This is a genomic window from Nocardioides zhouii (assembly GCF_004137345.1).
Taxonomy (GTDB): domain Bacteria; phylum Actinomycetota; class Actinomycetes; order Propionibacteriales; family Nocardioidaceae; genus Nocardioides; species Nocardioides zhouii.
Window position 1 is genome coordinate 1 of record NZ_SDWV01000003.1, and the last position, 55517, is coordinate 55517.

The window sequence follows — 55517 nt, forward strand, 5'->3', positions numbered from 1 at the left end:
GCCAGCGTTCGTCCTGAGCCAGGATCAAACTCTCCATCGAAAACAAACCCCAACCCACCAAAGTGAGCCAAGGAATATCAATAAGAGCCACATCCCCTGACAAAAAACAAAACTGACATCAACTGCCGAAACAATCGTTCAGAATCATTGTCAAAGAAACCGCGACACCACACTCCACCACCCCACAAACGAGGCAACTTCACATGACGTCAACGGGGCAAAACAAACCAATTCGTCGACTAATCAAACACACTGTTGAGTTCTCAAAAATCAGACGCACCCGATCCTCGCCGGCTGGGCCGGTTCGGTCGCGGGGCAACCTGCAGAAACTTACCGGGCTCGGTGCTCACCGTCAAACTCGTGGGCATCGTGCTCAGGTGGTCGTTGCCAGGTTTCCGCTTCAGCTGACCTTCTGGCCAGGAGGCGGCGCCACTTGCAGCGACAAGAAGAACTGTAGACCCTCCCTCCGGGCGGTGCCAAACCGGGGGGTCTGTGAGCGAGAAACCGCAGGTCAGCGACGTACGGCGCGGCGTGGGGCGGCTGGCCGGTAGGTGCTGACGGTGCGATCGTCCGTCACCCAGAACCGCCACGGACGGTCGGCCGCGTGCCTCAACCCGACGCGCGGACCGCTGCTGATCGTGGCGACGGGCTCCCCGCGCTCGAGGGCCGGGCGGGCGCCGTTGTCGGCGAGATCGATCCCGAGCGCGCGGCACAGCCGCGCCGGGCCGCGTGCCAGGTCACGGTCGCTGCTCCCCCGCCGGCGCTCACGGGCCAGGTCGAGCCCGGCGACGACCTCACCCGCGCGCAGGAGCACGGCCCCCGGGTCGCCGTCCGGTCCGGTGACGAGGTTGGCGCAGTGGTGCATTCCGTACACGAAGTACACGTAGAGGTGCCCGGGCGGGCCGAACATGACGCGGTTGCGGTCGGTCTGACCGCGGTAGGCGTGGGAGCCCGGGTCGGCCGGACCGGCGTACGCCTCCACCTCGGTCAGCCGCACCGAGACGCCGCCGTGGGTGAGGACCGCGCCCAGCAACCGCGGGGCGACCTCGAGCGGGTCGCCCTCAGCCCAGTCGGCCACGGTGATCGGCCGCCACGGAGCGGACCTCGTCGAGCTGCTCGCGCACCCTCGCGGGCGCCGTACCGCCACGGCCCGAACGGGACGCGACGGACCCCTCGACCGTGAGGACCGAACGTACGTCGGGCCTCAGCGCCGGCGAGATCGCGGCGAGCTGCTCGTCGGTGAGGTCGGGAAGGTCGCAGCCGAGCTCCTCGCAGCGACGTACGCACGCTCCGGCCAGCTCATGGGCGTCGCGGAACGGCACGCCCTCCCGCACCAGCCACTCGGCGACATCGGTCGCGAGCGAGAACCCCTGGGGTGCCAGCTCGGCCATCCGCGCGACGTTGAACGTGAGCGTGGCAACCATGCCGCTGAAGGCGGGCAGCAGTACCTCGAGGGTGTCCACCGAGTCGAAGACCGGCTCCTTGTCCTCCTGCAGGTCGCGGTTGTAGGCCAGCGGCAACGCCTTGAGCGTGGTCATCAGACCCGCGAGGTTGCCGACCAGCCGGCCCGACTTGCCCCGCGCGAGCTCGGCGACGTCGGGGTTCTTCTTCTGCGGCATGATGCTCGACCCGGTGCTCCACGAGTCGTGGAGAGTCACGAAGTCGAACTCGCGCGTCGACCAGAGGATGACCTCCTCGGCCAGGCGCGAGACGTCGACGCCGATCATCGCGGTGACGAACGCGAACTCCGCCACGAAGTCGCGCGCAGCCGTGCCGTCGATCGAGTTCGGGCTCGAGCCCGAGAAGCCGAGCTCGTGGGCCACCTGCTCGGGGTCGAGGCCTAGCGACGAGCCCGCCAGCGCGCCCGCGCCGTACGGCGACTCGGCCGACACCCGGCGCGTCCAGTCATCGAGGCGGGCGACGTCGCGCAGGAGCGGCCAGGCGTGCGCAAGAAGGTGGTGCGACAGCAGCACCGGCTGCGCGTGCTGCAGGTGCGTACGGCCCGGCATGACGCTCTCGCTGCCGGGAGCGAGGTGGTCGGCAGCCTGGGCCGCGAGCACGTCGACCAGGTCGAGGACCTGGCGCGCGATCGTGCGGACGTGGTCGAGCAGGTACGCCCGGAACAGCGTGGCGATCTGGTCGTTGCGCGAGCGTCCCGCGCGGATGCGCCCACCCACCTCGGAGCCGACCTCGTCGACGAGCAGCCGCTCCAGAGCTCCATGGACGTCCTCGTCCGTCGGGGCCGGGTGCAGGTCGCCGGCGGCGTACCTCTCCCCCAGCACCGCCAGGCCGCGCAACAGCTCGGCGTGGTCGACATCGGTGAGCAGGCCGGCGGTGTGGAGAGCGTTGGCGTGAGCCCGTGAGCCCGCGAGGTCGTACGGCGTCAGCTGCCAGTCGAAGTGGGTCGACCGCGAGAGTGCCTGGAGCTCCGGCGACGGCCCGCTCGCGAACCGGCCGCCCCAGAGGGAGCCTTCGTTGGTGGTGCCGGGCTGGGTCATCAGTCGGTTCCGAACTCCATCGCTGCGGCGTCGAGGGCGCTGTCGTCCTCCGACTCCGAACGGGCCGAGGGGTTGTCGGTGATCCTGTCGTAGCCGCCGGCCTCGATGGCACCGAATAGCGTGCCGTTCTCGACGAGCACCTGGCCCTGGTCGAGCGGCTGGGCGGCGTAGAGCTCGAGCTTGGCACGCGAGTCGGCGATGTCGAGGTTGCGCATCGTGAGCTGGCCGATCCGGTCGGTCGGGCCGAACGCCGCGTTGTCGGTGCGCTCCATCGACAGCTTGTCGGGATGGTAGGAGAACGTCGGACCGCTGGTGCTGACGATCGAGTAGTCCTCGCCACGCCGCAGCCGGATGGTGACCTCGCCGACCACGAGCGAGGCGATCCAGCGCTGGATCGACTCGCGGATCATCAGCGCCTGCGGGTCGAGCCAGCGGCCCTCGTACAGCAGCCGGCCGAGCTTGCGGCCCTCGTTGTGGTACTGCGCGACGGTGTCCTCGTTGTGGATGGCGTTGACCAGCCGCTCGTACGCGATGAAGAGCAGCGCCATCGCCGGCGCCTCGTACACGCCGCGCGACTTGGCCTCGATGATCCGGTTCTCGATCTGGTCGGACATGCCGAGGCCGTGGCGCCCACCGATGGTGTTGGCCTCGTGGACCAGCGCGACCGGGTCGTCGTACACGACGCCGTTGATGGCGACCGGGCGTCCCTGGTCGAAGCGGATCGTCACGTCCTCGGTCTGGATCGCGACCGAGGGGTCCCAGAACTTCACGCCCATGATCGGCTCGACGACCTCGAGCGAGACGTCGAGGTGCTCGAGCGTCTTGGCCTCGTGGGTGGCGCCCCAGATGTTGGCGTCGGTGGAGTACGCCTTCTCCTGGCTGTCGCGGTAGGGCAGGTTCTGCTCGATCAGCCAGGCGCTCATCTCGTGGCGCCCACCGAGCTCGGTGACGAAGTCGGCGTCCAGCCACGGCTTGTAGATCCGCAGGTCCGGGTTGGCGAGGAGGCCGTAGCGGTAGAACCGCTCGATGTCGTTGCCCTTGAAGGTTGATCCGTCGCCCCAGATGTTGACGCCGTCGTCGTGCATCGCGCGCACCAGCATCGTGCCGGTGACGGCGCGGCCCAGTGGCGTGGTGTTGAAGTAGACGCGGCCGCCGGAACGGATGTGGAAGGCACCGCACGCGAGCGCCGCGAGACCCTCCTCGACCAGTTGGGCCTTGCAGTCGAGCGCGCGCGCCAGCTCGGCGCCGTACTGCATCGCCCGGGCCGGCACGCCGGAGATGTCGGGCTCGTCGTACTGCCCGATGTCGGCGGTGTAGGTGCACGGCACCGCTCCCCCGGCGCGCATCCAGGCGACCGCCACGGAGGTGTCGAGACCTCCGGAGAAGGCGATGCCGACGCGCTCGCCGACGGGGAGGGAGGTGAGGACCTTGCTCACGAGATGACGTCCTTGTCTGCAGCAGTTGATGGGGAGGGCGTGTGGTGGTTGGCGAGGTCGAGGAACCGCCGGACGAGCGCGTCGCCACCCTCGGGGTCGCGCCCGATGACGAGCAGCGTGTCGTCGCCGGCGATCGTGCCGAGGACCTCGCCGAGGTCGGCCTTGTCGAAGGCACTGGCGAGGAACTGGGCGGCGCCGGGAGGGGTGCGCAGGACGACCAGGTTGGCGCTCGCCTCGGCGCTGACCAGGAGCTCGGCGCAGAGGCGGGCGAGCCGGTCGCGGCCGGCGGCGGTCTCGCGGGGTGCCACGACGGACCGGTCACCGCCCTCGCCGGGCACGGCGTACACCAGGGCACCGTCGGCGCCGCGCACCTTGACCGCGTCGAGCTCGACGAGGTCGCGGCTCAACGTGGCCTGGGTGACGTGGACGCCGTGGTCGCCGAGCAGGTCGGCGAGCTCGGTCTGGGACCGCACCGGGTGGGTGGTGACGATCTCGACGATGCGCTGGTGGCGGGCCCCCTTCGTGAGGGGCGTGAGAGCCGTCATGAGCGGTCCAGGAGCCAGGTGAGGACGGCCTTCTGCGCGTGCCGGCGGTTCTCCGCCTCGTCCCACACGACCGACTGCGTGCCCTCGATGACTGCCTCGGAGATCTCCTTGCCGCGGTAGGCGGGCAGGCAGTGCATGACGATGGCCTCCGGGTCGGCGTGGGCGAGCAGCTCCTCGGTCACACCGTAGGGCGGGAAGATCCGGAGCCGGTCCGCGGACTCCTCCTCGCGGCCCATGCTGACCCAGGAGTCGGTGATGACGACGTCGGCGCCGCTCACGGCCTCGACCGGGTCGACGGTCAGCTCGATCGAGCCGCCGGTCTCCTGGGCGATCGTCCGGGCGGTGGCGATGACGTCGGCGTCGGGCGTGAAGCCCTCGGGCGCGCCGATCACGACGTGCATCCCGGCAGCGGCTCCCGCGAGCACCCACGAGTTGCCCATGTTGCAGGCTCCGTCGCCGACGAAGGCGGCCCGTACGCCCGCGAGCCGGCCCTTGTGCTCGCGCACGGTCTGGAGGTCGGCGAGCAGCTGGCACGGGTGGAACTCGTCGGTGAGCGCGTTGAGGACGGGCACGCCGGCGTGCTCGGCCATCGTCACCACGTCGCTCTGGTGGGCGGTGCGCCACACGATGGCGGCCGCCTGCCGGCCGAGCACGCGAGCGACGTCCTCGACGCCCTCGCGCGAACCCATAGCCGCCAGGCCACCGTCGACGGTCATCGGGTTGCCGCCGAGCTCTGCGATGCCGGCGGCGAACGAGACCTGGGTCCGCAGGGTGGGCCGGTCGAAGACGAGCGCGACGGTCCGCGGGCCGGTGAGCGGCTTGTGGTCGAAGGGCTCGGCCTTCATCCGGTCGGCGAGGTCCAGGACCTCGATGAGCTCGGCGGGAGACAGGTCGTCGTCGCGCAGGAAGTGGCGGGTCACGGCTTGAGCTCCTCGGGATCGGTCACGATGTCGGCCCACGCGTCGGCGAGGACGGCGATGTCGGCCTCGGTGATCGTGAGCGGTGGGACGAAGCGCAGCCGCGCCGGCCCGGTGTTGTTGAGCAGGAAGCCGCGGGCCTGGGCCCGGGCCACGACCGCCGCGGCGGTCTCGTCCGCGAGCTGGACCCCGAGCATCAGGCCACGTCCCTCGACGGCGATGACCTCCTGCTCGGCGGCGAGTGCCCGGGTGAGGTGTGCGCCGCGCTCGACGGCGGCCGACAGCAGGTCGTCGCGCTCGATGACGTCGAGCACGGCGAGGGCGGCGGCGCACGCGACCGGGTTGCCGCCGAAGGTGGTGCCGTGGTTGCCGGGCTTGAGCAGGCTCGCGGCCGCGCCGTGGGCGACGGTGGCGCCGATCGGGATGCCGCCGCCGAGGCCCTTCGCGAGGGTGACGATGTCCGGGCGTACGCCGTCGACGAGCTGGTGGGCGAACCAGGCGCCCGTACGACCGATGCCGGTCTGCACCTCGTCGAGCCACAGCATCGCGCCGTGCTCGTGCGCGATGCGCTGGGCGGCGGCGAGGTAGCCCGCGTCCGGAACGACGACGCCGGCCTCGCCCTGGATCGGCTCGAGGACGATGGCGGCCACGGTGTCGTCGACGGCTGCCTCGAGCGCGGCCACGTCGTCGTACGGCACAAAGGTGACGTCGCCCGGCAGCGGCTCGAAGGGCTCGCGGTAGGCCGCCTTGGATGTGAGCGCGAGGGCGCCCATGGTCCGGCCGTGGAAGGAGCCCTCCGCGGCGATGAGGCGGGTGCGGCCGGTGCGACGGGTCAGCTTGAGCGCGGCCTCGTTGGCCTCGGCGCCCGAGTTGCTGAAGAAGACCCGGCCATCGGTCCAGCCGAGGAGCGAGAGCAGTCGCTCGGCGAGGCCGACCTGCGGCTCGGTGGCGAAGAAGTTCGACACGTGGCCGAGCGTCGACAGCTGGGTGGTGACGGCCTCCACCAGCGCGGGGTGGGCGTGGCCGAGCGCATTGACGGCGATGCCGGCGAAGAAGTCGACGTACTCGTTGCCGTCGACGTCCCAGACGTGGGCGCCGGCGCCACGGGCGAGCTGGAGCCGCGGCGGTCCGAAGGTGTTCATCAGGGAGGCGAGGTAGCGCTCCTGCGCAGGGTGGGTCACGACGGCTCCTCCTTCGCGTAGGGCTTGCGCAGCTTGGTGACGGCGCCGGGGAGCACCTGGGTGCCGACGCCCTCGTCGGTGAAGATCTCGAGGAGCACCGCGTGCGGCTCGCGGCCGTCGACCACGGTGGCCCGGGGCACGCCGCCGATGACGGCCTCGTAGCAGGCGCGCATCTTCGGGATCATCCCGGCGTCAAGGCTCGGCAGCATCTCGCCGAGGGCTTCCGGGCTGATCTCCTGGATCAGGTCGTCGGAGTTGCCGTAGTCGCGGTAGAGCCCCTCGACGTCGGTGAGGACCATGAGCTTCTCGGCACCGAGCGCGACGGCGAGCGCGGCGGCTGCGGTGTCGGCGTTGACGTTGTGCACCAGACCGTTGACGTCGGGAGCGACCGAGCTGACGACCGGCACCCGGCCCGCCTCGATCAGGTCGAGGACTGCCTCGGGCCGCACCCGGGCCACTTCGCCCACGAGGCCGAGGTCGACCTCCTCGCCATCGACGATGGTGTTGGTGGGTTCCGCGGTGAACAGGCCGGCATCCTCGCCCGAGAGCCCGACGGCAAGCGGACCGTGCTGGTTGATGAGGCCGACCAGCTCGCGCTGGACCTGGCCGACGAGGACCATCCGGACCACGTCCATCGCCTCGGGGGTGGTCACCCGGAGGCCGCCGCGGAACTCCGACTCGATGCCGAGCCGGTCGAGCATCGACGAGATCTGGGGGCCGCCGCCGTGGACGACGACCGGCTTGAAGCCAGCGAACCGGAGGAACGCAATGTCCTCGGCGAAGGCGACCTTGAGGGCGTCGTCGGTCATCGCGTTGCCGCCGTACTTCACCACGATCGTCTGGCCGTGGTAGCGCTTGAGCCACGGCAGGGCGGCGGCGAGCGTACGGGCCTTGGCGGGGTCGGGCCGGCCGGGGCTGGGGATCTGGTTCATGAGCTGTACGCGCTGTTCTCGTGGACGTAGGCGTGGGTGAGATCGTTGGTCCAGACGGTGGCGCGGGCGTCGCCGGACTTGAGGTCGATGGTCACGCTGACATCGCGGCCGGTGAGGTCGACGGTGGCCGGGTCCTCGGCGGGCGTGGACTCGCGGCACACCCAGACGCCGTTCATCGCGACGTCGAGGTCCGCGGGGTCGAACGTGGCGTCCGTCGTGCCGATGGAGGCGAGGACGCGGCCCCAGTTGGGGTCGTTGCCGAAGACCGCGGCCTTGAAGAGGTTGCTGCGTGCGACGCTGCGGCTGACCTCGACCGCCTCGTCCTCCGTCGCGGCGTGGAGCGTGGTGATGGCGATCTCGTGGTCGGCGCCCTCGGCGTCCTTGAGCAGCTGCATCGCGAGGTCGGTGCAGGCCTGCGTGAGTGCGGCGCCGAAGTCCTCGGGAGTGGGTGTGATGCCGCTGGCGCCACTGGCCATGACGGTGACGGTGTCGTTGGTCGACATGCACCCGTCGGAGTCGAGCCGTTCGAAGCTCACCCGCGTCGCCGCGCGGAGGGCGGCGTCGAGCTCGGCGGCGGGCACGACCGCGTCAGTCGTGATCACGACCAGCATCGTGGCGAGCGCGGGCGCGAGCATGCCGGCGCCCTTGGCCATCCCGCCGATCGACCAGCCGGCGCCCTCGACGACGACGGTCTTGGCGACCGAGTCGGTGGTCATGATCGCCTGGGCGGCGGGCACTCCCCCGTCCTCGGCGAGAGCAGCGGTCGCGGCGTCGACGCCAGCCAGCAGGTCGTCCCGGTCGTTGGCGAGCCCGATGAGGCCGGTCGAGCAGACGACCACGTCGAGTGCGCCGATGCCGAGCCCGGTCGCGACGCGCTCGGCCACGGCGTGGGTGGTCTGGAAGCCGTCGGGTCCGGTGTAGCAGTTGGCGCCGCCGGAGTTGAGCACGACGGCGCGTACGACGCCGTCCTTCACGACCTCCTGGCTCCAGAGGATCGGGTTGGCCTTGCAGCGGTTGGCGGTGAAGACGCTCGCGGAGTCGAAGGTGGGACCGTGGTTGACGACCAGGGCGAGGTCGAGGCCGCCGCTGGTCTTGAGTCCGGCCGCGACGCCGGCGGCGGTGAAGCCGCTGGGGTGGGTGGTGCTCATTCGGGGTCCCTGTCGAAAGCGGAGCGAAGCGAGCATTTCGATGGGGTGAAGTTCATGGAGCGAGTCCGATCGTGGAGAGCCCGGTGGCCTCGTCGAGGCCCAGGGCGAGGTTCATGCACTGGACGGCGGCGCCGGCGGTGCCCTTGGCCAGGTTGTCGACCACGGCGACCGCCACGAGTCGTCGTACGCGCTCGTCGACGGCGACCTGGACCTGCACGGCGTTGGAGCCGAGGACGGACTGGGTCTGCGGCCACTGGCCCTCGGGCAGCAGGTGGACGAAGGGCTCGTCGGCGTACGCCGCCGCATAGGCGTCGCGGACTCCCGCGGCCGTCACACCGTCGAGCAGGGGCGCCTGCACCGTGGCGAGGATGCCGCGGGACATCGGCACGAGGAGCGGCGTGAAGCCGACCCGCACCGGTGAGCCGTGCACGCCGCTGAGGTTCTGGACGATCTCGGGGGTGTGCCGGTGGGTGCCGCCCACGCCGTAGGCGCTGGCGTTGCCCATCACCTCGCTGCCGAGCAGGTGCGGCTTGGCCGCCTTGCCCGCGCCACTGGTGCCGGATGCGGCGACGACGGTGACGTCGGGCTCGACCAGCCCGGCCGCGATCGCGGGGACGATCGCGAGGGTGGACACGGTCGGGTAGCAGCCGGGGACGGCGATCCGGCGCGCCCCGCGCAGGAGCTCGCGCTGGCCGGGCAGCTCGGGGAGGCCGTACGGCCAGGAGCCGGCGTGCTCGCCGCCGTAGAACGCCGCCCACTCCCCCGGGTCGGTCAGCCGGAAGTCGGCGCCGCAGTCGATGACGACCGTGTCCTCGCCCAGCGCCCGGGCGATCGCGGCCGACTGGCCGTGCGGCAGGCCGAGGAAGACCACGTCGTGCCCGGCGAGGGTCTCCACCGTGGTGTCGACGAGGACGCGGTCGGCCAGCGGCAGCAGGTGCGGCTGGAGCGAGCCGAGGCGCTCACCGGCGTTGGACCCGGCGGTCAGCGCGCCGATCTCCACCTCGGGGTGACCGAGCAGCAGGCGCAGGACCTCGCCCCCGGCGTACCCACTGGCTCCGGCGACGGCGACTGAGACGGTCATATGCATGACTATACATTGCTCTGCATGTTCCTCCGAGCCGGGGTGAAATCACGAGGCGGGATGTCCCTGCACTCCCCTACGGTGCTGGGGTGACCCGACTCCCTCCCGAGACCTACCTGGACCACCTGCGCATCGAGTCCGCACGCTTCCGCGACGTCATGGCGGCGTGCGACCCAGCGGCGCGGGTGCCCTCCTGTCCCGACTGGAACGCCGCCGACCTGCTGTGGCACCTCGCGACGGTGCAGCGCTGGTGGGCCGAGGTGCTGGCGGCCCGCCCCGCGAAGCCCGAGGAGGTCGAGCCGCCGCGGCCCGAGGCGTACGACGACCTGCTGGCGCGCTACGACGAGTGGTCGGCCGAACTGGCCCGTGTCCTCGAGGCGGCCGACCCCGCCGACGAGGCGTGGACCTGGTCCGACGACCACACCGCGGGCTTCATCCTGCGGCGGCAGGCGCACGAGGCGCTGATCCACCGGGTGGACGCCGAACTGGCCGCGGGCACCGGCTCGGACGTCGACCCCGTGCTGGCCTCCGACGGGGTCCACGAGGTCCTCGACGTGATGTACGGCGGGTGCCCGCCGTGGGGCACCTGGACACCCGGCGAGGGACTGGTGCGGGTCGACACCACCGACACGGGCGAGGAGTTCTGGGTGCGGTTCGGCATCTTCGCCGGCACCGACCCCGACAGCGGGACGTCGTACGCCGACGAGGAGGACTTCCACGTCGTGCCCGCCCCCGACGACGCGGAGATCGAGCCCGACGTCGTGATCGACGGGCCGGCCGTCGCGCTCGACATGTGGCTGTGGAGCCGGGGAGACGACACGGACCTCTCCGTGGTCGGGGACACCGACGTCCACGCTCGCTTCCGCGCGATCGTGGACTCCCCGATCAACTGACAGCAACCTTTCGGGCGCGTGCAGTGTCTCCTCGACGGACACACCACTTCTCGAGAGGTTCCGCCATGCCTTCCGCACGCCACCCAGCCGTCGTCACCGCCCTGCTGACCGTCGGGCTGGCCTGCGCCGCTGTCCCTGCCCACGCTGAGCCGCTGACCTGCCAGGGCCAGGCGGTGACCGTCACCGGCAACGCGGGGACCGGCGGCGACGACGTCATGGTGGTGGGGCTGACCGCGACGGGTGTCGCGTCGAGCGGAGCCGGCAACGACCTCGTCTGCATCCGGGTGACGTCGTCCCGCGAGCCGTTCACCTACGGCGTAGACGCAGGTCCCGGCGACGACGCGGTCGTCAACGAGTCCACCGACGGCAACATCGGCCTGACCGTCGTCCTCGGCACCGGCGCCGACACCTACCTGGGCAGCGACACGACCGGCGAGGTCGTGTACGCCGGAACCGGCGACTGGTCGATGCTCGGGGGCGTCACCGATACCGAGAAGGACGTCATCGACACACGAGGCGGTGGTGACGCGGTCTACTCCGGCTCGATCGAGTCCGGATCGGTCAACCACGACCAGGTGACGCTGGGAGAGGGCAACGACGGTCTGCGCTGGGCGGGGTTGCAGGCCGGACCGACCGCCGACCTCGGCGGTGGCGACAACTCGCTGAACCTGTACCGCGGCTGGCAGGGCAACGACCTCGTCGTCGATGCTCCCACCGGCGTCGCGACGGTCGACGGGAAGCCGGTCCTCCGGTGGTCCGGCGCTACGACGTCGTACACCGTCCTCGTCGACAACCTCCACACCACGTTCACCGGCACCGATGCCGACGAGCGCGTCACCTTCGGCAGCGGCAGCCCTGTCCCGACGGGCGGAGTCGGCGTGATGCCGCCGCCGAGCCCGGACGCGCGCCGCACCGTCGATCTGCGGGGCGGCGACGACTCCCTGGTGTTCTACGACACCGTCGGCGGTGACCTCGTCGGCGGCGACGGGCTCGATCGCGTCGAGCTGGGGTACTGCCCGGAGGGCGACGTGCGCGTAGGGGCGGCCTACACCTGCGTTCGCAACTACAGCCCGCGCCTCGAGTACACGGGAGCGATGGACGCGTGGGAGGAGGTCCACCTCGCCGGCAGCCGCGTCTCGCTGGTGGGATCCGATGCTCCCGAGGTGCTCAGGGCCTCCGGCGGCAACGTCAGGATCAGCGGCCGCGGCGGTGACGACCTCCTCACCGCGTCCCGTCTGCGAGGCACCACGGACGTGAGGTGGCCCGTGGTGCTGCGCGGTGGCGACGGTGACGACACCCTGGCCGGCTCGTTCAACGACGACCGGATCGTGGGCGGCCGGGGTGCCGACCGCCTCTACGCCAGCGCCGGGGCCGACCTGCTGCTCGGTGGGTACGGCAAGGACCACCTCGCAGGCGGCAAGGGCGCCGACCGCCTCGTGGGTGGCAAGGGCCGCGACCGTGCCCTCGGCGAAGCCGGACGCGACGCGTGCTCCGCGGAGGTACGCCGCTCCTGCGAGCGTCGCTGACGCGCACTGGGCCTTGAGTCTCCAGGAGACTCAAGGACCAGGCGCGTGATCGTTCGGGCGTCAGGCGCGCTGGACGGCCCCGGTGCGCTCCGCCGCGAGCGCAACGGCTGCGTCGCGGGCGGCGGCCGCCTCGCCCTCCTTGAGGGTCCGGTCGAGGGCGCGGAACCGCAGGGCGTACGCCAGCGACTTCTTGCCCTCGCCCACCTGGTCGCCGGTGTAGACGTCGAACAGCCGGATCGACTCCAGCAGCTCACCGGCGCCCTCGCGGAGCGCCGCCTCGACGTCGGCGGCCGGCACCGAGGTGTCGACGACGAGGGCGACGTCCTCCTTGGCGACGGGGTACGACGAGAAGGTCGGCGCCTGCCGCAGGTGGACGGCCCGCTCGAGGAGGAGGTCGAGGTCGACCTCCGCGGCGACGGCGCGCTTCGGGAGCCCGAACGCCTGGCAGACGGTCGGGTGGACCTCGCCAGCGTGACCGATCACCGCTCCGTCCACCGACAGCTCGGCGCACCGGCCGGGGTGCCACGGGGCACGGTCGGCGGACGACACCGAGACCTCGAGCCCGAGCGCCGCGGACACCGACCGGACCGCCTCGACGGCATCGGCCCAGGTGACCGGCCGGGCGTCGCCCCACCAGCCACCGGACGTCGCCTCGCCCGAGGCGACGACGGCGAGGTGGAGAGGCTGGGCGGGAAGGGCGGCGTCGAGGGCCGCGAACTCCTCGTCGGTCGGGCGACGGTCCACCGGGAGGATCGCGGCCGGGCCCGAGTGCCGCGGCAGGGTGACCGTGCCGGTCTCGAAGATCGCAACGTCGGTATTGCCGTGCCCGACGTTCTTGCCGGCCGCCCGGAGGAGCCCGGGCAGCAGGGTCGTGGTCATCGACCCGGCTTCGGCGCTGAGCGGGTTCGACAGCCGCAGCACGTCGCGGCGCGCATCGTCGGCCGGGAGCCCGAGCGCGTCGAGGTCGGCGGCCCCCACGAACGGGAAGGTCACCACCTCGACGAAGCCGTCACCGGCGAGCGTACGGCCGACCCGGCGACGCAGCTGCTGGGCGCGGGTGAGACCGCGACCCGAGGGAGGCGTCGGCAGCACGGACGGCACGCGGTCGTAGCCGACGAGTCGGATGACCTCCTCGGAGAAGTCCTGCGCGTCGGTCAGGTCGGGTCGCCACGGCGGGGGCGTGACGGAGAGCGTCCCCGAGCCGTCGACGTCGCAGCCCACAGCACGCAGGCACTCGATGCTCTGTTCCTCGGTGATCGGCATGCCGGACACGCGAGCGGCGAGGTCGCCGGGGACATCGATCACCGGCATGGCCGGCGGGGTGCCGACGACCGTGACCCCGGGGTCGGCCTGGCCGCCGCCGTGCTCCACGAGCAGCGCGACGACGCGGTCCGCCGCGGCCTCGCAGATGGTCGGGTCGACGCCGCGCTCGTTGCGCTTGCCGGCCTCGGAGGTGATCTTGTGGCGACGCCCGGTGCGGAACATCGACACGGCGTCCCAGTGGGCCGACTCGACGAGGACCGACGTGGTGGTGCCCGACATCTCGGTCGTCTCGCCGCCCATCACGCCGCCGAGCCCGATGATCCCGGAGTCGTCGGTCACGACGAGGTCGCCCGCGTCGAGCGTGCGGTCAGTGCCGTCGAGGGTCGTCAGCCGCTCGCCGTCGCGCGCCCGGCGTACGACGATCGCGCCGGTCAGCTTGTCGGCGTCGTAGCCGTGGATCGGGCGACCCGTCTCGAGCATCACGTAGTTCGTGATGTCGACCGCCAGCGAGATCGGGCGCATCCCGGCGGCGGTGATCCGCTGGACCATGAAGTCGGGCGTCGGCGCGGCCGGGTCGAAGCCGGTGACCCTGCGAGCGACGAAGACCGGGCAGCCCTCCGCGTCGTCGACGACGACCGAGTGGCCGTCCGCATTGGCGGCCGGGGTGTCGCGGACCGCCGGGTCCCGGAAGTTGCTCGCGCCCTCCACCGAGACCAGCACCTCGCGGGCAATGCCGCGGATCGACAGGGCGTACGCGCGGTCGGGGTTGATCTCGAACTCGATGGTCTCCTCGTCGAGGCCGAGCACCGGGCGTACGTCCTGGCCGGGCTCGCCGGCGTCGGCCGGCAGCACGATGATGCCATCGTGGTCGTCGCCGAGGCCGAGCTCCTGGGCGGAGCAGATCATCCCGGCCGACAGGTGGCCGTAGGTCTTGCGGGCGCCGATCTCAACGGGGCCCGATCCATGGCTGCCGGGCAGCACGCCACCGGGCAGGACGGTGGCGACGAGGTCGCCGGGCTTGAAGTTGTGGGCGCCGCAGACGATGCCTTGGGGCTCGCCGGTGCCGTTGGCGTCACCGACGTCGACGGTGCACCAGTTGATGGTCTTGCCGTTCTTCTGCGGCTCCGGCTCCATCGTCAGCACGCGGCCGATCACCAGCGGGCCGGTGATGTCGCGACCGGCGCTCTCGATCGCCTCGAGCTTGAGGCCGGTGAGGGTGAGCCGGTCGGTGATCTCGTCGGTGGTGGTGCCGGCGGGCACGTCGACGTGGTCCAGGATCCAGGACAGGGGTGCCTTCATGGCTTAGATCTCTCCCTCTAGATTTCGCTGCCGAAGGCCGCGGAGAACCGCACGTCGCCCTCGAAGAGCGGACGCAGGTCCTCGAGGTTGTGGCGGAACATGAACGAGCGGTCGATGCCCATGCCGAACGCAAAGCCGCTGTAGACGTCGGGGTCGACACCGCAGGCGATCAGCACGCGCGGGTTGACCACGCCGCAGCCGCCCCACTCGATCCAGCCCTCGCCGCGACAGGTGCGGCACGACTCCGGGTCGATCCCCCGGCAGACGAAGCACTTCACGTCCACCTCGGCGGACGGCTCGGTGAAGGGGAAGTACGACGGCCGGAAGCGCGTCGTGATGCCGTCGCCGAACAACTGCGAGGCGAAGTGGTCGAGCGTGCCCTTGAGGTGGGCCATCGTGATGCCCTCGTCGACCACGAGCCCCTCGACCTGGTGGAACATCGGCGAGTGCGTCGCGTCGTACTCGTCGGTGCGGAACACGCGACCCGGGCACACCACGTAGATCGGCGGCTTGCGGGTCAGCATCGTGCGCGCCTGGACCGGCGAGGTCTGCGTACGCAGCACGACGTGGTTCTCGGCCGGCTCGGTCCAGAACGTGTCCTGCATGGTCCGTGCGGGGTGGTCGCGACCGAGGTTGAGTGCGTCGAAGTTCAGCCACTCCGCCTCCACGACCGGACCCTCGGCCACCTCGTAGCCCATGGCCACGAAGAGGTCGGCGATGAGCTCGGACTGCAGCGTCAGCGGGTGGCGGCCGCCGCGCCGGCTGCGCGTCGTCGGCAGGGAGACGTCGACGCCCTCCTCGGCGAGCATCCGCTCCTCGTGCTCGGCCTCGAGCACGGCCTGCCTGGCGGCGAGTGATTGGTTGATCGCACCCCGGGCCTTCCCGATGCGCTGGCCGGCGTCCTTGCGGGCCTGCGGCGGCAGTGCGCCGATCTCGCGGTTGGCGAGGGCGATGGGCGACCGATCACCCGCGTGGTCGAGGCGGACCTGCTTGAGGCCGTCCAGGTCAGTGGCGTCGGCGATCGCGGCCAGGGCCGCCTCGCGCATCGCGTCGACCTGCTCGGCCTTGAGCGGGGTCACCTCGACAGGGTCGTAGTCGGTGTTGGGGCCGGACATGGCTCCCTTTCAGCGGCAATCAGCGATCGGCGGTCGCCGCAGAGTCTAGAAGTGGATGAGCATCGGGTCGGACGGGGCACTCCCCGGACCCATGACGTCAGCTGCCCGACGGACCAGGTCCGGGGCGCAGAAATCGCAAGCTCGTGTCCACGCAGCCGACTCTACTCGGCGTACGCGGTCCAGACGCCACTGCATTGATCGCCCCGCCCGGACGCCGACGGCAGGGCGACCCGGTCCAGGGCGTCCTCGGCCCGGGAGCGACCCAGGTTCCAGGCGCGGGCGTCCTCGAGCACCTCGGGCCGGAGCTGGTTGGCGGGGTGGTACTGGAGCACGCAGCCCGCAACGTCCGCCGGCAGCCGCTCGGCGATGACCGGGGTCGCGTCGGCCGAGAGCGACTGGAGGTAGGTCAGGTCGACCTTGCCCGTCGCGTCGTAGCGGTCGAGGTTGCGCCCGGCCACCCAGGCGTCGGGGTTGATCGCCGCCAGCCCGATCAGGGCGACGGCACCCGAGACCAGGGCGATGCGCGGCAGCCAGACGGCGCGGCCGAGCACGCCGGCGACCATGATCGCCAGGACGACGAAGCCCAACCAGCCCTCGAAGACGTCGACGAAGAGCCGGAGGGTCGTGAAGCCGTACGCGTCCTGGTAGACCGCCATCCCGCGCAGGGCCGACGCCACGACGAGCAGGGTCAGGGCGCAGAGCAGCCCGAGCGAGACGAGGAGCCAGCGGCGGTCCTCGGCAGTGCTGCCCGCGCGGCGGGCCGCGACCCAGACCACCAGCACGGTCAGCGCGGTGGCGAGGGTCAGCTGCCCGAAGCCCTGGTGGACGTAGTCGGCGTACGTCAGGCCGGTCGTGGTCTCGATGTAGTCGCGACCACCGACGAGCGCCCGCGCCTGGGCGGCGATGAAGGCCACGAAGACCGCGTCGACGACGAGCACCGGGACCAGCCACTCGAACCGGTTGGCCAGCGGCGTGGGGCGCCGGTCACCGAGCGACTCCACCTGGGCGGGGTTGAGGGCGAGGTACGCCGCCCCGAGGGTCGCGGCGAAGACGAAGCACGCGAGGAAGGCGCGGCCGACCAGGTCGTTGAAGGTCAGGTTGGGCACCAGCTCGTCGACCCAGGACCCGAAGACGGGGTTGGCGCTGGCGAAGATCGTGCCGAAGACGCCGAGCCCGAGGAGCGACCAGAACGCCGTACGGACGAGGGCCGGCGTCCGCGACCCGGTGCCGGCGATCCGCAGCGAGCGGCCGAACCAGGGGAGCCCTCGCAGCGACGCGAGCGGCCAGGACATCCCGGACAGGAGGATGCCGGGCAGCGTACGGGCGCCGGTGACGCCGCACAGGAACACCGCGGCGGCGGCCACGAGCCCGAGCATCTGCACCCACCACGCGTCGAGCAGCGTCATCGGCAGCACGAGCAGGAGGGCGAGCGCCGAGCAGAGGACGGTCCAGGGCTCGCGGCGCCGGCGGGCGGTCAGCAGGGCCGCAACGCCGCAGGTGACGGCGACGAGCGTCCAGGTGATCCCGACCGCGGTGAACGACAGGGCGACCCCGGCGACGAGCCCGGCCGCGGCAGCCGCGGCGACGGTGCGCAGGCCCGACGGCAGCCCGACCTCCGGCCAGAACTCACCGAACAGGTTCGCCAGCTCGGGCTGCGAGCGTTGCCGGGAGTACGGCTGACCCGTTGGCGGCGGCACGGGGGCCGTGGTCACGGCCGGTGCCTGCACCCGGGACGGGACCGGGACGGTGTCGCCGGTGACGTCGAGGCGCAGCCGGGCGCCGCGACCGGCGTCGGGATCGAGGAAGCGCAGCGTGCCGCCGTGCAGCTGGGCGACCCACCGGGCCACGGCGAGCCCGAGCCCGGTCCCGCCCCCACCGTCGGTGCCGAAGCGCTCGAAGACCCGCTCGCGGTCCTCCGGCGCGACTCCCCCGCCGTCGTCGGTCACCTCGAGCCACCAGTGCGCGTCCTCGGCGCCGCCGCCGACCCGCACCGCGGTGCCCGCCGGCGCGTGCCGCCCAGCGTTGTCGAGGACGTTGACCAGGAGCTGGCGCAGCCGAGCGGGGTCGGCCTGCACGACCATGTCGGCGGGCACCGTGACGTCGAAGGTGCCGGTGCGACCGGCGGCGGCGACCTGGCCCACGGACTCCTCGACCAGCGACCGGAGGGTGACCGGCTCGCGGTCGAGCTCCACGACCCCGGCCTCGAGCCGCGAGAGCTGGAGCAGGTCGTCGACCAGCCGCCCCAGCCGCTCCGCCTCGTCGAGCGCGGCCCGGAGGTGGTCGGAGTCCGCGGGCACGACGCCGTCGGCCAGGTTCTCGAGGAGCGCGGTCATCGCCGTGAGCGGCGTACGCAGCTCGTGGGACACGGTCGCGATCAGGTCGCGCCGCTCGCGGTCGACGGTCGCGAGGTCCTCGGCCATCCGGTTGAACGCGGCGGCGAGCTGGCCGACCTCGTCGGTGGCACTGGTGCGGACCCGACCCGAGTAGTCGCCGCGGGCCATGGCCCGCGAGACCTCGGTCATCCGGTGCAGCGGTGCCACCATCCCCGCGGCCAGCAGCTGGGTGACGCCGAGCGCCAGCGCCACGCTGACCGGCAGGACGAGCAGGAGCGAGACGTCCGCGGCCGCGCCGAGGAGGGTGAGCAGCACGGCGACCACCACGGACGCCACGACGAGCAGGCCGAGCTTGACCTTGAGGCTCGTCACGGCGTCGAGCGGCGTGGACCGGGGGGTGCTCACTGGACGTCCTCGAGCGCGTAGCCGACGCCGTGCACCGTACGGATCCGGGTGGCGCCGACCTTGCTGCGCAGCGCCTTGACGTGGCTGTCGACCGTGCGCGCGGCGCTCGCGCTCCCCCAGGCGTCGCCCCAGTCCCAGACCTCGCGCAGCAACCGGTCGCGGCCGAGCACCTGTCCGGCCTCGCGGGCCAGGCAGAGCAACAGGTCGAACTCCGTCGGGGTGAGGTGGACGGGCTCGCCCGCCACGGTCGTACGCCGCGTGCCGGGGTCGATCGTGATCGCACCCACCGTGAGGGCCGCCGGCCGCTCCTCGGCGAGGGCGGTGGCCCGCTCGACCCGCCGCAGCAGCGCGGCGACGCGGGCGACGACCTCGCGCATCGAGAACGGCTTGGTGAGGTAGTCGTCGGCGCCGACGCCGAGGCCCACGAGCACGTCCGCCTCGTCGTCGCGGGCAGTCAGCATGAGGACCGGCACGGGCCGGTCGGCCTGGATCCGGCGACAGACCTCGAGCCCGTCGAAGCCCGGGAGCATCACGTCGAGCAGCACCACGTCGGGGCGTACGGAGGCGGCGAGGTCGACCGCGGTCGGACCGTCGAAGGCCTGCTCGACGACGTAGCCCTCGGCGCGCAGCCGCTGCGCGAGCGCATCGTTGATGGTGCGCTCGTCCTCCACCACCAGGGCGGTCCTCGCGGTGGTCGTCGACGTCATGGTCCGACCCTAGGATCCCGACCGGTCGGGAGGCGGGGACGACTCGTGAAGGTTGTGTGGAGGTCGCCTCGCGGCGTCACTCCGGGCGCTGGTCGTCGGTCGGCCAGTCCACCATCACGCGGGCGCCCCCGCCGGGGGCGTCGTCGATGGTCACCCAGCCGCCGTGCGCGCGGGTGAGCCCGCCGACGATGTACATCCCGAGCCCGCTGCCACCGGAGTCGCCGGTGGTCCAGAACTTGGTGAAGACGCGGCGGCGCAGCTCGACGGGGATGCCGTCGCCCTCGTCGTCGACGGTGATCCGTACGCCGATGTCGGAGGTCGCCAGCCGGACGCACACCTGGCCCTGGCCGTGGCGGATGGCGTTCTCGACCAGGTTGGTCACGACCTGGGTGAGCTTGTCGGGGTCGGCGAACACGTCGGGCAGGTCGTCCTGGACCTCGAGGCCGATCTCGCGTGCGGTGCCGGCCTCGATCGAGTCGACGACCCGTCGTACGAGCACCTCGGCCGAGGCCTCGCGCGGGTAGAGCTGGAGCCGGCCGGTGTCGATACGCGCGACGTCGAGGAGCTCGGCGATCAGCCGGGCCAGCCGGTCGGCGTCGGCGTTGACCGTCTCCAGCATCAGCTTGCGCTGGTCGTCGCTGAGCTTGTCCCAGCGGTTGAGCAGCGCCTGGACGAACCCCTTGACGCCGGTCAGCGGCGAGCGCAGCTCGTGGGCGACCGTGGCGACCAGGTCGGACCGCTCACGGTCCAGTCGCGCGCGACCGCGGCCGCTGCGCAGCCCGACGGCGATGCCCACCACGGGACCGAGCGGCTCGTTGCGCACCAGCTTGGCGGTGGTGAGCACCTCCTCGCCGGACGCGTTGAGCCACGACTGCTCCGGGACGGCGCGCACGATCGAGATGCTGTCGAACGGACGGTTCACGTCGAGCCAGCTGCGTCCGTCCTGGTCGAGCAGCCGCAGCAGCTCGGACAGGGGCAGCGACGACGCCTCCTGCGCGTCGATGCCGAGCAGCGCGGCAGCCTGGGAGTTGATGATCGTGACGACACCGTCCCTGGTGGCGCCGAGGACGCCGTCGGGGTAGTAGTCGGCGAGGGATCGCAGCCGGGTGGGCGTGCTCTCGACCTTCCTCTCCCCGGACACGTCGGTCACCCTAGGCCAGATTCAGCGCTGGAACTGCGCCTTCGGCCGCCGGAGTCCCGCGGCGCGCAGTGCCGACACGAGCTCGCGGGAGCTGACCGGCACGGCGCCGGCCGCGACCATCACGTCGTAGAAGTCGTCGGGCACGTCGTAGTGGTCGCGGTCCCAGCCCCGGGCCGGGATGCCGTGGGCCGCTGCGAACTCGTGCGCCTCGTCGTACGACGTGTCGCTGGCCAGGTGGGACCACATCCGGTCCCAGCGCGGGACGGCGGGCGGGTCGATGAGGATCACGTCGTCGCCCGGTGGGCGCGGGCGGTGGCGTAGAGGCACACGGCCGCGGCGGTCGAGAGGTTGAGGCTCTCGGCGCGACCGTGGATGGGGATCGCGACGCGGGCGTCGGCCAGCGCCGCCAGGTCGTCGGGCAGCCCCCACGCCTCGTTGCCGAACAGCCACGCGGTCGGTCCGGTCAGGTCGGCCTCGAAGAGGTCGACGTCGCCCGCGCCGTCCGCCGCCAGGACGCGCAGACCGCGGGCCTGCGCGGCACGCACCGCGACGGCGGGATCCGGAGCGATGGCGAACGGGAGGTGGAACAGGCTCCCGACGGTGCCCCGGACGGTCTTCGGGTTGTAGGCATCCACCGACTGCCCGGCGAGCACGACGGCATCCGCACCGGCGGCGTCGGCCGTACGGATGACGGTGCCAGCGTTGCCGGGATCTCGTACGTCGGCGCAGATCACCAGCAGCCGCGGCGACGCGGTCACCACGTGCTCCAGCGGCGCGTCGAAGTGACGGCACACCGCCACGACACCCGCGGGTGAGACCGAGTCGGACAGCGAGGCGAGCGCACGCTCGTCGACGAGGGTGACGTCCGTGCTGCCGAGCAGGTCGGCGTGCTGCTCGAGGGCGGCGGGGGTCGCGAAGACCTCCACCACGCAGCCCTCCACCGTGAGAGCACCTTCGACGGCCTTCGGGCCGTCGGCAAGGAAGAGCCGCCGCTCGGTGCGTACCGAGCGGCGGCTCAACTTGCGAGCCTCCTTGACGCGGCCATTCCCCACTGTGAGCGGAGTGCCGGCGGTCAGGGGAGAGCTCATCGGATCAGGCGGAGACCTTGGGCGCGTTGACGTCGTCGGGCAGCGCGGCCTTCGCGGCCTCGACGAGCACGGCGAAGGCCGGCGCGTCGTGGACGGCGAGCTCGGCCAGGATCTTGCGGTCGACCTCGATGCCCGCCAGGCCGAGGCCCTGGATGAAGCGGTTGTAGGTCATGCCGTTGGCGCGGGCAGCCGCGTTGATGCGCTGGATCCAGAGCTTGCGGAAGTTGCCCTTGTTCTTGCGTCGGTCGTTGTAGCTGTAGACCAGGGAGTGGGTGACCTGCTCCTTGGCCTTGCGGTAGAGCCGCGAGCGCTGGCCGCGGTAGCCGGCGGCGCGCTCGAGGGTGGTACGACGCTTCTTCTGGGCGTTCACTGCGCGCTTGACGCGTGCCATGGGTTACTCCTTGGTGCAAAGGGGATGAAGACGGAACGGCGGCTGGGCCACCAGGTGGAAGGTGTGGCGGAGCCTCAGATGCCGAGCATCTTCTTGGCGCGTGCGACGTCGCCCTTCTCGAGCTCGACCATGCCGGCGTTGCGGCGGTGCTTCTTGCGGCTGCCCGTGGTCGGCGCGGAGGCGAACGCAGCGCCGGACTTGCGGCCGGCCTGGAGGCGCATGATCTTGCCCGAGCCGGTCACCTTGAAGCGCTTCTTTGCGCCCGAGTGGGTCTTGTTCTTCGGCATGTCTGCCTCAACTTCCTTCTGCGTACTGGGATCTGGGTTGGTGATGGTGGCGCCGATCGAGGTGCTTGATGTGACGACTTCGTCGCCACCCACTTCGATCGAGACCTTCGCTTCGCTCAGGCCTCGATCTCGGGATCGAGGTTCTCGGAGCGGCCACGCTCCTTCTTCTGGGCCACGGGGCCGGCGAGGTGCGCTGCTTCGCGCTCCGCGTCCTCCTCCGCCTTGGCGTCCGCACGGGCCTGCGCCTTGGTGGCGCGGGCTGCGTCGGCGTCGATCTTGGCGTCGGCCTTCTTCTTGTGCGGGCCGAGCACCATGATCATGTTGCGGCCGTCCTGCTTGGGCGAGGACTCGACGAAGCCGAGCTCCTGCACGTCCTCGGCCAGCTTCTGCAGCAGGCGGAAGCCGAGCTCCGGGCGGTGCTGCTCGCGGCCGCGGAACATGATCGTGATCTTGACCTTGTCGCCGGCGCCGAGGAACCGCACGACGTGACCCTTCTTGGTCGCGTAGTCGTGGGCGTCGATCTTCGGACGAAGCTTCATCTCCTTGATGATCACGTTCGTCTGGTTGCGTCGGGCCTCGCGCGCCTTCTGGGCGTTCTCGTACTTGAACTTGCCGTAGTCCATGAGCTTGCAGACCGGGGGGCGTCCCTGCGGGGCGATCTCGACGAGGTCGAGGTCGGCTTCCTGGGCCAGCTTGAGGGCCTGGTCGGTCGGCACGATCCCAACGGTCTCGCCGTTGGGTCCGACGAGCCGGACCTCGGGTACGCGGATCCGCTCGTTGATGCGCAGCTCGGTGCTGATGGGTCCTCCAGTGGTTCGGGTGGGTGGGTGCCGGTCGGCCTCCCGCCCGGAGGCTCCCGGGGGAAATGCAGAATGGCTCCCGCTGTGTGCCAAGCGGGAGCCAGTCGTCACTCGTCCCCCCTCTCGGGGAAACTGATGTCCACACCCGCGTTTTCACGCAGCCGTGGCACTGGGACCGGGACCCGACGATCTATGGTGCAGGGCGATCGATGCGGGTGGGAGACGGGTGGTGCTTGCCTCCGCTTGGCGAGATCCGTGACGCAAGTCCTTCTGCGGCACTGATCGGTCAACAAGGAAGGCTAGCGGATCATTCCGCCGAGGGCCCAATCCAGCCGTGCCCTGCAGGTGCGCCGTCTCCCATCGCGACCAGGCGCCACCCCGCGGCCAGCCGAGTCAGGTCCGAGCCGTCGACGACGTACGACGCGGGGCCGGCGAGGTCGACCAGCAGGGCCTCGGCGCCGTCCTGGATCGCCGCCGTGGCCGCGGTGCCCGCGGGGACCGGTACCGGGCGCGCCTGCGGGTCCCATCGGGCCATCGTCTCCAGCGAGCTGAAGGCCAGCAGCCCGGTGCTGCCGTCCGCGGCCTGCAGCAGCACCGCCGCCATGTCGGACGACTTGTCGTGGGCGAGGCCCTTTTCGTCGAGCTCGACCTCGCCGAGCACCGCGACGACGGGCACGAGCAGGCGGGAGTCCTGCAGCACCTCCAGCACGGCGCCCGATGACGCTGTGCCGGCGTGGTGCTCGTCGAGGACGCGGCGCAAGGCCGGGTCGCCCGCGCCGCTGTCGTCGGCGAAGCCCGGGTCCGGGATGGTCCGCACCAGCGGTGCGGCGTCGTCGTGGTCCACGAGCGCCATTGTCCCGGAGGCGTGGACCGTTGTGGGACTCTGGCCCCGTGGAAGGGACTACGTGGGCCGCACTGACCGCCGCACTCACCGTCGCGGGGGCGATCTGGACGTGGATCGCCTTCCGTCGGCGGGGCGCCGCCAACGGCCTGCGGGCGATGGGGTTCACCCTGCTCCCGGCCGCCGCATGGCTCACCGGCACGCTCGAGATGGTCGTCGAGATCGCGGGGTCGGTCACCGACTGGGCGACCGGCCTGGTCTTCAACGTCCTCACCTGGAGCGGCGTCGGGCTCGCAGGGCTCGCTCTCGTCCTCTTCGTCGTGAGCGGCTTCATCCGCGACCGCCAGCTGGCGCGTGCGCAGGCGAACGGCGGTGCGCCGGACTCCGCCAAGGCCACCCCGACGCGGCGTACCGAGCTGCCGCCGGCCTCTGCTCGAGCCACGGGCGGCTCGCCGATCGACGACGAGATGGCCGACATCGAGGCGCTGCTCAAGAGGCGGGGCATCGAGTGAGCGACCACTTCGTCGACCGCAACCGGCTCTGGTCGCGGCTCGACGCAGCCGTCGCGGCGCTTCCCGAACCGCCCCCGACACCGATAGCCGTCGTCGACCTGGACGCGTTCGACGCCAACGCCACCGACCTGGTGCGCCGTGCCGACGGCAAGCCGATCCGGGTCGCGTCCAAGTCGCTGCGCGTCCCGGCGCTGATCCAGCGGGCGTTGGCGCGCGACGGATTCGAGGGCGTGCTGGCGTACACGCTGGCTGAGGCGCTCTGGCTCCACGAGGAGGGCATCAGCGACGACGTGGTCGTGGCGTACCCGTCCGTCGACGTCGCCGCCCTCCGCCGGCTGACCTCCTCCCCCGCTGCCGCTGCCGCGATCACGCTGATGGTGGACGACGCTGCCCACCTCGAGGCCCTCGACGCGGCACGCTCCGCCGCCGCGGGCGACGTCGAGGTCCGGGTCGCGCTCGACCTCGACGCCGGCCTGCGGCTCGGTCGCCAGCACATCGGCCCCAAGCGCTCTCCCCTCTTCGACACCGCCGACGTGGTCGCGCTCGCCCGCGTGGTCCACGAGCGCGCGGGCGTCCGGCTCGTCGGCGTGATGACGTACGAGGGCCAGGTGGCGGGCGTCCAGGACGACGTACCGGACCAGCGCACCAAGTCCCTGCTCGTACGCCGCCTCAAGCAGGCGTCGATGGCGCAGCTCGAGGTGCGCCGCCGCGAGATATCCGAGGCGCTGGCGCAGGTCACCGAGCTCGAGTTCTGGAACGGCGGCGGCTCGGGGTCGGTCGAGGCCACTGCAGCCGACGCCGCGGTGACCGAGGTCGCAGCAGGGTCGGGCCTCCTGGTCCCCGGCATCTTCGACCACTACGCGTCGTTCGAGCCGCACCCGGCGGCGTACTTCGGCCTGCGGGTCTCGCGCAAGCCCACGTCGACGATCGCGACCGTCCACGGAGGCGGCTTCATCGCGAGCGGTGCCACCGGCGAGGACCGCTCACCGATCCCGTGGGCGCCGCCCGGCCTGCACCTCACCGGGCTCGAGGGTGCGGGCGAGGTCCAGACGCCGCTGACCGGCCACCCCGCTGCGCTGCTGAAGATCGGCGACCTCGTGTGGTTCCGCCACGCCAAGTCCGGCGAACTGTTCGAGCACGTCCGCGACGTCCACCTCGTCCGCGGGGAGTCGGTGACCGAGGTCGTCCCGTCCTACCGCGGCTGCGACCTTGTCTTCTGATTCGCTCGAGGTCGTCGAGCGGGTGCTGACGGCTCCCCCGACCCTGGGGCCGGGACGCCTCGTCTGTGTCGACGGACCTGCCGGCTCCGGCAAGACCACATTGGCCCGCGCCGTGGCGCACGCGGTGCCGGGCTCGCAGCTCGTGCAGTGCGACGACCTGCTCCACGGCTGGGGCGGCCTGCCGGGCCTCGCCGCCTCCGTGGCCGCGCTGCTCGCCCCGCTCGCGCTCGGCGAGGTCGGCACCTGGCGGCGCTGGGACTGGCTCGCGGACGACTGGGCCGAGAGCCACCAGGTCACGCCGGGTGGCCTGCTCGTGATCGAGGGGGTCGGGTCGTGGTCGCCAGCGATCGCCCACCTGGTCGGCGTACTCGTGTGGGTCGAGGCCGACCCCGACCTCCGGCTCCGGCGCGGCATCGCGCGCGACGGCGAGGCGATGCGCGCGCACTGGCTGCAGTGGCGGATCGACGAGGACGCCCTCTTCGCAGCCCACGGCACCCGCGACCATGCCGACCTGGTCGTGACGACCGACGGTTGAGCCTGGTGACTACGCGTCGAGGTGGAAGTAGTCCTGGCGGTAGAGCTGCCGGAAACCGGCGCGCTCGTAGATCCCCAGCGCCCCGGTCGGGTTGGCTGTGTCGACGTTGAGGCTCGCGGTCGCGTAGCCCGCGCTGCGGCTGAGGTGCAGCACCCGCGACAGCAGTGCGGTCGCCAGCCCGCGTCCGCGGTGCTGGTGCAGCGTTCCGACGTAGGGCACGTGGACCTCCGGTCCGGCGCCGCCGGAGGGCGGTACGGCGTACTCGTGGGCGAAGACGAACGCGGCGACCGACCCACAGGCATCGCGCGCCACGACGGACAGCGCGTGGCGCGTGTGCGCCGAGGTGACCATGAACAGCGTCCAGAACTCCCGGCTGATGTCAATGAACTCCGGGTAGTCCGCGAAAGCGGCGTTGAGTGCGTTGCGCAGCTCGTCGGACGCCTCGGGGTCGAACTGCTCGACCGTGACACCGGCAGGGAGCGCGAGCCCCGGCGGACCGTCGGGCAGCTCGGCCACCATCAGGAAGCTGTGGCGTCCCGGATCGAAGCACGCCGACCGCATCAGCTCCGCCTGGTCGTCCCGGTCCGCGAGTGCGGCGCCGGCGATCCGGAACGGGCCGCCGGACCCGTCGTCTCCGTGGATCGCCCGCGCGCGGTCGACCGAGCGCCCGAGCATCAGGGTGCCGAGTCCCTCCCCCAGCCGCCGCGGGTCGACGTCGCCGAAGAGCGTGAAGCGCTGGCCCCGGTCGGTGAGCAGCGAGGGCATCACCGCGGTGTAGGCCACCAGGTGGTCGCCGTCGAAGGCACCGTCGAAGACAGCGTCGGCCTTGTCGCGCATGATCTCGACGACCTCGCCCGCTGCGAGGCAGAAGCCGGTCGGGTGGTCGGCCTCGATCCGCAGCATCAGTGCGGCGATCGCCTCGGCGTCCTCGGGCCCCAGGTCGCGGGTGGTCAAGGCCATGGCAAAACGGTAGGGCATGTCTGTCACGTCTCGGCCGTCGCGAGCGTCGTCCTGCGGGATGCATCGCAAGGCGGAGGAGGGAGGCGATGCGCCAGCATCGACGACTGACGACAACGCAGCGAGGCGCCCGCAGGACGGCGCGCAGCAGGCCATGGACGTGACAGCCATGCCCTTGGTGCTGTCTAGGGTGGCCGTCATGGTGTTTCCCAGTGGCGACCAGTTCGAGATCTCGGCCGCGGGCTACGTCGCCGTGGTCACCGAGAGCGGCGCCGCGCTGCGGGTGCTGCGGCACCACGGCCACGACCTCGTGCACGGCTTCGGCGAGACCGAGATGTCGGGAGGCGGCCGCGGCCAGCTGCTGATGCCGTGGCCCAACCGGATCCGCGACGGTCGCTACTCGTTCGGCGGACGCGACCTGCAGCTGGGCCTCACCGACCCGTCGCGCGGCAACGCCTCGCACGGGCTCGCGCGCTGGGCGGCCTGGACGGTTGAGGAGCACACCGACACCTCCGTGTCGCTCGTCTACCGGGTGATGGCCCAGACCGGCTATCCCTGGGCCCTCGACCTGCACGTGCTCTACGACCTGTCCGCCGACGGCCTCGTGGTCACCCAGACCACCACCAACCTCTCGCCGGAGCCGGCGCCCTGCGCCAGCGGAGCGCACCCCTACCTCGCTGTCGGGGACGCCATCGAGGACCTCGAGCTCCACGTGCCCGCCCGGACCCGGGTCGTGGTCGACGACCGGCAGATCCCGACCGGCACAGAGCCGGTGTCCGGGGCGTACGACTTCACCTCACCGCAGCGCATCGGCCACGCGGTGCTCGACGACGGGTTCGGCGACCTCGTCCACGAGGACGGCCGCGCGACGGTGACCCTCACCGACCCCGCCACCGGCCGCGGGGTCGCGCTGTGGGTCGACGAGCACCACCGGTGGCTCCAGCTCTTCACCCAGCCGACCGACGGCCCGCGTCCCGCACTTGCGGTCGAGCCGATGACCGCTCCCGCCGACGCGTTCAACTCCGGCACCGACCTCGCCACCCTCGCGCCCGCGGGTTCGGCGGGAGACGAGGTCTCGGTGTCGTGGGGCATCCACGCACTCCACGCGGCCCATGCCGACGGTTAGGGCTCGCGAGGTCCTGCGCGGTTGATGAGCGCGCGCACCTGACGTACGCCGTCGCGCGCCCGGCGGCCGTCGGAGCCCTGGAACGCCATCGCCGAGACGGTGGTGCCGTCGGCGAGGTCGAGGGTCGCCCACGGCGCGCCGTCGGGCAGGTGGATGGCGAGCACCTGCTCCCAGTCGTACCGGCGGGTGCGGAAGCCGTTGACGACGACCAGCGACTGCATCTCGGCGGTGACCCGGGCGCGGCCGAGCGCCCAGCCGCAGGTCGCCGCTCCTGCACCCATCACCAGCACCGTGAGCCGCTGGAGCAGGTTGAACCGCTCTCGCACGGAGTCGTCGAAGCCGAACCACGCAGCGGCGCACACCACGAGGAGCACCGTCCCGAAGCCGATCACCGCGTAACGCACGCCGATCGGGCGCCACGTGCGGGGCAGCGACGGCAGCGGCTGGCCGGGCTCAGAGCCGGCAGGCATGGATGTCCGTGAGCAGGATGGCGCGCGCGCCGACCGACCAGAGGTCGTCCATCAGCCGCTGCGAGCCTGCGCGCGGCACCATCACCCGTACGGCGACCCAGCCGGGCTTGCCGAGGGGCGAGATCGTCGGGCCCTCGCGGCCCGGCGCGAGCTCGGTCGCCGCGTCGAGGCGGGACTGCTCGATGTCGTAGTCCATCATCACGAAGCTGCGCGCGACCAGCACGCCCTCGACGCGGCGACGGAAGATCTCGAAGTCGTCGGGAACCTTGTCGCTGCGGGTGATGAGCACGGCCTGGGAGTCGAGGATGACCTCGCCGAAGGTCTCGAGGCCCGCCGCGCGCAGCGTCGAGCCGGTCTCCACGACGTCGGCGATCACGTCGGCCACGCCGAGCTGCACGCTCGTCTCGACGGCGCCGTCGAGGCGGGTCACCGTGGCGTCGATGCCATGGCGGAAGAGGTGGTCCTCGACCACACCGACGTACGACGTCGCGATCCGCAGGCCCTGCAGGTCGTCGAGCGAGGTGTAGCGGCCGATGGGCCCGGCGAAGTGGAAGCGCGACCGGCCGAAACCGAGGTTCATCACCTCGACGGCCTTGGCGCCGGAGTCCAGCAGCAGGTCGCGGCCGGTGATGCCGGCGTCGAGCGTGCCCTCGCCGACGTACAGCGCGATGTCGCGGGGACGCAGGTAGAAGAACTCGACGTCGTTCTCGGAGTCGACGAGCGCGAGCTCCTTGGAGTCGCTGCGCTGGCGGTAGCCCGACTCCCGCAGGATCTCGGTCGCGGCCTGGGACAGCGCCCCCTTGTTGGGGACGGCGATGCGGAGGGTCATGCGAGGTTCATCCCGTTCTCCCAGCCGGCGTTCACAGGTGGGCGTAGACGTCGTCGAGGGTCAGGCCGGAGGCGAGCATCAGCACCTGCGCGTGGTAGAGCAGCTGGCTGATCTCCAGCGCCGTCGCGTCCTTGCCCTCGTGCTCGGCGGCCATCCAGGACTCGGCGGCCTCCTCCAGGAGCTTCTTGCCGATGGCATGGACACCGGCGTCGAGCTGCTGCACGGTGCCGGACCCCTCGGGGCGCTCCGCGGCCTTGGTGGAGAGCTCTGCCCACAGGTCCTCGAACGTCTTCACGAGGGTCAAGCCTAGGTCCCCTTGTCATCGGGACCGTCGCCCGGTCCGGATGCCGGGGGCCGGACCCTCAGACAGCCGGGTCGGGTCGGGACGCCGGGCCCGACGCGCCCAGTGCCGGATCGTCGCGGTTGGTCCAGAGGAAGACGAACAACCACGCGACGTACGCGAGCACGGCCAGGACGGCCACGACAACCACAAGCCCGGCGGACCCGGTGACAACCGTCGGTTCGACGAACAGGCCGACGGCCAGCGCGACCGAGGTCAGCACCAGGCATGTCCAACGGATCAGGTCGGCCTGGTGCCGCGTGCGGTCGCCCGCGGCGACGTCCCGGATGCCGCTGCAGGTGCCGAAGACCACGATCACCATCACGACGCTCTCGACGGCGCTCAGAAGTCGCCCCGACTCGGCGACCAGCAGGGGAAGCCCGATCGCGATCCCGCCCGACGCCGCGATCGCGGCAGCCGTGAACCAGCGGCTTCGGGTGAGCAGCTTGACCAGGCCGCCCAGCACGACAGCCCATCCCACCAGATCGGGGACCAGGTCCAACCCGTTGTACCGGAAGTCGACAACGACCAGGACGAGGCCGGCCACGACCATCCCGAGAGGAGTCATGGCGTGAGGCTAGACGAGCCACCGGTCGCTTCCCGGCACCACGTGCGGACCACCCCTCAGGAGGCTTGTCCTGTCGGTGGGGCGCGCTACGGTCGAGACATGACTGAATCGAACACCTATTCGGACGGCGCGACCCAACCCACCGGCGAGGTGCTGGGCGGACCCCAGGCCGACTCGACCCGCAAGGACCCCCAGGAGTGGGCCACCGGCGACGAGCCGATGACGGGGGCGCAGCGGAGCTACCTCGACACCTTGGCCCGCGAGGCCGGCGAGGAGATCTCGGCCGACCTCACAAAGGCCGAGGCCTCGGAGCACATCGACCGGTTGCAGTCCCGCAGCGACCGCGTGCCCACCGACTCCTGAGGCCTCAGACGTCCCGTAGTCCCGTGAGCACGCGGGCGGTGTCGAGCGCGGCGGCGGTCGCCTCCCAGCCCTTGTCCTCCACCGACCCCTCGAGCCCGGCGCGCTCGAGGGCCTGCTGCTCGGTGTCGCACGTGAGCACGCCGAAGCCGACCGGCATGGCGTGGGTGACGCTGACCTGGGTGAGGCCGTCGGTGGCGGCGGAGCAGACATAGTCGAAGTGCGGCGTGCCGCCGCGGATGACGACACCGAGCGCCACCACGGCGTCGTACCCGGCCTGCGCGAGCGCGGCAGCGACCACCGGGAGCTCGAAGGTGCCAGGGACGCGGATCACCTCGGGCTCGCTGATGCCGTACGCCGCCAGGGCGCGCTCGGCGCCGGCGACGAGGCCGTCCATCACTTGTGTGTGCCAGCTCGCCGCGACGACGGCGACCTTGAGGCCGCTCGCGTCGTACGGCTGCGAGGTGGGTGCTCCGGCGCCGCTCATCGGTCGACTCCTTCGTGGTCCGCGACCAGGTCGGGCAGGTCGTGGCCCATCCGGTCGCGCTTGGTCAGCAGGTAGGTGAGGTTGTGGTCGTTGGGGTGCGGCGTCAGCGGCACCTGCTCGGCGACGTGGATGCCGAAGTCGGCCAGGCTCGTGGACTTGTCGGGATTGTTGGTCATCAGCCGCACCGACGAGACGCCGAGGTCGCGCAGCACCTGGGTGGCGGTGCCGTAGTGGCGCGCGTCGGCGGGGAGGCCGAGGTCGAGGTTGGCGTCGACTGTGTCGCGCCCGCCGTCCTGCAGCTCGTAGGCCTGCAGCTTGGCGAGTAGGCCGATGCCGCGACCCTCGTGGCCGCGGAGGTAGACCACCACTCCCCTGCCCTCGGCCACGACGCGGGCCAGCGCCTCGTCGAGCTGCGGGCCGCAGTCGCAGCGCTCGCTGCCGAAGACGTCGCCGGTGAGGCACTCGCTGTGCACCCGCGTGAGCACCGGCTCGTCGCCCGAGATGTCGCCGTGCACCAGCGCGACGTGCTCGCTGCCGTCGATGGTGATCCGGTAGCCGTACGCGGTGAACTCGCCGTGCCGGGTGGGCAGCCGGGTCTCCGCCACGCGTACGACGTGACGGCCGTGCCGGCGGCGGTAGCGCACCAGGTCCTCGATCGAGATCATCGCCAGGCCGTGCTCGTCGGCGAACTCGCGCAGCTCTGGGCCGCGCTTCATCGTGCCGTCGTCGTTGACGACCTCCACGAGCACGCCGGCCGGCGTCAGGCCGGCGAGCCGGGCCAGGTCGACGGCCGCCTCGGTGTGGCCGCGGCGGACCAGCACGCCGCCCTCGCGGTAGCGCAGCGGGAACACGTGACCGGGTCGGGTCAGCTCCCACGGCTCGGTCGCCGAGTCGGCCAGCGTGCGGGCCGTGTGGGCGCGGTCGGCGGCGCTGATGCCGGTGCTGACGCCGTCGCGGGCGTCCACCGAGATCGTGTACGCGGTGCGCAGCTTGTCCTTGTTGTGCGGGGTCATCAGCGGGATCTCGAGCCGCTCGAGCATGTCGCCCGGCATCGGCACGCAGATCACGCCGCTGGAGTGGCGGATCGTGAAGGCCATCAGCTCCGGCGTCGCCTTGGCGGCGGCGAAGATGATGTCGCCCTCGTTCTCGCGGTCCTCGTCGTCGACGACCACCACCGCCTTGCCGGCGGCGATGTCCTCGATGGCCCGCTCGACGGAGTCCAGGCGCACGCTGCTGGTGGGGTCGCTCATACCGAGACCACCTGCTGGTCCTGGTCGGTGTCGTCGTGGACGTCCGTCACGGTGAGGGTCGCTCGCCACCACACGAAGAAGCCGATCACCACGAAGACGGCGTAGAAGAGGTACATCCCGGCGGTCGGGTAGTAGCCCGCCTGGATGAGCGTGGTCACGCCGACGATGTCGACAAGCATCCAGACCAGCCAGAACTCGACCCACCCGCGCGCCATGCCGTACGTCGCGAGCATCGAGCCGGCGAGGATCCAGGCCTCGGTCGTCGGGCCCCACGAGCCGAGCACCTGGGTGAGGAGGACGTACGCCGCCGCGTAGCCGACGACGCCGAGCACGACGAGCTGGCCGCGCTCGGACCACGTCGCCCAGCGCGGAGCGATGGCGCCACCGTCGGAGGCTCCGCCCGAGCGGCGCAGCTGCGACCACCGCCACCAGCCGTACACCGACACGGCGGCGAAGAACACCTGGCGTCCGGCCTGGCCCCACAGCGGCTCCTCGATGGAGCCGGAGAACTCGCCGGTGGCGAAGACGGTGAAGAGCAGCACGTTGCCGACGAGGCCGACCGGCCATGCCCAGAGCAGGCGCTTCATGCCGAGGATCGCGCTGGCGAGTCCGAAGAGGTTGCCGATCACCTCGCGGGCGCCGAGCGCACCGCCGGGCACCGGGATGGTGCCGTGGATCAGCCATTCGAGCAGGTTCATCGGGGGTTCTCCTGGGGGTCAGGTGCGGGGGTGAAGCGGTCGACGAGGCCACTGGTGAGCAGCTTCTCGACGTGCTTGGCGATGACGTCGGCCTCGAGGTTGACCAGGTCGCCGGGCCGGCGGCTGCCGAGCGTCGTCCGGGCCAAGGTCTCGGGGATGAGGCTGACGGTGAAGCTGGTCTCGCCGGCCTCGACGACCGTGAGGCTCACGCCGTCGACGGTGATCGAGCCCTTGTCGACGAGGTAGCGCGACAGGTGGGCGGGCAGGGAGATCTCGACGACGTCCCAGTGCTCGCTGGGCGAGCGGGAGATGACCTCGCCGACGCCGTCGACGTGGCCCTGCACGATGTGGCCGCCCAGTCGCTTGTCGACGGTGACCGCGCGCTCGAGGTTGACCCGGTCCCCGGGCACGACGCCGCGCAGCGAGGTCTTGTCGAGCGTCTCCTGCATGAGGTCGGCGGTCCACCGGCCGTCCCCGAGCTCGGAGACCGTGAGGCAGCAGCCGTTGACCGAGATCGAGTCGCCGAGCACCGTGCCCCCGAGGACGGTGATGGCCGCGACGGTGAGCCGGATGGCGTCGCCCTGGTCGGTGACCTCGGCGATCGAGCCGAGCTCCTCGACGATTCCGGTGAACATCAGCTGCTCCTGTGGTCGTGGGTCGGGGTCATGGTCAGTCGCACGTTGGTGTCCTCGCCGTCGTGGCCCTGGAGGACCGTCACGTCGGACACGTGCAGGTGGAGGGCGTCGGCGATGGTGCCGATCCCGAGGTCGGCGACGGCGCTCGTGCCGGCGCCGAGCAGCATCGGGGCGACGTACGCGACGACCTCGTCGACGAGGCCGGCACCCAGGAAGGCACGCGCGAGCGTGGGCCCGCCCTCGAGGAAGACGTGCTGGCGGTCGCGGGCGCGGAGACTCGCGAGCGCCTCCTGCGGGTCGCGGGTGCGCAGGTGCACGGTCTCGGCGCGATCGTTGAAGATCCGGCGGTCGGTCGGGAGGTCGCGCAGGCCCATCACGGCGCGCAGCGGCTGCGTGGCAACCGGCTCGTCGACCTCGTCGCGGACCGTGAGCTCGGGGTCGTCGACCTCGACGGTGGCGGTGCCGACCAGCATCGTGTCGCAGAGTCCGCGCAGGCGGTGGGTGTCGAGGCGCGCGGCGCGGCTGGACACCCAGCGGCTCGTGCCGTCGGACGCGGCGCTGCGACCGTCGAGCGTCGTGGCGAACTTCCACGTCACGAAGGGCCGCTGGTGCTCGACCGCGAAGCTCCAGACCCGGTTGACCGCGCGCGACTCGTCGGCCATGACGCCGCCCTCGACCTCGATGCCGGCCTCGCGCAGCCGGTCGGCGCCGCCCCGGGCGACCGGGTTGGCGTCGGACTGCGCGAACACGACACGACGTACGCCGGCAGCGACCAGCGCCTCGGTGCAGGGTCCGGTGCGACCGGTGTGGTTGCACGGCTCGAGGGTGACGACGGCCGTCGCGCCGCGTACGGCCTCGCCGGCAGCGGCGAGGGCGTCGACCTCGGCGTGGGCCGAGCCCGCGCCGCGATGGAAGCCCTCGGCGATCGTCGTACCGTCCCTGGCGAGCAGCACGCACCCCACGCGCGGGTTGGGACCGAGCGGGACGCCGGGCGTGACGGCGAGCGCCAGGGCGCGCCGCATGGCGCTGCGCTCTGCCTCGCTGCTCGTCATCTCCGCCTCCGGTCCGGGTGGTACGGACTCTCAGGGGGCAGGAGACGGAGCACGCTCCCGCAGATCGGGGATGCGTACGAGCCGTCAGCGTGCACTTCTCATCCGGACTGTGACCGTCGGTCCAGGATTTCCACCTGGTCAACCGGCCACTGGGTGTGGTCGGGTCGCGGACTGTGACCGCCGGTGCGGATTTCCACCGCCCCCAGAGCACGCAAGCTCTTGTGGACGGAACTCTGCCACAGCGCGGCGCATTCCCTCGCCGGTGTCCGGCCGTGACGTGCGCAACACCTTCCGTGGTCCCGGTCGGCGCTCGCGATCACCCGGGTCGGTTCAGGACATCCCTCAGATGTCGTCGAGGAAGCGGTCGAAGACGCGCGCGCCGAACTCGAGCGCGTCGACCGGCACCCGCTCGTCGACGCCGTGGAAGAGCGCGGTGAAGTCGAGGTCGGCCGGCAGCCGCAGGGGCGCGAAGCCGTACGACCGCATGTCGAGCTTGCGGAAGTGCTTGGCGTCCGTGCCGCCGCTCATCAGGAACGGCGCGACGAGGGCCTCGGGGTCCTCGGCCATCAGGCTGCGGGTCATCGCGGCGACCAGGTCGCCGTCGTACGGCGTCTCCCACGGGTCCTGCTTGGACTCGAAGTCGAACTCGATGCCGTCGCCGGCGAGCTCGTGGAGGGTCGCGAAGAACTCGTCCTCGTAGCCGGGCAGGAAGCGGCCGTCGATCGTGGCGTGGGCGTCGGTCGGGATGACGTTGGTCTTGTAGCCGGCCTTGAGCATCGTCGGGTTGGCGGTGTTGCGGATGACCGCGCCGATCATCTTGGCGGCGTCGCCGAACTCCTCGACGAGCGCCTCGGCGTTGTCGGGCGTCGCCTCGGTGCCGGCCAGCTCGCCGATGGTCGCGAGCAGCACCTCCATGGTCGGGGTGAGTCGGACCGGCCACTGGTGGGCACCGATCCGGCCGACGGCGCCCGCGAGCCGGGTCACCGCGTTGTCGGCGTTGATCATCGAGCCGTGCCCGGCGCGACCGCGAGCGGTGAGGCGCATCCAGGCCATGCCCTTCTCGGCGGCCTCGATCAGGTAGACCCGACGGCCGCGGACGGTCGCGGAGAAGCCGCCGACCTCGCCGACGGCCTCGGTGCAGTCGGCGAGGAGGTCGGCGTGCTGCTCGACGAGCAGCTTCGCGCCGTGGCCGCCGCCCGCCTCCTCGTCGGCGGTGAAGCAGAGCACGACCTCGCGGTCCGGTGCCGCTCCGGCGGCGGCCCGCGCCCGTACGACGCTGAGGAGCATCGCGTCGAAGTCCTTCATGTCGACCGCGCCACGACCCCAGACCTGGCCGTCCTCGACCTCGCCGCTGAACGGGTCGACCCGCCAGTCCGACGCCTCGGCAGGTACGACGTCGAGGTGGCCGTGGAGCAGCAGCGGGGCACGGCCGTCGCCACCGCCCCAGCGCGCGACCACGTTGGCCCGACCGGGCTGCCCCTCGATCACCTGGCTGTCGATCCCGACCTCGTCGAGGAGCCCGGCGACGTACTCCGCGGCCTTGCGCTCCCCCGGACCGTCGTCGGTCCCGTAGTTGGACGTGTCGATGCGGATGAGCTCCTGGCAGAGCTGCACGACCTCCTTCGCGGGGTCGTAGGAGAGGTCCCGGGAAGGCTGTGCGGAAGCGGCATCCATGCCGTCCATCCTGCCCCAGAGCGGGGCACCTCCCCGATTGAATGTCGAGCCGATCGCTTTGCTACTGTTCTCCAGCACTCGTCCGGGTGGCGGAATTGGCAGACGCGCTAGCTTGAGGTGCTAGTGCCCGTATTAGGGCGTGGGGGTTCAAGTCCCCCCTCGGACACTGAGAAGGCTCCGGCTCCACGGAGCCTTTTCTTCATTTCAGCTCGACAGACAGAGAACCCCAGGCCATCGGCCTGGGGTTCTCCGCTTGGGGCCTCGGCGCCGTCAGTCCTTGAACGCGTCGACGACGGCCTGGTCGATCGTCCGTACGGGTCCGGTGAACCACTTCTTCGCCGAGACGGTCCACCAGATGAAGAGCACGAGTAGCACGGCGAGCACCATGATCGGTGCGTAGTTGACCGCCGCCCAGTCGAACTCGTCGCGCCACGGCGCCCCGAACGGCGACGTGGGCATCATCAGCATGAAGCTGACGACGACGATCTCGATGACGGCGACGAGGTTCATCCACTTGTACTTGCTGCCGTTGTTCCAGCTGCCGACCTCGAACGAGTCGCCGGCCCGCCAGCGCAGGAAGATCGGGATGGCGAAGGAGACGTAGAGGCCGATGACCGACACCGAGGTGACGGCGTAGAACGCGGTCGGGATGCCGTTGACCGACTTCAGTGCCGGGAGCGTGATGATCGCGCCGAGCACAGCCGCGAAGATGACGGCGTTGGCCGGCGTGCGCTGGGCGTTGACCTTGGACCAGTAGCGCGAGCCGGGGACCGCCCGGTCACGGCTGAAGGCGAACATCATCCGCGACGTCGACGTCAGGCAGGCCGTGGCGCAGAACAGCTGCGCGGCCGACGAGATGAAGAGCAGCAGGCCGCCCCAGGTGGAGCCGAGGGCGGTGTCGAAGACGTACGCGACACCACCGGCGGGGATGCTCGCGTAGTCGGGGACGCCGTCGACCTGCGGGATCGCGAAGGTGACCGCGAGCAGCAGGATGTAGCCGCCGACGGCGGAGTAGAAGATCGACTGCCAGATGGCCTTGGCGGCGGTCTTGGCCGCGCCCTGCGTCTCCTCGGACAGGTGCACCGAGGCGTCGAACCCGGTGATCGTGTACTGCGTGAGGATGAAGCCGAACGGAATGATGGCGAAGAAGTAGACGAGGCCGCTCGTCGACCCGTCCGCCCACCCGGAGCCGTTGAACTTGTCGGTGAAGACCTGGGACACGCTGAGGTGCTGGTCGGGGACGATGATCAGGACGAGGACGAGGAACGCGGCGCCCGCGACGTGCCACCACACCGAGACGTTGTTGATCACCGCGAGCAGGTGGCTCGAGAAGATGTTGACCACGGTGATGAACGCGAGGATCACCAGGAAGAACACGAACACCACGTTGAGCGAGAACTCGTCCTGCCAGCCCCAGGCCAGGAAGGTCAGGTGGAAGAATGTGGCGCACCCGTACGCGACCGAGGCGGTCACGGCGACGAGACCGATCAGGTTGAGCCAGCCGGTGAAGAACCCGGCTGCGGGTCCGCCGAGCTTGGACGCCCAGTAGTAGATGCCACCCGACGTCGGCATCGCCGAGACGAGCTCGGACATCGTGAAGCCGATGATGAGGATGAAGACCGAGATGATCGGCCACGACCACGAGATCGAGACCGGCCCGCCGTTCGCGATGCCGGCTCCATAGGTGGTCAGGCAGCCGGCGAGGATCGAGATGATCGAGAACGAGATCGCGAAGTTGGAGAAGCCGGACCAGGATCGGGCGAGCTCCTGGCTGTAGCCGAGCTTGGCCAGGTGCTTCTCGTCGTCGGTCAGCTCCCGTTCTCCGTCGGACCTTGCAGCGGACTCTGCAGCGGACATGGGCGCACCTCTCGCGGGGTCAGTGGGTGATCGGCACGCTAGACCCGGCCGAACCGCTTGTGAATAGTCCCGTGTAAAATTGGTATGAACTCCGACCATTGACGTTCGGCTGGAACCTGCACAGACTGGCCCGCATGACCGCCCAGCCGGACGAGCACCTCACTGCCGCGGTGCTCCGGCCAGTGCGCGGACACCATGCGTTCGAGGCGTGTGTCGAACAGCTCGCGACCGCGATCCGGCTCGGGGTCTACCCCGTCGGGAGCCTGCTACCGCCCGAGCGTGAGCTCGCCGAGCGGCTCGCGGTCAGCCGCGCCACGCTGCGCGAGGCCATCGCGGCGCTGCGGCAGGCGGGGCTCGTCGAGACGAAGCGCGGCCGGGGCGGCGGGTCGATGGTGACCTCCCAGGCGCGCGGCCGGTTCACCGGCGGGCTGGCGAAGGTCTCGGCCGCCACGAAGTCCGAGTGGCTCGACGCGCTGGAGTTCCGGCGGGTGGTCGAGCCGGGCGCCGCGCACCTCGCCGCGAGCCGGCCCCTGACCGATCCCGACCGCGACCGACTGGTCCAGACCGAAGAGGCGGTCCACGGAGCCTCCGGCAAGCGCGCACACCGCCAGGCCGACACCCGGCTGCACCTGACGATCGCCTCGCTGAGCGGCTCTGCCCGGCTGCAGGAGGCCGTCACATCGGTGCAGTCCACCCTCGACTCGATGCTCGGCGCGATCCCCGCGCTGGAGCCCAACATCGGCCACTCGCACCGCCAGCACCGCCAGATCTGCAAGGCCATCACCGACGGGCGCCCCGACCGGGCCCGCCAGGTGATGGAGGACCACTGCGACGACACCGCCGCGCTCCTGCGCGGCCTGCTCGTCTGACCCCTCCGTACATCGCCGCCCCGCCCACCGCTTGGAGACCTCGTGACCACACGCAACGACCGGCACCTCACCATGGAAGCGCTCAGCCAGCGCATCGAGTCCGGCGACGTCGACACGGTCGTGCTGGCCTTCACCGACATGCAGGGCCGGCTCCAGGGCAAGCGGCTGCACGGGCGCTACTTCCTCGACCACGTGGTCGGGCACGGCACCGAGGGCTGCAACTACCTCCTGGCCGTCGACGTTGACATGAACACCGTCGACGGCTACGCGATGACGTCGTGGGAGCAGGGCTACGGCGACATGGAGTTCGCCATGGACGAGCAGACCATCCGGCTGCTGCCGTGGCTGCCCGCGACCGCGATGGTCCAGTGCGACCTCGAGTGGGCCGACCACCGGCCGGTGGCGGCCAGCCCGCGCGCGATCCTCAAGACCCAGCTCGACCGGCTCGCCGAGCGCGGCCTGGTCGCACTGGCCGGCACCGAGCTCGAGCTCGTCATCTACGACGACACCTACGAGGAGGCCTGGCGCAAGCGCTACCAGGACCTCACGCCGGCCAACCAGTACAACGTCGACTACTCGATCCTCGGCACCACGCGCGTCGAACCGCTGCTGCGCGACATCCGCAACCACATGTACGCCGCCGGGCTCGACGTCGAGGGCGCCAAGGGCGAGTGCAACTTCGGCCAGCACGAGGTCGGCTTCCTCTTCAACGACGCCCTCACCACCGCCGACAACCACGCGGTCTACAAGAACGCCGCCAAGGAGATCGCCGCCCAGCACGGCAAGTCCGTCACCTTCATGGCCAAGCCCAACCAGCGCGAGGGCAACTCGTGCCACATCCACATGTCGTTCCGCGGCGACGACGGCGAGCTCGTCTTCTGGGACAAGGAGAAGGACGCGCGTACGCCGATGTACGACCGGTTCATCGCCGGCGTCCTTGCGACCGCGGCCGACTTCACTCTCTTCTTCGCTCCCAACATCAACTCCTACAAGCGGTTCGCCGACGGCTCCTTCGCCCCGACGACGCTGGGCTGGGGCCTCGACAACCGCACCTGCGCGATGCGGCTGGTGGGCCGCGGGGCCGGCGCCCGGACGGAGAACCGGATCCCCGGCGCCGACGCCAACCCCTACCTCGCCCTCGCGGCGATGATCGCGGGCGGACTGCACGGGATCGACGAGGAGCTCGAGCTCGAGCCGGAGCTCACTGGCAACGCGTACGCCTCCGACAAGCCGCGAGTGCCGAGCACGATGGGCGCGGCTCGCGAGAGGTTCCACACATCCGCGGTGGTCCGCGCCGCCCTGGGCGACGAGGTCGTCGAGCACTACGCCAACATGGCCGACATCGAGCTGGCGGCGTACAACGCCACCGTCACCGACTGGGAGCTCGTACGCGGCTTCGAGAGGCTGTGAGACACCACCCATGAGCACATTGATCAACCCGACCACCGGCGTCGAGCTCGACCATTCCCCCGCCTCCGCCACCCTCGTCGAGGCCGACGCTGCCATCGCGCGGGCGCACGACGCCTTCCCTGCCTGGCGCGACGTCGCACCCGGCGAGCGGGCCCGGCTGCTGCGCGCGTTCGCCGCGATCGTCGACGCCCACCTCGAGGAGCTGGCCCAGCTCGAGGTCCTCAACGCCGGCCACACGATCGGCAACGCGCGGTGGGAGGCGGGCAACGTCCGCGACTGCCTCAACTACTACTCGGCGGCGCCCGAGCGACTCTTCGGCCGCCAGATCCCGGTCGCCGGCGGCACGGACGTGACCTTCCACGAGCCGCTCGGCGTCGTCGGCATCATCGTGCCCTGGAACTTCCCGATGCCGATCGCCGCGTGGGGGTTCGCACCCGCGCTGGCGGCCGGCAACACGGTCGTCCTCAAGCCCGCGGAGCTCACCCCGCTCACAGCGATCCGGATCGGGGAGCTCGCCGTCGAGGCAGGCCTGCCCGAGGGTGTGCTGACCATCGTGCCCGGCAAGGGCTCGGTCGTCGGGGAGCGCTTCGTGACCCACCCGCTGGTGCGCAAGGTCTGCTTCACCGGCTCCACGGGCGTCGGCAAGAAGATCATGGCCGGCTGTGCCGACCAGGTGAAGCGCGTGACACTCGAGCTCGGCGGCAAGAGCGCCAACATCGTCTTCGCCGACACCGACGTCGCTGCGGCCGCCGCGAGTGCGCCGTCCGCCGTCTTCGACAACGCTGGGCAGGACTGCTGCGCCCGCTCGCGGATCCTCGTGCAGCGCTCGGCGTACGACGAGTTCGTGGGGCGGCTCGAGACGGCGGTCAGGGCGTTCAGGGTCATCGACCCCGCCGACGAGCAGAGCGAGATGGGACCGATGGTCTCGGCCGGGCAGCGCGACGCCGTGCAGGCCTACCTCGACACCGCCACGGTCGCCTTCACCGGCAGCGCACCCGACGGGCCGGGCTGGTGGCTGCCGCCGACCGTCGTCGAGACCACCGACACCCGCGACGCGATCTGGCAGGAGGAGGTCTTCGGCCCGGTCGTCGCGGTGATGGCCTTCGACGACGAGGACGAGGCGATCACCCTCGCCAACGACTCCGACTACGGCCTGTCCGGCTCGATCTTCACCTCCGACGTGGGACGCGCACTCCGGGTCGCCCGTCGCGTCGAGGCCGGCAACCTCTCGGTCAACAGCCACTCCTCGGTGCGCTACTGGACGCCGTTCGGCGGCTACAAGCAGTCCGGCCTCGGCCGCGAGCTCGGACCGGACGCGCCGAACGCGTTCACCGAGGAGAAGAACGTCTTCATCGCCCACTGACCCGACGAGCAGATCTCGACACGCCGCTCCTCGCGGCTACTCGATCAACGAACGGAGAGACATGACAGGCAGGATCCAGGACCGCGTAGCGGTCGTCACCGGCGGCTGCAGCGGCATCGGCCTGGCGACCGTACGCCGCTTCGTCGAGGAGGGCGCGCGGGTCGTGATCGGCGACATCGACGACGCCTCGGGTGCAGCGCTGGTCGCCGAGCTCGGCGCCGACGTGGTGACGTACGTCCACGTCGACGTGACGTCCAAGGACGAGGTCGACGCGCTCTTCCGGACGGCCAAGGACACCTACGGCTCGGTCGACATCGCGTTCAACAACGCCGGCATCTCGCCGCCGGAGGACGACTCGATCCTCGACACCGACCTCGACGCGTGGCGCAAGGTGCAGGAGGTCAACCTCACCAGCGTCTACCTGTGCTGCAAGGCCGCGCTCCCCTACATGCTCGAGCAGAAGCGCGGCTCGATCATCAACACCGCGTCCTTCGTCGCCGTGATGGGTGCCGCCACCTCGCAGATCTCCTACTCCGCGTCCAAGGGCGGCGTGCTGTCGATGTCGCGCGAGCTCGGCGTGCAGTTCGCCCGCGAGGGCGTGCGGGTCAACGCGCTGTGCCCCGGCCCGGTCAACACACCACTGCTCAAGGAGCTCTTCGCGAGCGACGCAGAGCGGGCGGCGCGGCGACTGGTGCACGTGCCGATGGGCCGGTTCGGCGAGCCCGAGGAGATGGCCAATGCCGTGCTCTTCCTCGCCTCCGACGAGTCGAGCTTCATGACGGCCAGCACCTTCCTCGTCGACGGCGGCATCTCGGGCGCCTACGTCACGCCGATCTGAGGCCTGACCCGTGGACGCACCAGTCGTCGGACTCACGACGTACCGCCAGCAGGCGGCCTGGGGGGTCTGGGACACCCGGGCCGACCTGCTACCCAGTGAGTACGCCGTCGCGGTGGAGGCCGCGGGCGGCGTGCCCCTGCTGCTGCCACCCGTCGCGCTCCCCTCCGCGGCCGAGCGGATCGTCGCGCGGATCGACGCGCTCGTCATCTCGGGCGGGGCCGACGTCGATCCGGGGAGGTACGGCGCCGCGCCGCACGAGCGTACGGCCGGCTGGCAGCCCGAGCGCGACGCGTGGGAGCTCGCACTGCTCACCGCCGCCGACGAGGTCGGCCTGCCGGTGCTGGGGATCTGCCGCGGCATGCAGCTGATGGCGGTGCACGCCGGCGGGACGCTCGACCAGCACACGCCCGACCTGGTCGGCCACGACGACCACTCCCCCGGCGGCGACGTCTACGGCGACGTGGAGGTGGAGACGGAGCCCGGCTCGCTGCTGGCCGAGCTGGTGGGGCCGCGGGTCGAGGTCAGTTGCCACCACCACCAGTCCGTCGCCAGCCACCCCGGCTTCACCGCGGTCGCCCGGGCGGACGACGGCACCGTCGAGGCGATGGAGTCGACCTCCGACCGCTGGCGCCTCGCCGTGCAGTGGCACCCCGAGACGCGGGTCGAGGTCGGCCTGATGGCCGGCTTGGTCGACGCGGCCCGCCGCCACACCGCCCCCTGACCCGTCACCTGGCGGCGCGGTTGCGCCTCAGCGTCGCGGGGAGCGTCAGCAGGACAGCGAGCGCGACGCCGACGAACAGGCCGATCGAGTTGGCCGCGACGTCGCGGGGGTCGGACACGCGGCCCGGGATCTCCTTCTGGACCGCCTCGATCATCGAGGTCAGCACGATGCCGGCCATGATCGCCACGAACCACAGCCGGGTCCCGACCAGGAGCAGCAGGAAGACGCCGAGGGGGACGAAGAGACCGATGTTCGCGAGGAACTCGATCCGCTCGACGCTGAGCCTGAAGGTCAGTGGGTCGAGCTCCGGATAGCGCTGCAGGCGGGCGAGCACCCGCGCGGCGAAGTCCGAGTAGTCGGGCGTCTCCGACCCCGGCGTCAGCGTCACGAGGCCGACGAAGCCCAGGTAGAGCACGGTCAGCAGGCTGAGGAAGGGATGTCGGTGCAGCACCCCACCCATCATCCGGGTCGGACCCAGCCAGTCAGCCGAAGGCCACGCCGGTCAGCTCCTCGGACACCGTCCAGAGTCGAGCGGCGTCGTCCGTGCTGCGCAGCGGAGTCCACAGCTCCTGCGGGCCGGGCGGGCCGCCGGCGTTGCCCGGCCATTGCGGGCCGTAGAAGCCGCCGTCGTCGCCGGAGGTCGCGCAGCGTGATGGCCCTCCGTGGTCCCGGCTCGCGCGCCGCGCACCTCGCCGACCTGCTGCTCGAGCGCAGCGAGGAGTTCCGCAAGCGGTGGGCGGCGCACGAGGTCGGCATCCGGCCGCACGAGGTCAAGCGCTACCTGCACCCGTCGGTCGGCCCGCTGGAGTTGAGCTGCCAGATCGTGCAGGACCCGTTCCAGTCGCACTCCCTGCTCGTCTACACCGCGACGCCCGGCAGCCCGAGCCACGAGCGCCTGATGCTCCTCGCCGCGGCCGACGCGCCCGCGTGACCCCCGTCAGCCGGCGGTGACGCGCAGCGTGGCGAGGGTGGGGTCGGCGGCGTACGCGATCCTGATCCCGGCGGCTCGCGCGTGCTCGAGCGCGCGCAACGTCTCCTCGGTGACCCGTTCGCCGGGGGCGAGGACCGGGATGCCGGGCGGGTAGGGCGCGACCAGCTCGGCGCTGGTCCGGCCGACGGCCTCGGCGATCGGCACGGTCTCGGCGGCCGCGAAGAACGCCCGGCGCGGCGGCACGACGGTGACCGGCTCTGAACGAACGCCGTACGCCGCCGGGCCGACGACGGCGCGGGCCGGCCCACGGTGCTGCGCGACCGACGCAACGACCGCGTCGGTCAGGGCGGTGAGGGTGGCCGCCGTGTCTGCGAGGGAGACGACAGCGACCAGCACGTCGCGGTCGGCGGACTCGACCGGGAGGCCCGCTGCCAACAGGTCCTGCTCGACCGCGTTGCCGTCGGCGCCACTGGCCGACAGCACGACGGTGAGCTTGAGCGGGTCGACCTGCGGGCCGTCGAGGACCGTGAGACCGGGCACGGCACGGAGGCGGTCTCGGGCCGAACGCGTTGCCGCCATCGCGGCGCCGAGCAGCTCCTCGCCGTCGCGCTCGAGCAGCGCCCGGGCGGCGTCCGTGCTGGCCAGGATGGCGCCGGCGGGGCTGGTCGTGGCGGTCGCCTCGACTCCGGCCTCGAAGCGCGCGGGATCGATCCGCTCGGTGCGGGCCAGGATGATCGCGGCCTGGCTCCACGCGGGCAGCGTCTTGTGCGCGCTGGTCACCATCGCGTCCGCACCGAGCTGGAGGGCATGGCGCGGCAGGTCGGGGTGGAAGCCGAAGTGCGCGGACCAGGCGGCGTCGACCACCAGTGGTACGTCGTGTTCGTGCGCCGCCTCGGCCAGTCCGGCGACGTCGCCCACCGTGCCGACGTACGACGGGTCGCCGACGAAGACCGCCCGCGCCTCGGGGTGGGCAACGAGCGCACGGCGTACGGTCTCGGGCGCCACGCCCAGCGGCAGGCCCGTCGCCGGATCGACCTCCGGCCGCACCCACACGGGCGTCAGACCCGCGAGCACCAGCCCCAGCAGCATCGAGCGGTGCAGGGTGCGGCTCACCACCACGGTGTCGCCGTCGTCGGCCACCGCCAGCGCCACGGCCTGGTTGGCGTGGGTGGCGCCACCGGTCGAGAACCGGCAGACGTCGGCGCCCCAGAGCCGGGCCGCACGCGACTCGGCATCGGCGAGCACACCGGTGCTGAGCTTCATCGTGTCGAGCCCGGCATAGAGCGGCACGTCGCCGGCGACGACGTCGCCGACCAGGTCGGTGCGCTGCTTGTGACCCGGGATCGTGAACGGCGTCGGTGGGGACTCGTGGAACCGCAGCCACGCATCGAGCAGCGGCGCGTCTGCGCGCAGCCCGCGCGGGTCGGTCGGCATGGGCCGCAGCCTAGGACCCACCCGTGCGGGCACGCGTGCCGATCAGTCGGACTCCCAGTAGGGGCCCTTGCTGTAGTTGTCGCGCTCGATCGTGGTGACGGGCCGGCGCTCGGTGACCCAGCGCCCGTCGCGCTCCACGCGGAAGGTGGAGTACGTCGTCGTGTACGCGTCGCGCGAGTTGCGGTCGTGGTCCCACTGGTAGTCGAAGTTGCGGACGTACTTCCGCGCCACGCGACGACCCCGGACCGTCAGCCACAGCTCGTCGTTGGCGGTGCTGAGGCTGGCCCAGTTCGACGAGCCGGTGAGCACCATCTCGGTGCCCTGCACGCCGTTGTAGGTGCCCTGGATGACGAAGTACTTCTGGTGGCTGTAGTAGTCGAGGATCAGGTCGTCCTCGCCGTCCTTGTTGAGGTCGAAGTCGTCCTCGGTGTTGTAGTCCAGACCGGTCGAGCGCAGCGGGATCCGTCCGCGCGCCGTCGGCGCACCCAGGATCTGCTTGGTGTGGTAGCCGATGAGCCCGTAGCTGACCCGGAAGTCGCAGCCCTCGGCGAACTTGTTGCGGACCGCCGTGGCCAGGTAGTCACCGCGACGCCCACGCATGGTGTGCATCGACAGGGCGAGGCGGGTCCGGGTGACTCCCCCGGCGCCGTCGGGGGTGAGGCACTGGATCTTGCCGAGCATGTCGAGGACGAGGTCGTTCTTCGGCCCGGACAGCTTCGGGAACGCCCAGACGGTGTGCTTGTCGACGGAGTCGTCGCAGACCGGTCCCAGCGGCGTCCCGCAGAAGAACCGGGGCGGGCGGCGCGTGTCGAAGTCCTTCTTCATGTTGTTGAACAGCGACACGTACTTCCGGAACAGGATGTGGTCGCCGGAGGTGAAGTAGAGGTCGTTCCACTGGTGCAGGGCGGCGTTGAGCATCATGTTCGCCGACCCGACGGCGACGACGTCCTGGGACTTGCCGGACTGCGTGAACGAGTAGAACTTCGAGTGCAGGTTGTTGAACTCGTTCTCGGTGCTGCGGCAGCTCGCCACGCACTTGTAGATGAAGTTCTTCTTGTTCCGGTTGGTGCCGATCTCGGCCCGGATCACCTGCATGGCGCGGGTGTCCTGGTGGTCGTTGAGCAGCATCTGCACCTTGACCCCGCGACGGTGCGCCGCGATGAGCGCGTTCGCCACCGGCATCCGGTCGAAGGAGTAGACCGCGATCCTGATGATCGACCCGCGGCGGGTGTGGCGGATCGTCTTGATGACCTGCTGCTCGATCCGGAAGTGACCCGCCTTGCGGTGGGGGTCGTTGAAAAACGGGCCGTTGGGGGCCTTCCACTGGCGCTTCGCGGCGACCTTGGTCGCGACGGGGGCGGTCGCGCCCTGGCTCACGGAGAGGTCACCGGCCCGGATCGCCGAGGCCGGCGAGCCGGCCACCAGCGCGGTGCCGAGCACCAGGCTCGCAGTGATCAGCAGCGTCGCGATCTTCGACACGGACACACCTTCCTCGGTTGCACAGGCTTTGACGACAGCGGCAACGGGTGAGACCAGCACCCCCGTGTGGGCTAACTGCACGTCATCGATGCCGCTCCGGTCAAAACGGGACGGCTCGCACCACCGTCGGAGGGGTGGGGGAAGGTGTCCCCATGTCGCGCATCCAGGTCTCCCGGTTGCCCGACGAGCGCGTACGGTTGGTCGAGGACGGCACCGAGCACGTGATGGACCTCACCGACCTGCCGGCGTACGTCGCCGAGCGCGAGTCGGCCGGCGCTCCGCGCTGGGTCTGGGACGACACTGCCCGGTGGTACCCGCTGCTCCTGGCCGCCGACGTCCGCGTCGAGCGCTGCCACGACCTGCGGCTGTGCCACCGCCTGCTGCGCCGCGCGCCGGCGGTCGACGAGCGCCTGCTCGAGGGCGAGGAGTCCTGGTTGTGGGACCGGCTCCGAGCAGCGGAGCCGACGGATCCCATGCTCTTCAGCGCCGACGACGCCTCCGAGCACCTGCGCGCCGACATCGAGGACGCCCGTCAGGTCGCCACAATCGAGGCGTCACCCGAGTCCGCCCGGCTCGAGCTGCTGGTCGCGGCGGAGTCGGCCGGCGCGCTCGCGGCCGCCGAGATGACACATGCCGGCGTGCCGTGGCGGGTGGACGTGCACGAGGCGCTGCTGACCGAGTTGCTCGGACCACGACCGCCACGCGGGGCCCGGCCCCGCCTGCTGGAGGAGCTCGCGGACGACGTACGCCGGCTCCTCGAGACGCCCGGCCTCAACCCCGACTCCCGCCCCCACCTCCTGGCCGCGCTGCGCCGGGCCGGGATCGAGGTCCCCGACACCCGGCGCTCGACCCTTCGTGCCGTCGACCACCCGGTCGTCGAGCCGCTCGTGCGCTACAAGCAGCTGGCGCACCTGTTCTCCACCAACGGCTGGGCGTGGATCGACCAGTGGGTCAGCGGCGGGCGGTTCCGGCCGGTCTACCAGCCGGCGGGCTCCGCCACCGGGCGCTGGTCGTCCAACGGGGGCGGCGCACTGTCCTTCCCGGTGCAGGTGCGCTCGGCCGCGGTCGCCGACGACGACTGGGTGCTCGTGGTCGCCGACGTCGCCCAGCTCGAGCCGCGCGTGCTCGCCGGGATGAGCGGCGACCGGGCGCTGGCGCGGGCCGCCCGCGGCGCCGACCTCTACCAGGGCATGGTCGACGACGGCGCCGTCGCGACCCGGCAGGACGCGAAGCTCGGCCTCCTCGGCGCGATGTACGGCGCGACCAGCGGCGAGAGCGGCCGGATGGTCGCCGGGCTGACCCGCCGCTACCCCGCCGCCTTCGGTCTCGTCGAGGAGGCAGCTCGCGCGGGCGAGCGCGGCCAGGTCGTGCGTACGCTCCTGGGCCGCGGCTGCCCGGCCCTCGGCGGCGGGTCGTGGGACGAGTCGCCCGACGCACCACCCGCCGACCTCGACGACCAGGACCGGCACCGCCGGGCCTACGGCCGGTTCACCCGCAACTTCGTCGTCCAGGGCACCGGCGCCGAGTGGGCGTCGTGCTGGATCGCCGACCTGCGCAACCGCCTCTGGCGACTCGGGGCCGACGGACCGCTCGACGCCCGGCCCCACCTGGTCTTCTTCCTCCACGACGAGGTCGTCGTCCACTGTCCCGCGGCGCTCGCCGACGCGGTCGCCGCCGAGGTCACCGCGGCCGCTTCGGCCGCAGGCGCGCTGCTCTTCCGCGAGCTGGCCGTCGACTTCCCGCTCAACGTGTCGGTCGTCCGGTCGTACGCCGACGCCGGCAAGCCCGGCGCCCCTGCCTCGGCCGACGTGTGAGCCTCCTCTCGTCCTGAGCGGGGCGACGTACTCCCGGTTTGCTCGATGTCGAGATTGTTGGTCTGGTCCTCGAATGGCTATTCGCACCGCAGCACCCGATTCCGCGGCGCCGGCCGGGCCCGACAGCCCGCCGGCGACCGACGACCTCCATCCCGCGCTCGACGCGTCGATCGAGCTGAGCGAGCCCCGCGGTTCCGGCCTCGACAAGGTCGTGTTCGGCGTCACCGCGCTCATCGCCGTCGGCTTCCTCGTCTGGGGCCTGGTCAGCACCGCCTCGCTCAGCAGCGCGTCCGAGCGCGGGCTGGCGTGGACGATGACCAACACGGGGTGGATCTTCGTGCTGACCGCGTCGGCGTTCGTCGTGTTCGTGATCTGGCTGGCGATGGGCCGCTTCGGCAACATCCCGCTGGGCCGCGACGACGAGCAGCCGGAGTTCCGGACGGTGTCGTGGATCGCGATGATGTTCAGCGCCGGGATGGGCATCGGCCTGATGTTCTACGGCGTCAGCGAGCCGGTCAGCCACTTCGCCACTCCCCCGCCGGGGACGGGGGCGACGGGCAGCGCGCAGACCGCCATGGCCACCACCCTCTTCCACTGGACGCTGCACCCGTGGGCGATCTACGCCGTCGTCGGACTCGCGATCGCGTACGGCACCTACCGCAAGGGCCGCGTCCAGCTGGTCAGCGCCGCCTTCGAGCCGCTCCTCGGCTCGCGCGCCCACGGTCCCGCCGGCAAGGTCATCGACATGCTCGCGATCTTCGCGACCCTCTTCGGCTCGGCCGCCTCGCTCGGCCTCGGCGCCCTCCAGATCCGCAGCGGCCTGGAGATCGTCGGCGGCATCGGCGGCGCCGGCAACACGGTGCTCGTCGCGATCATCGCCCTGCTCACGGTGGCGTTCGTGCTCTCCGCAGTGTCGGGCGTCGCCAAGGGCATCCAGTACCTCTCCAACATCAACATGGTCCTGGCCCTCGTGCTGGCCGCCTTCGTGTTCGTGGTCGGCCCGACGGTCTTCATGCTCAACCTGCTCCCGACCGCCATCGGCAGCTACGCCGGCCAGCTTCCCGAGATGGCCTCGCGCACCGGCGCCGAGGGTGCCGCGGTGAGTGAGTGGCTCGCCGGCTGGACAGTCTTCTACTGGGCCTGGTGGCTCTCGTGGACCCCGTTCGTGGGCATGTTCATCGCCCGCATCTCGCGCGGTCGCACCATCCGCCAGTTCGTCACCGGCGTGCTGCTGGTGCCGAGCCTGGTCAGCCTGGTCTGGTTCGCGATCTTCGGCGGCGCCGCCATCAAGCTCCAGCAGGACGGCGTCGACATCGCCGGCGCGGGCGGCATCGAGTCGCAGCTGTTCACCGTGCTCGACCAGTTCCCGCTCGCGACCGTGTCCAGCATCCTGGTCATGGTGCTCGTGGCGATCTTCTTCGTCTCCGGTGCCGACGCGGCGTCCATCGTGATGGGGTCGCTCTCGGAGAAGGGCGCGCTCGAGCCGCGCAAGCCGACCGTCATCTTCTGGGGCGTCGCCACCGGTCTCGTCGCGATCGTGATGCTGCTCGCCGGTGGCGAGGACGCGCTCAGCGGGCTGCAGACGATCACCATCATCGCGGCCCTGCCGTTCGTGCTCGTGATGGTCGCCCTCGCCGTGGCGCTCGTGAAGGACCTCTCCAACGACCCGCTCGTCGTCCGCCGCCAGTACGCCATCGAGGCGGTCGAGGCCGCCGTGGTCACGGGCATCACCGAGCACGGCGACGACTTCGTGCTGGCGGTCGAGAAGGACCCGGAGGCCTGAGCCGTAGGGTCGTTCCCATGACCCTGACCATCGGCTTCGTCACCGGCGCGACCCCGGACAAGTGGGCGCGCAACTGGCGGGACCAGCGGCGTGAGCGCCTGGAGCTCGTGCCGGTGACGGAGGCCGAGCAGCTCGACGGCGTGCGCGACGGCGGCCTCGACATGGCGCTGGTCCGGCTGCCCGCGGACACCGACGGCCTGCACTGCGTACGCCTCTACGACGAGCTGCAGGTCGCGGTCGCGTCCCGCGAGCACCTGATCGCCGCCACGGACGACGAGATCGCCACCGGCGACCTCGTCGACGAGCAGCTCGTACGCCCCCACTCGAGCGGCTGGCGACCCGAGGCCGACCAGCTCGACTGGCCGCCTATGTCAGAGCAGGACGCGATCGAGACCGTCGCCGCCGGCACGGGCGTCGTCATCCTGCCGATGTCGGTCGCGCGGCTCCACCAGCGCAAGGACGTCGTGACCCGGGTCGTCGCCGACCTCGACCCGACGACGATCGCGTTGGTCTGGAAGCTCGAGCGCGACGACGACGTGACGCAGGCGTTCGTCGGGGTGACCAAGGGACGTACGGCCCGGTCGTCCCGCTGACGCGAGGACGGTCAGTCGGCGACGAAGACCAGGAAGCCCAGCATCACGAGAAGGATCGGCATCAGCACCCAGAAGTACCTGAGGTCGAAGTACTTCTTCTTCTCGTTCGGATCCCACGGACCCTGCGGATCATGACTCCCCGGATTGATGATCATGCTTCACCATCTCACGGCCGGCGGGACGTCATACGGACGGCGCAACCGCCAACCCGTTCCGTATGACGTCCGGGGCAAGGTTCAGTCGCGGTGCTTGCCCCGCCGCGAGTGGGGCGTCGCCATGACCTCGCGCACCCGCTGCTCGTCGAAGTCCTCGCCGAGCCAGTCGAACAGGCCGACCAACGAACCGGGGTCGGCGACGTAGTCGTCGTAGTGGACGCGATGGACGCTGTCGCCCAGCCCCTCGGCGGCCGCGAGCATCGTCGCCTCGATGCGCTGCACCTGTCCGAGCGGGTCGTCCTTGTGCGTCCAGTAGTTGCTGGCGGCGACGTCCTCGAGGTTGCGGGTGTTGAGCACGAACCGCGCGCCGGGGAAGACCTGGCGGAGGAACGCGACGTAGTCGGGGAGGTCGTCGTCGTACCAGCGGATCTCCTTGTAGCCCGTCACCCGCGTGTCCGGCTCGGGGCGCAGCAGCGTGGCCTCGGCGAGGGCGCGGATGTGCGCGAGCGACGCCTCCTCGGGGAAGGACTCGATGCCGAACCACGGATGCGTCGGCTCGCTCGCGCGAGCCGGGTCGACGCGCGCCTTCTCGGCGAGGCCACTGCGGTGGAACTCGTAGAGGTGCCGCATCGCGTGGCGGTTCTCGCCGCGCAGCAGCCAGCCGGGGATCGAGTTGAGGATGCCCATCAGCAGCGTCGAGCCCGACCGGCCGTACGTCATCACGAAGACGTGGTCCATCACCACGACCTGTCGAGCGGACGGCCCTCGTGGAACCCGGCGGCGGACTGCACGCCCACCAGCGCGCGCTCGTGGAGCTCGGCGAGGTTGCTCGCTCCGGCGTACGCGCACGACGACCGTACGCCCGAGCAGATCTGGTCGATGAGGTCCTCGACGCCCGGGCGCTGCGGGTCGAGGTACATCCGCGACGACGAGATGCCCTCCTCGTAGAGCCCCTTGCGCGCCCGGTCGTACGACGACTCGCCGGAGGTGCGGTTGGCCACTGCGCGGGCCGACGCCATCCCGAACGAGACCTTGAACGGGCGACCGTCGGCGTCGAGCATGAGGTCGCCCGGCGACTCGTGGGTGCCGGCGAACCACGACCCGATCATCACCGAGGAGGCGCCCGCCGCGAGGGCCAGCGCGACGTCGCGCGGGTGGCGTACGCCCCCGTCTGCCCACACGTGCTTGCCGAGCTCACGCGCTGCGGCGGCGCAGTCGAGGACGGCGGAGAACTGCGGACGGCCGACCCCGGTCATCATCCGGGTCGTGCACATCGCGCCGGGACCGACGCCGACCTTGACGATGTCGGCGCCCGCCTCGACCAGGGCGCGGGTGCCCTCGGCGGAGACGACGTTGCCGGCGGCGATCGGCACTGTCGGCGACAGCGCGCGTACGGCCTGCAGGGCCTGTACCATCCGGTCCTGGTGGCCGTGGGCGGTGTCCACGACGAGGCAGTCGACGCCCGCCGCGAGCAGCTCGGCGGCCCGGTCGGCCACGTCACCGTTGACGCCGACGGCTGCCGCGATGCGCAGGCCGCCGGACGCGTCGCGGGCCGGCGAGTAGAGCGTGGCCCGCAGGGCACCGAGCCGGGTGAGCACGCCCACCAGCTCGCCGGACGCCGAGACGGCGACGGCCAGTGGCGCCTTCGCCCGCTCGATGGCGTCGTAGACCTCGCGCGGGTCGGTGGTGGCGGAGACGGTCACCACGGCCGCGTTCATCACCGAGCCCACCTGGGCGAAGCGGTCCACGTCGCTGCAGTCGGCCTCGGAGACGACGCCGACGGGGCGGCCGTCCTGGACGACGACAGCGGCCCTGTGCGCGCGCTTGGGGATCAGCGCCAGCGCCTCGGCGACCGTCTGGTCGGGACGCAGCTCGATCGGGGTGTCGAAGACGTGGTGGCGCTGCTTGACCCAGCGCACCACGTCGGCGACCACCGGGATCGGGATGTCCTGCGGGATCACCGTGATGCCGCCGCGCCGCGCGACGGTCTCGGCCATCCGCTTGCCGGCGATGGCCGTCATGTTGGCCACGACGAGCGGCAGCGTGGCGCCGGTGCCGTCGGAGGTGGCCAGGTCGACGTCGTAGCGGCTGGCGACCGATGACGAACGGGGCACCATGAAGACGTCGTCGTAGGTGAGGTCGTGCGACGGCGGGTCGTGAAGGAACTGCACGTGGGCGAACTCTACGCGGCGGGGAGCTTCCGGGGCCGCAGCCCGACGTCCGCGAGCTCGAGCGCTGCGAGACGTCGTACGACCTCGGGGTCGCGGGCGCGCCAGGCACCGGCCGGGTCGTCGCTGACCTTCGCCAGCACTCGCATCGGCTGGTTGGCGAGCGCCCGGAGCGCGAAGAGGTCGAGGTCCTCCTGGGCGTCGATGAACTGCGCCCCCGCGGTCGCCTCCCGGATGAAGCGCCATCGCAGCGGCAGGTGGATGACCGACACGATGAGGATCGGGATGAGCGCGACGGAGAGGCCGAGCAGCAGGGCCAGCCGCTCCACAGCCGCCACCGTGTCGCGCCCGGCGGAGGCGATCCCGTCGGAGGCGTCGGCCGCCTTGTCGAACGGCACCGCGAGCTCGTCCCCGACCAGGGGGGCCTCACCGAGGCGACCGCCCGCATCGCGGAGCTGCTCGGCCATCGAGGTCGCGGCCGAGTCGGTCTGTCGCGCCGGGCCGGCGAGCTCCATCGTGCCGTCGTGCACGGCCATCCCGATCCAGACCCACAGCACCAACCACGCGACGAACAGCAGGTCGACGATCACCTGGACGGTGCGGCGGACAGGGGTGTCGGCGAAGAGCTTCATGCTCCCCACCTTCTCAGCCCGGCGCGTCAGCCCTGTGCGGCCGCGGCCTCCTGCAGCGCGCGCCACGTGAGGTCGATGTCAGCGGCGGTCGTACGCCAGCTGCCGACCGCCAGCCGGATGGCCGCGCGACCGTTGACCGTCGTGTGGCTGAGGTAGGCCACCCCGGAGGCGTTGACCGCCTCCATCGCCGCCAGGGTCTGCTCGTCACCGCTCGCCAGCCGGAACACGACCAGGGACAGCGCGGGCTCGGTGACCATCTCGAAGCGGTCGTCGGCGGCCACGAGGTCGGCGACGTGCTCGGCCAGCTCGACGCCGCTGCGGATGTGGGCGCGCAGCCCCTCGAGCCCGTACGTGCGCATCACCGCCCACAGCTTGATCGCGCGGAACCGGCGCCCCAGCTGCGGGTGCCAGTCGCGGTAGTCGACGACCTCGCCCGACTCCGTGGCCGCGTTGCGGAGGTACTCCGGCAGGATCGAGAGCGCACCGGTCAGCGCCGCCCGGTCGCGCACCCAGAACGTGCTGCAGTCGAACGTCGTGAGCAGCCACTTGTGCGGGTTGGTGACGAACGAGTCGGCCGCCTCGACGCCCGCGAGGTGGTCACGGTGCTCGGGGCACACCGCCGCGACACCGGCCCACGCCGCGTCCACGTGCAGCCACACGCCCCACTCGCGGACGACCTCGGCGACCGCCGCGATGTCGTCCATCGCACCGGTCGACGTGCTGCCGGCGGCGACGTGCACCATGACCGGCCGGAGACCGGCTTCGACGTCCTCGACGATGGCGTCGCGCAGGGCGTCGACGTCCATCGCCTGCGTCACCGGGTCGATGTCGATCGACCGCACGGCGTCCTCGCCGAGGCCAGCGATCATCGCGGCCTTCACCAGCGACGAGTGCGCCTGGGTGGAGCCGTACACCCGCCACGGGACGTCC

The 55517-nt window shown here is 71.4% G+C and carries 56 protein-coding genes, 1 tRNA gene and 1 riboswitch (1 of these 58 running past the window's edge); of the genes, 17 read left to right on the forward strand and 40 right to left on the reverse strand.

What is annotated here, in order from left to right; all coding sequences use genetic code 11:
• Positions 1-511: 511 nt before the first annotated feature.
• Genes EUA94_RS03225 through argC form a run of 9 tightly spaced genes read right to left on the reverse strand, consistent with a single transcriptional unit; the run spans position 512 to position 9738 of the window.
• Entirely contained in the window at positions 512-1084 is a 573-nt protein-coding gene (locus tag EUA94_RS03225) for a DNA-3-methyladenine glycosylase (protein WP_129425140.1), read from the reverse strand.
• Positions 1062-2498 carry an argininosuccinate lyase gene (gene argH / locus EUA94_RS03230; protein WP_129424672.1) on the reverse strand — a complete coding sequence of 479 codons (1437 nt, stop codon included), beginning with the start codon at positions 2496-2498 and terminating at the stop codon, positions 1062-1064. Before argH ends, EUA94_RS03225 begins: the two co-directional genes overlap by 23 nt.
• Positions 2498-3934: an argininosuccinate synthase gene (gene argG / locus EUA94_RS03235; protein ID WP_129424674.1), complete on the reverse strand. Its 1437-nt coding sequence runs from the start codon at positions 3932-3934 to the stop codon at positions 2498-2500. Before argG ends, argH begins: the two co-directional genes overlap by 1 nt.
• Complete coding sequence (locus tag EUA94_RS03240; RefSeq protein ID WP_129424676.1) at positions 3931-4479, reverse strand: arginine repressor; 549 nt, start codon at positions 4477-4479, stop codon at positions 3931-3933. Before EUA94_RS03240 ends, argG begins: the two co-directional genes overlap by 4 nt.
• A complete protein-coding gene (gene argF / locus EUA94_RS03245; RefSeq protein WP_129424678.1) occupies positions 4476-5399 on the reverse strand; it encodes an ornithine carbamoyltransferase in 924 nt (307 codons plus the stop codon). Before argF ends, EUA94_RS03240 begins: the two co-directional genes overlap by 4 nt.
• Positions 5396-6577, reverse strand: a complete 1182-nt coding sequence (locus tag EUA94_RS03250; protein ID WP_277986074.1) for an acetylornithine transaminase — start codon at positions 6575-6577, stop codon at positions 5396-5398. Before EUA94_RS03250 ends, argF begins: the two co-directional genes overlap by 4 nt.
• Positions 6574-7509 (reverse strand): acetylglutamate kinase, encoded by a 936-nt coding sequence (gene argB / locus EUA94_RS03255; protein ID WP_129424680.1) that lies wholly within the window; start codon positions 7507-7509, stop codon positions 6574-6576. Before argB ends, EUA94_RS03250 begins: the two co-directional genes overlap by 4 nt.
• Complete coding sequence (argJ, locus tag EUA94_RS03260) at positions 7506-8657, reverse strand: bifunctional glutamate N-acetyltransferase/amino-acid acetyltransferase ArgJ (protein WP_129424682.1); 1152 nt, start codon at positions 8655-8657, stop codon at positions 7506-7508. The genes argB and argJ overlap by 4 nt, the downstream gene beginning before the upstream one ends.
• A gap of 52 nt (positions 8658-8709) precedes the next feature.
• Positions 8710-9738 carry an N-acetyl-gamma-glutamyl-phosphate reductase gene (gene argC / locus EUA94_RS03265; protein WP_129424684.1) on the reverse strand — a complete coding sequence of 343 codons (1029 nt, stop codon included), beginning with the start codon at positions 9736-9738 and terminating at the stop codon, positions 8710-8712.
• Between the two features lie 89 nt (positions 9739-9827).
• Here argC and EUA94_RS03270 point away from each other — a divergent pair, with 89 nt between their 5' ends.
• Both EUA94_RS03270 and EUA94_RS03275 read left to right on the forward strand, forming a co-directional pair.
• Positions 9828-10631, forward strand: coding sequence for a maleylpyruvate isomerase family mycothiol-dependent enzyme (locus EUA94_RS03270; protein ID WP_129424686.1), 804 nt, complete (start codon positions 9828-9830; stop codon positions 10629-10631).
• A gap of 65 nt (positions 10632-10696) precedes the next feature.
• Entirely contained in the window at positions 10697-12157 is a 1461-nt protein-coding gene (locus EUA94_RS03275; RefSeq protein ID WP_129424688.1) for a calcium-binding protein, read from the forward strand.
• Positions 12158-12217: 60 nt separating this feature from the next.
• Here EUA94_RS03275 and pheT read toward each other — a convergent pair whose 3' ends face one another.
• The 11 genes from pheT to EUA94_RS03330 all read right to left on the reverse strand — a co-directional run bounded on the left by pheT (position 12218) and on the right by EUA94_RS03330 (position 23830).
• Positions 12218-14719, reverse strand: coding sequence for a phenylalanine--tRNA ligase subunit beta (gene pheT / locus EUA94_RS03280; RefSeq protein ID WP_129424690.1), 2502 nt, complete (start codon positions 14717-14719; stop codon positions 12218-12220).
• Positions 14720-14736: 17 nt separating this feature from the next.
• Positions 14737-15834: a phenylalanine--tRNA ligase subunit alpha gene (gene pheS, locus EUA94_RS03285; RefSeq protein WP_129424692.1), complete on the reverse strand. Its 1098-nt coding sequence runs from the start codon at positions 15832-15834 to the stop codon at positions 14737-14739.
• Positions 15835-15995: 161 nt separating this feature from the next.
• The gene (locus tag EUA94_RS03290; RefSeq protein ID WP_129424694.1) at positions 15996-18572 is read right to left on the reverse strand and encodes a DUF4153 domain-containing protein; all 2577 of its coding nucleotides are present in this window, start codon (positions 18570-18572) and stop codon (positions 15996-15998) included.
• Positions 18569-19279: a response regulator transcription factor gene (locus EUA94_RS03295; protein WP_129424696.1), complete on the reverse strand. Its 711-nt coding sequence runs from the start codon at positions 19277-19279 to the stop codon at positions 18569-18571. The genes EUA94_RS03290 and EUA94_RS03295 overlap by 4 nt, the downstream gene beginning before the upstream one ends.
• A gap of 76 nt (positions 19280-19355) precedes the next feature.
• Positions 19356-20420, reverse strand: a complete 1065-nt coding sequence (locus EUA94_RS03300) for a sensor histidine kinase (RefSeq protein WP_242494653.1) — start codon at positions 20418-20420, stop codon at positions 19356-19358.
• A gap of 21 nt (positions 20421-20441) precedes the next feature.
• A complete protein-coding gene (locus EUA94_RS03305) occupies positions 20442-20708 on the reverse strand; it encodes a DUF4031 domain-containing protein (RefSeq protein WP_129424698.1) in 267 nt (88 codons plus the stop codon).
• On the reverse strand, positions 20705-21508 hold the full coding sequence (locus EUA94_RS03310; RefSeq protein WP_129424700.1) for a TrmH family RNA methyltransferase: 804 nt from the start codon (positions 21506-21508) through the stop codon (positions 20705-20707). The genes EUA94_RS03305 and EUA94_RS03310 overlap by 4 nt, the downstream gene beginning before the upstream one ends.
• Before the next feature lie 4 nt (positions 21509-21512).
• The gene (gene rplT, locus EUA94_RS03315; protein ID WP_129424702.1) at positions 21513-21899 is read right to left on the reverse strand and encodes a 50S ribosomal protein L20; all 387 of its coding nucleotides are present in this window, start codon (positions 21897-21899) and stop codon (positions 21513-21515) included.
• Positions 21900-21973: 74 nt separating this feature from the next.
• Positions 21974-22186 carry a large ribosomal subunit protein bL35 gene (locus EUA94_RS03320; RefSeq protein WP_090971167.1) on the reverse strand — a complete coding sequence of 71 codons (213 nt, stop codon included), beginning with the start codon at positions 22184-22186 and terminating at the stop codon, positions 21974-21976.
• A gap of 116 nt (positions 22187-22302) precedes the next feature.
• A complete protein-coding gene (infC, locus tag EUA94_RS03325; protein ID WP_129425146.1) occupies positions 22303-22986 on the reverse strand; it encodes a translation initiation factor IF-3 in 684 nt (227 codons plus the stop codon).
• 307 nt (positions 22987-23293) lie between these two features.
• Complete coding sequence (locus EUA94_RS03330; protein ID WP_242494654.1) at positions 23294-23830, reverse strand: SseB family protein; 537 nt, start codon at positions 23828-23830, stop codon at positions 23294-23296.
• Positions 23831-23877: 47 nt separating this feature from the next.
• On the opposite strand from EUA94_RS03330, the gene EUA94_RS22535 reads away from it, so the two are divergent.
• The 3 genes from EUA94_RS22535 to EUA94_RS03340 are packed head-to-tail and all read left to right on the forward strand — an operon-like array spanning position 23878 to position 26094.
• On the forward strand, positions 23878-24339 hold the full coding sequence (locus EUA94_RS22535) for a hypothetical protein (protein ID WP_242494655.1): 462 nt from the start codon (positions 23878-23880) through the stop codon (positions 24337-24339).
• On the forward strand, positions 24336-25559 hold the full coding sequence (locus EUA94_RS03335; protein WP_242494656.1) for an amino acid deaminase/aldolase: 1224 nt from the start codon (positions 24336-24338) through the stop codon (positions 25557-25559). The genes EUA94_RS22535 and EUA94_RS03335 overlap by 4 nt, the downstream gene beginning before the upstream one ends.
• Positions 25549-26094, forward strand: coding sequence for a nucleoside/nucleotide kinase family protein (locus EUA94_RS03340; RefSeq protein ID WP_129424708.1), 546 nt, complete (start codon positions 25549-25551; stop codon positions 26092-26094). The genes EUA94_RS03335 and EUA94_RS03340 overlap by 11 nt, the downstream gene beginning before the upstream one ends.
• Positions 26095-26103: 9 nt before the next feature.
• Here EUA94_RS03340 and EUA94_RS03345 read toward each other — a convergent pair whose 3' ends face one another.
• A complete protein-coding gene (locus EUA94_RS03345) occupies positions 26104-27054 on the reverse strand; it encodes a GNAT family N-acetyltransferase (RefSeq protein ID WP_129424710.1) in 951 nt (316 codons plus the stop codon).
• A gap of 196 nt (positions 27055-27250) precedes the next feature.
• Here EUA94_RS03345 and EUA94_RS03350 point away from each other — a divergent pair, with 196 nt between their 5' ends.
• On the forward strand, positions 27251-28177 hold the full coding sequence (locus tag EUA94_RS03350) for an aldose 1-epimerase family protein (protein ID WP_129424712.1): 927 nt from the start codon (positions 27251-27253) through the stop codon (positions 28175-28177).
• On the opposite strand, the gene EUA94_RS03355 is transcribed toward EUA94_RS03350, so the two are convergent.
• The 4 genes from EUA94_RS03355 to EUA94_RS03370 all read right to left on the reverse strand — a co-directional run bounded on the left by EUA94_RS03355 (position 28174) and on the right by EUA94_RS03370 (position 30384).
• Positions 28174-28647 (reverse strand): PH domain-containing protein, encoded by a 474-nt coding sequence (locus EUA94_RS03355; protein WP_129424714.1) that lies wholly within the window; start codon positions 28645-28647, stop codon positions 28174-28176. The two genes, EUA94_RS03350 and EUA94_RS03355, sit on opposite strands and share 4 nt — an antisense overlap.
• Entirely contained in the window at positions 28631-29476 is an 846-nt protein-coding gene (gene hisG / locus EUA94_RS03360; RefSeq protein WP_129424716.1) for an ATP phosphoribosyltransferase, read from the reverse strand. Before hisG ends, EUA94_RS03355 begins: the two co-directional genes overlap by 17 nt.
• 31 nt (positions 29477-29507) lie before the next feature.
• Positions 29508-29771, reverse strand: coding sequence for a phosphoribosyl-ATP diphosphatase (locus EUA94_RS03365; protein WP_129424718.1), 264 nt, complete (start codon positions 29769-29771; stop codon positions 29508-29510).
• Between the two features lie 67 nt (positions 29772-29838).
• Positions 29839-30384: a hypothetical protein gene (locus EUA94_RS03370; RefSeq protein WP_129424720.1), complete on the reverse strand. Its 546-nt coding sequence runs from the start codon at positions 30382-30384 to the stop codon at positions 29839-29841.
• Positions 30385-30483: 99 nt separating this feature from the next.
• On the opposite strand from EUA94_RS03370, the gene EUA94_RS03375 reads away from it, so the two are divergent.
• The gene (locus EUA94_RS03375; RefSeq protein WP_129424722.1) at positions 30484-30747 is read left to right on the forward strand and encodes a DUF3072 domain-containing protein; all 264 of its coding nucleotides are present in this window, start codon (positions 30484-30486) and stop codon (positions 30745-30747) included.
• A 4-nt stretch (positions 30748-30751) separates the two neighbouring features.
• Here EUA94_RS03375 and ribH read toward each other — a convergent pair whose 3' ends face one another.
• The 6 genes from ribH to EUA94_RS03405 all read right to left on the reverse strand — a co-directional run bounded on the left by ribH (position 30752) and on the right by EUA94_RS03405 (position 36540).
• Positions 30752-31231 carry a 6,7-dimethyl-8-ribityllumazine synthase gene (gene ribH / locus EUA94_RS03380; protein WP_129424724.1) on the reverse strand — a complete coding sequence of 160 codons (480 nt, stop codon included), beginning with the start codon at positions 31229-31231 and terminating at the stop codon, positions 30752-30754.
• The gene (locus EUA94_RS03385; protein WP_129424726.1) at positions 31228-32481 is read right to left on the reverse strand and encodes a bifunctional 3,4-dihydroxy-2-butanone-4-phosphate synthase/GTP cyclohydrolase II; all 1254 of its coding nucleotides are present in this window, start codon (positions 32479-32481) and stop codon (positions 31228-31230) included. The genes ribH and EUA94_RS03385 overlap by 4 nt, the downstream gene beginning before the upstream one ends.
• Positions 32478-33179, reverse strand: a complete 702-nt coding sequence (locus EUA94_RS03390) for a nicotinamide mononucleotide transporter family protein (RefSeq protein ID WP_129424728.1) — start codon at positions 33177-33179, stop codon at positions 32478-32480. Before EUA94_RS03390 ends, EUA94_RS03385 begins: the two co-directional genes overlap by 4 nt.
• Positions 33176-33814: a riboflavin synthase gene (locus tag EUA94_RS03395; RefSeq protein ID WP_129424730.1), complete on the reverse strand. Its 639-nt coding sequence runs from the start codon at positions 33812-33814 to the stop codon at positions 33176-33178. Before EUA94_RS03395 ends, EUA94_RS03390 begins: the two co-directional genes overlap by 4 nt.
• A complete protein-coding gene (gene ribD, locus EUA94_RS03400; protein WP_242494657.1) occupies positions 33814-34866 on the reverse strand; it encodes a bifunctional diaminohydroxyphosphoribosylaminopyrimidine deaminase/5-amino-6-(5-phosphoribosylamino)uracil reductase RibD in 1053 nt (350 codons plus the stop codon). Before ribD ends, EUA94_RS03395 begins: the two co-directional genes overlap by 1 nt.
• An 85-nt stretch (positions 34867-34951) precedes the next feature.
• Positions 34952-35081: riboswitch (FMN riboswitch) on the reverse strand.
• A gap of 127 nt (positions 35082-35208) precedes the next feature.
• A complete protein-coding gene (locus EUA94_RS03405; protein WP_207210378.1) occupies positions 35209-36540 on the reverse strand; it encodes a M20/M25/M40 family metallo-hydrolase in 1332 nt (443 codons plus the stop codon).
• Positions 36541-36620: 80 nt separating this feature from the next.
• Here EUA94_RS03405 and EUA94_RS03410 point away from each other — a divergent pair.
• Positions 36621-36706, forward strand: a tRNA-Leu gene (locus EUA94_RS03410).
• Positions 36707-36810: 104 nt separating this feature from the next.
• Here EUA94_RS03410 and EUA94_RS03415 read toward each other — a convergent pair.
• Positions 36811-38397, reverse strand: a complete 1587-nt coding sequence (locus tag EUA94_RS03415) for an amino acid permease (protein WP_129424734.1) — start codon at positions 38395-38397, stop codon at positions 36811-36813.
• 134 nt (positions 38398-38531) lie between these two features.
• Between EUA94_RS03415 and EUA94_RS03420 the strand changes: the two genes are divergently transcribed.
• The 5 genes from EUA94_RS03420 (at position 38532) to EUA94_RS03440 (ending at position 43598) form a co-directional block, all read left to right on the forward strand.
• On the forward strand, positions 38532-39266 hold the full coding sequence (locus EUA94_RS03420; protein WP_129424736.1) for a FadR/GntR family transcriptional regulator: 735 nt from the start codon (positions 38532-38534) through the stop codon (positions 39264-39266).
• A gap of 42 nt (positions 39267-39308) precedes the next feature.
• Positions 39309-40676 carry a glutamine synthetase family protein gene (locus tag EUA94_RS03425; protein WP_277986075.1) on the forward strand — a complete coding sequence of 456 codons (1368 nt, stop codon included), beginning with the start codon at positions 39309-39311 and terminating at the stop codon, positions 40674-40676.
• A gap of 10 nt (positions 40677-40686) precedes the next feature.
• Complete coding sequence (locus EUA94_RS03430) at positions 40687-42039, forward strand: aldehyde dehydrogenase family protein (RefSeq protein WP_129424738.1); 1353 nt, start codon at positions 40687-40689, stop codon at positions 42037-42039.
• Between the two features lie 61 nt (positions 42040-42100).
• Entirely contained in the window at positions 42101-42877 is a 777-nt protein-coding gene (locus tag EUA94_RS03435; protein WP_129424740.1) for a 3-oxoacyl-ACP reductase, read from the forward strand.
• A 10-nt stretch (positions 42878-42887) separates the two neighbouring features.
• Entirely contained in the window at positions 42888-43598 is a 711-nt protein-coding gene (locus EUA94_RS03440) for a gamma-glutamyl-gamma-aminobutyrate hydrolase family protein (protein ID WP_129424742.1), read from the forward strand.
• 4 nt (positions 43599-43602) lie between these two features.
• Here the strand turns inward: EUA94_RS03440 and EUA94_RS03445 are convergent, their stop codons facing one another.
• Positions 43603-44049: a VanZ family protein gene (locus tag EUA94_RS03445; protein WP_165356780.1), complete on the reverse strand. Its 447-nt coding sequence runs from the start codon at positions 44047-44049 to the stop codon at positions 43603-43605.
• A 198-nt stretch (positions 44050-44247) separates the two neighbouring features.
• Here EUA94_RS03445 and EUA94_RS23025 point away from each other — a divergent pair, with 198 nt between their 5' ends.
• Positions 44248-44529: an MmyB family transcriptional regulator gene (locus EUA94_RS23025; RefSeq protein WP_340640850.1), complete on the forward strand. Its 282-nt coding sequence runs from the start codon at positions 44248-44250 to the stop codon at positions 44527-44529.
• A gap of 6 nt (positions 44530-44535) precedes the next feature.
• On the opposite strand, the gene EUA94_RS03460 is transcribed toward EUA94_RS23025, so the two are convergent.
• Both EUA94_RS03460 and EUA94_RS03465 read right to left on the reverse strand, forming a co-directional pair.
• Entirely contained in the window at positions 44536-45963 is a 1428-nt protein-coding gene (locus EUA94_RS03460; protein WP_129424746.1) for an aminotransferase class I/II-fold pyridoxal phosphate-dependent enzyme, read from the reverse strand.
• A 42-nt stretch (positions 45964-46005) separates the two neighbouring features.
• A complete protein-coding gene (locus EUA94_RS03465; protein WP_165356782.1) occupies positions 46006-47442 on the reverse strand; it encodes a phospholipase D-like domain-containing protein in 1437 nt (478 codons plus the stop codon).
• 152 nt (positions 47443-47594) lie between these two features.
• Between EUA94_RS03465 and EUA94_RS03470 the strand changes: the two genes are divergently transcribed.
• From EUA94_RS03470 to EUA94_RS03480, 3 genes are all read left to right on the forward strand, one after another.
• Entirely contained in the window at positions 47595-49256 is a 1662-nt protein-coding gene (locus EUA94_RS03470) for a bifunctional 3'-5' exonuclease/DNA polymerase (protein ID WP_129424750.1), read from the forward strand.
• Between the two features lie 73 nt (positions 49257-49329).
• The gene (locus EUA94_RS03475) at positions 49330-51039 is read left to right on the forward strand and encodes a BCCT family transporter (protein WP_129424752.1); all 1710 of its coding nucleotides are present in this window, start codon (positions 49330-49332) and stop codon (positions 51037-51039) included.
• A gap of 17 nt (positions 51040-51056) precedes the next feature.
• Positions 51057-51632, forward strand: coding sequence for a LysR substrate-binding domain-containing protein (locus EUA94_RS03480; RefSeq protein WP_129424754.1), 576 nt, complete (start codon positions 51057-51059; stop codon positions 51630-51632).
• An 11-nt stretch (positions 51633-51643) separates the two neighbouring features.
• Here EUA94_RS03480 and EUA94_RS22020 read toward each other — a convergent pair whose 3' ends face one another.
• The 5 genes from EUA94_RS22020 to EUA94_RS03500 form a co-directional block, all read right to left on the reverse strand.
• Complete coding sequence (locus EUA94_RS22020; RefSeq protein WP_165356783.1) at positions 51644-51787, reverse strand: hypothetical protein; 144 nt, start codon at positions 51785-51787, stop codon at positions 51644-51646.
• 81 nt (positions 51788-51868) lie between these two features.
• Positions 51869-52525 (reverse strand): sulfotransferase family protein, encoded by a 657-nt coding sequence (locus EUA94_RS03485; RefSeq protein WP_129424756.1) that lies wholly within the window; start codon positions 52523-52525, stop codon positions 51869-51871.
• Positions 52525-53904, reverse strand: a complete 1380-nt coding sequence (locus EUA94_RS03490; RefSeq protein WP_422879881.1) for a GuaB1 family IMP dehydrogenase-related protein — start codon at positions 53902-53904, stop codon at positions 52525-52527. The genes EUA94_RS03485 and EUA94_RS03490 overlap by 1 nt, the downstream gene beginning before the upstream one ends.
• Before the next feature lie 65 nt (positions 53905-53969).
• Complete coding sequence (locus EUA94_RS03495; protein WP_129424760.1) at positions 53970-54587, reverse strand: hypothetical protein; 618 nt, start codon at positions 54585-54587, stop codon at positions 53970-53972.
• 26 nt (positions 54588-54613) lie between these two features.
• Positions 54614-55517, reverse strand: partial view of a pyridoxal phosphate-dependent decarboxylase family protein gene (locus EUA94_RS03500; protein WP_207210379.1) — the 3' portion only. Its footprint extends 527 nt past the window's final position; the window shows 904 of its 1431 coding nt (coding positions 528-1431); its start codon lies off the right edge, out of view; the stop codon is at positions 54614-54616.

What these genes read in the sequence shown, in the direction of transcription:
- EUA94_RS03460 (WP_129424746.1), bottom strand. Translation starts at nt 45,963, where the DNA reads ATGCCGACCGACCCGCGCGGGCTGCGCGCAGACGCGCCGCTGCTCGAT.
- pheS (WP_129424692.1), bottom strand. Translation starts at nt 15,834, where the DNA reads ATGTCCGGCCCCAACACCGACTACGACCCTGTCGAGGTGACCCCGCTC.
- ribH (WP_129424724.1), bottom strand. Translation starts at nt 31,231, where the DNA reads ATGAGCGGCGCCGGAGCACCCACCTCGCAGCCGTACGACGCGAGCGGC.
- EUA94_RS03480 (WP_129424754.1), top strand. Translation starts at nt 51,057, where the DNA reads ATGACCCTGACCATCGGCTTCGTCACCGGCGCGACCCCGGACAAGTGG.
- argB (WP_129424680.1), bottom strand. Translation starts at nt 7,509, where the DNA reads ATGAACCAGATCCCCAGCCCCGGCCGGCCCGACCCCGCCAAGGCCCGT.
- EUA94_RS03495 (WP_129424760.1), bottom strand. Translation starts at nt 54,587, where the DNA reads ATGAAGCTCTTCGCCGACACCCCTGTCCGCCGCACCGTCCAGGTGATC.
- EUA94_RS03475 (WP_129424752.1), top strand. Translation starts at nt 49,330, where the DNA reads ATGGCTATTCGCACCGCAGCACCCGATTCCGCGGCGCCGGCCGGGCCC.
- EUA94_RS03405 (WP_207210378.1), bottom strand. Translation starts at nt 36,540, where the DNA reads ATGGATGCCGCTTCCGCACAGCCTTCCCGGGACCTCTCCTACGACCCC.
- argC (WP_129424684.1), bottom strand. Translation starts at nt 9,738, where the DNA reads ATGACCGTCTCAGTCGCCGTCGCCGGAGCCAGTGGGTACGCCGGGGGC.
- EUA94_RS03350 (WP_129424712.1), top strand. Translation starts at nt 27,251, where the DNA reads ATGGTGTTTCCCAGTGGCGACCAGTTCGAGATCTCGGCCGCGGGCTAC.
- EUA94_RS03275 (WP_129424688.1), top strand. Translation starts at nt 10,697, where the DNA reads ATGCCTTCCGCACGCCACCCAGCCGTCGTCACCGCCCTGCTGACCGTC.
- EUA94_RS03485 (WP_129424756.1), bottom strand. Translation starts at nt 52,525, where the DNA reads ATGGACCACGTCTTCGTGATGACGTACGGCCGGTCGGGCTCGACGCTG.
- argJ (WP_129424682.1), bottom strand. Translation starts at nt 8,657, where the DNA reads ATGAGCACCACCCACCCCAGCGGCTTCACCGCCGCCGGCGTCGCGGCC.
- hisG (WP_129424716.1), bottom strand. Translation starts at nt 29,476, where the DNA reads ATGACCCTCCGCATCGCCGTCCCCAACAAGGGGGCGCTGTCCCAGGCC.
- rplT (WP_129424702.1), bottom strand. Translation starts at nt 21,899, where the DNA reads ATGGCACGCGTCAAGCGCGCAGTGAACGCCCAGAAGAAGCGTCGTACC.
- EUA94_RS03385 (WP_129424726.1), bottom strand. Translation starts at nt 32,481, where the DNA reads ATGAGCGACCCCACCAGCAGCGTGCGCCTGGACTCCGTCGAGCGGGCC.
- EUA94_RS03430 (WP_129424738.1), top strand. Translation starts at nt 40,687, where the DNA reads ATGAGCACATTGATCAACCCGACCACCGGCGTCGAGCTCGACCATTCC.
- EUA94_RS03320 (WP_090971167.1), bottom strand. Translation starts at nt 22,186, where the DNA reads ATGCCGAAGAACAAGACCCACTCGGGCGCAAAGAAGCGCTTCAAGGTG.
- EUA94_RS03310 (WP_129424700.1), bottom strand. Translation starts at nt 21,508, where the DNA reads ATGAGCTCTCCCCTGACCGCCGGCACTCCGCTCACAGTGGGGAATGGC.
- EUA94_RS22020 (WP_165356783.1), bottom strand. Translation starts at nt 51,787, where the DNA reads ATGATCATCAATCCGGGGAGTCATGATCCGCAGGGTCCGTGGGATCCG.
- EUA94_RS03370 (WP_129424720.1), bottom strand. Translation starts at nt 30,384, where the DNA reads ATGACTCCTCTCGGGATGGTCGTGGCCGGCCTCGTCCTGGTCGTTGTC.
- EUA94_RS03395 (WP_129424730.1), bottom strand. Translation starts at nt 33,814, where the DNA reads ATGTTCACCGGAATCGTCGAGGAGCTCGGCTCGATCGCCGAGGTCACC.
- EUA94_RS03435 (WP_129424740.1), top strand. Translation starts at nt 42,101, where the DNA reads ATGACAGGCAGGATCCAGGACCGCGTAGCGGTCGTCACCGGCGGCTGC.
- EUA94_RS03390 (WP_129424728.1), bottom strand. Translation starts at nt 33,179, where the DNA reads ATGAACCTGCTCGAATGGCTGATCCACGGCACCATCCCGGTGCCCGGC.
- EUA94_RS03415 (WP_129424734.1), bottom strand. Translation starts at nt 38,397, where the DNA reads ATGTCCGCTGCAGAGTCCGCTGCAAGGTCCGACGGAGAACGGGAGCTG.
- EUA94_RS03420 (WP_129424736.1), top strand. Translation starts at nt 38,532, where the DNA reads ATGACCGCCCAGCCGGACGAGCACCTCACTGCCGCGGTGCTCCGGCCA.
- EUA94_RS03375 (WP_129424722.1), top strand. Translation starts at nt 30,484, where the DNA reads ATGACTGAATCGAACACCTATTCGGACGGCGCGACCCAACCCACCGGC.
- pheT (WP_129424690.1), bottom strand. Translation starts at nt 14,719, where the DNA reads ATGAAGGCACCCCTGTCCTGGATCCTGGACCACGTCGACGTGCCCGCC.
- EUA94_RS03490 (WP_422879881.1), bottom strand. Translation starts at nt 53,904, where the DNA reads ATGGTGCCCCGTTCGTCATCGGTCGCCAGCCGCTACGACGTCGACCTG.
- ribD (WP_242494657.1), bottom strand. Translation starts at nt 34,866, where the DNA reads ATGACGAGCAGCGAGGCAGAGCGCAGCGCCATGCGGCGCGCCCTGGCG.
- EUA94_RS03295 (WP_129424696.1), bottom strand. Translation starts at nt 19,279, where the DNA reads ATGACGTCGACGACCACCGCGAGGACCGCCCTGGTGGTGGAGGACGAG.
- EUA94_RS03355 (WP_129424714.1), bottom strand. Translation starts at nt 28,647, where the DNA reads ATGCCTGCCGGCTCTGAGCCCGGCCAGCCGCTGCCGTCGCTGCCCCGC.
- argH (WP_129424672.1), bottom strand. Translation starts at nt 2,498, where the DNA reads ATGACCCAGCCCGGCACCACCAACGAAGGCTCCCTCTGGGGCGGCCGG.
- EUA94_RS03240 (WP_129424676.1), bottom strand. Translation starts at nt 4,479, where the DNA reads ATGACGGCTCTCACGCCCCTCACGAAGGGGGCCCGCCACCAGCGCATC.
- EUA94_RS03345 (WP_129424710.1), bottom strand. Translation starts at nt 27,054, where the DNA reads ATGGCCTTGACCACCCGCGACCTGGGGCCCGAGGACGCCGAGGCGATC.
- EUA94_RS03470 (WP_129424750.1), top strand. Translation starts at nt 47,595, where the DNA reads ATGTCGCGCATCCAGGTCTCCCGGTTGCCCGACGAGCGCGTACGGTTG.